We start from the raw sequence: 45,459 nt of genomic DNA, 5'->3' as shown, positions 1-45,459 counted from the left end.
TATGCTTGAAAATTCCAACAAAACTTGAAATGAACACAATTAATAGAGCAAAATAGTGATAATAAGGGATGACGGACACATATTCTCTCCTCTGCATTGTTTTTTTCCGTTTATAAACTACAAAAACGTCAATTTCATCATTCACTAACTTTTTTACATACATAATTCATCGCATAGCTATCATTTGTTACTGGCGTTTCATGCCAATCTTGATAAATATGAACGATTTCAAAGCCATGATTAGTAAGCAAACGTTCCATCTCCTTCGGGTAAACATATCTTAATGTAATATTGGTACGTACTTCATTTACTATATGATTTTCCTTATCTTTATATTTTCGAATTGTTGTATATTGTTGTAATTGGTTCAATGCATCATATTCTGCGATAGTAGAGACATCCACCTTTAGTTGCGTGTCACTATCTATATATGAGTGCCAAAATTCTTCAGTTGTCGGCTGAAATAATTCCTCCGCACTTGGAAATCTTGTATCAAAAACAAAGATACCGTCCATATGAAGATGTCTATTGACTGAAGACAAAAGCCCGTCCTGATCTTCATTGTGTAAAAAATGTTAAAATGAATTGCCGACAGAATAAGCAAAGCTCGTTTTAAAGTCCAAATCTAGCTGCGTGCAATTTTGTTGGATCCATTCAATAGGTAAGTTCTGCTCAGCCGATTTCCTTTTTGCTTCGTCAAGCATACCTGTATGTATATCTACTCCTACTATTTGATGACCATTTTCCGCTAATGGAATTGTTACTCTACCAGTTCCGCAGGCGATATCAAGTATCGTTCCTTTAGACTTTGCGGCCCACTTTTGTAGAAACAGAATATCATCTGTATGAAGCTTATTTTCCTTATCATATAAAACTGGATTATCATATTCTTCTGTATTGCGTTGTGGTTAATATTTTCTTTACTACCAGATCTATAAAACTCATCAAATATATCTACAAATCGATTCGCAAATTCTTTATCAAATTGTTTTAGAGAACGTACAATCCATTTAGAATTGCCAACCCACTGACCGTTTGTTCTTAAATAGAACTCACTTAGTAATTCCGCAAGATGACTTGCTATAAAAATCTCCTCACCGCGATTGTTTGCCCCACTTAAATCATCTAAGGCATCCGTAATAAAATAACGTTTCAGATCTATTGTGTCAGTTGTCCATTTTGCTGGGCCTTTCTGCAAAAGATTTTGTGCCTCTTCTTTAATCTTAACCAGTATTCCTTTATCCTTTAGCACAAACCCTTCTGCAACCATCCTCGGCAATGAAGGCCTTGCCTGATCACAATCTGATTCAAAGAAATCCTTGTATGACGATAAATTATGAACAAACACTTCAATCGGCCAGCCCTCAAACAGAGTGGATTCCCGGTAGGCATGATCTAGCATTTGATCAAAGACTACAATATCTAGATCCGATGTTAGGGTCTCTTCCCCACGCACTACGCTCCCAGCCAATACAGCCGCATGGCAATTACTAAAATATGTATTGATAAATTTTTGTGCTGTTTCTATTGGTTGCGGTCTTTCACTCATAGGCGCTCTCCTTCAAATGTAAAAAGTACTTTGATGATAAATTGCTAACGATTTTCTTCATAATTCTTGCCCTATAAATGAAATTTTCCCTTAACTATCTTTACCACTTCTTCCGCACTCAAGTTTGTATTGTTTATCTTGATATAGTTTGAGTATTTGATTTCACCTTCTAAGGAATTCAATCTGTATTTCTCCATTGACTCTTTCAAGTCATTTTCAGACCATTCAATATCTCTTTTTGAAGGCTTATGTTCAAGTCTATTAGAACTTTTATTTCGCTCAAGTTTTTCTTCTAAATCAGCCTCAAGTTCTACAAAGTAAACAGTACCTCCTCTGGACTCAAAAAGCTGGGAGACTTGATTGACATAATCCCAATCAGCTTGCAGATCAAATGCCCAGACATAAGTAAAAATCATTCCATACAAATTACTCTTTGATACCTCTTCAAATATCTCCTGACGAAACAAACTTACTAATCTTTTTCCTTCTTTTGTGCTATAGTCAAAAAAATGGCTAACTAAGTCAATCGTCATATGGTTATGAAAAAGTTTCAAACCCGTTATTTTAGCTAATTCCTGTCCAACAGTCATTTTACCAACCGCTTGAGGTCCAAATATAAGAACAAATTTCATAATCTACCCCCTTAACGAATTTTTATTATTTCTTTTTTGAATTTCTAAAAATATTCTAACATAAATTTACAAATAACTATAAAAAATAAAAATTTTGTATGAAATTGTATTGGATTATATGTGTATTTCCGTTCCAAGTAAATTCTATAGAGAGGAACAGCATATGATTATAACGAAATGCAAATTGGTACTATGTAAGCTGTACATAAGCAATAAAAAAACTGCGGGAACAAATCTCGCAGTTTCTCTCTATTTATATAATCTCCTCAAAATATTGCACGGTTTTCATCGGGTCTCCCATTTTTCGTAAAGACCAGACTTCATCTAAATACACTTCGGCAAGTAACTTATATCGTCCTCCATGCTTTTCTGCCCATTCAATCGCCACGACACTTTCATATACATATGCCATTTTCTTCGCTATTTTTTTCGCTTCAAAGCTTTGCGTATCGGCATCCAATCTCGCAAATTGTGCAAGCTCCTCTGTTAATAAACCAAGCTGCCCTACTACAATTTTTTTCTGTTCGCTTTCCGCAAGCTTCTGTAGACGCTTTTTCATGACATCCGTAAATAAGAGGTGCGCTGAATATTTACTAACTAAACGGATCAGCTCTAAGCCGAGAATATTCGCTGTTCCTTCCCAAACCGTCAAAACTTGTGCATCGCGTAGTAATCTTGGCGTGACAAAATCCTCAATATAGCCATTTCCTCCGTGCATTTCAATCGCTTCATGTGCAAAATGGATCGCTTGCTCGGCCGTTTCCTTTTTCATAATAGCGATATACAATCGATTCAAAATTATCTCTTGTTCAGTCGCTTCTCCCGCCGTTACTTTTTCATAGAGACCAATCATATCAAAGACAGTCGCTACCTCTACATGAAGTGTTGCAGCAAGTTTGCCTAAAGTGTCACGCACCATAGGGAAGTCTGCTAATCGCTTACCAAAAGCATCTCTGCGAGTGGCATACTCTTTCGCCTCTAGTAGTGCTCTGCCCATAATGCCAAGAGACGCTATCGCATTACAAATACGCGAGAGATTTAAAGCTTCCATCATATAATAAAATCCTCTAGTAGGATCCCCAACAACAAAAGCCTCCGCTCCGTCAAATTCTACTTCTCCTGATGGCACTGCTTTGACACCAAGCTTATCTTTCAAACGGCGCACACGCAGATAATTCACCTCACCAGTTTCCTTACGCCAAGGTACTGCGAATAATGTTAAGCCCTTTGATCCAGAAGGTGCTCCTTCCATGCGCGCAAGTACCATTGCCACGCCACACATTCCTGCATTTGATGCGAAATATTTCTCACCATATAATCGATAATGGTCACCATCTTTCACAGCTTTTACGACGTTTGCTCCTACATCGGAGCCGCCTTGTCTTTCTGTTAAAAACGTTGCCCCTTCAAATAATGGTCCTTCACCTGTGGAGCAAACCGGTGTTAAAAAAAGCTTTTTTAATGTCTCATCTGCATAGTGGTCTAATAAATATGCAGTCGCCATCGTCAATGTGACGGGGCAATAAAAACCTGGCTCAGCATGTGATAATAAATAGCCTTGTGCAAAGCTATATGTGTAGTTCCCTTTCACTCCAAGTGCCGGAATCTCCTTGTGTACATAGCCAACAATTCCCGTATCATATGTTTCTTGTACTGTTTTTTTATAGCCATCATTGACCCATACTTCCGAAACTTCCTCACCATATTTGTCATAACGTTTTAACTTTGGTTCGCCTTCACGATCCGTATGCTTTGCACGTATGTCAATTTCATTGGCACATAATTCCCCAAATACGGTTAATTCACGCTTAGCATATGCTAAAAAATCAGCTTGTAATGTCTCTTCTAAAATCAGCTGCAATGTTTGATTATCGTGAAAGAAGTTACGTGTTGTTTGTTCGGCCACATCTTGTAATACTCTCATTGGACTACACCTACATTTCTTAACGGCTGTTTCAATATTTTCCCTGAAGCATTCCTTGGTAGTGCTTCTACTTGCTCATACAATCGTGGTAATTTGAATTTTGCTAAATGTTCCGCTAAATAGTACTGTAATTTCTCTATATCTACTTGTTCTTTTGCGGCGAAGACAGCTTTCACTGTTTCTCCCCATTCTGGATGCGGGACGCCTATAATCGCAACTTCTTGAATACCTTGATATTGCAACATTTGCTCTTCAATTTCTTTTGGATAAATATTAACTCCACCAGAAATAATTAAGTCCTTTTTACGATCGACAACCCAAATGTAGCCGTCCTCATCGAATCTCGCTAAATCACCAGTTTTCAGCCAGTCCCCTATAAATGCGGCTTTTGTTGCTTCTTCGTTTTTGTAATAACCAAGCATATTCCCTTCCCCTAATAGGACAATTTCACCTACTTCTCCCACGGCTACATCCTCACCGGTATCCTTAACAATACGCAGTTCTGTATGAAGCGGTGCACGATGGCCAATGCTCCCTGCCTTTTGCTCGTGTTCATGTGCTATCAAAATAGAACCACTAGGCCCTGCTTCTGTTAAGCCATATACACATACTAAGTTGTCTGTTTGGAAAGCTTGCTTGATAAAGTCTACTTCTTTCTTAGATATCGGAGCACCGCCGTATACCCACCATTTCATCGATGAAAGATCGGCTTCTTTTAACTTCGGGTTTTGCACTGATAATAAATAAGCAACAGGTGCACCAAAGAAATGCGTCGTTTTTTCCTGTACAACTGTATCGATAAATAGATCTGGTGTGAAAGTTGGCGTTAACACTGCAGTCGCTCCAACAATCATACCCGCCATCAAAAATAAATGAAGTGGTGCTGAATGACTAAGCGGCATCATGAGAAGTAAGCGACTCTCTGGCTTCATCTCCATTTCAACACAAATCATTTGCGCAACTGTTAATATATTTCGATAGCTAAATAGAACACCTTTTGGATTTCCAGTCGTTCCAGAAGTATAGAGAATAGTAGATTCATCATCTTCTTTTAAAGTACAAATTATTTCTTCGTCGCTACCAGCTGAAATTAATTGCTCAAAGCTTAACCAGCCATCTACCGCTGCACCCGTCTTAATAAGTAAGTTTGGATTTTGTATCTTTTCAACTACTGGAAATATAAGTTCATGGGCTATGAAAGCGATTGCATCTGAGTGTTCAATAATATATTCAACTTCTTTTGTAGAGAACTTCGCATTGATCGGCACAATAATGGCACCCAGACGCTGTACTGCAAAGTAGCTGACCACAAATTCCAACACATTCGGCATAAATAATATAACTTTATCGCCTTTTTTAATTTGCTTCTCCTGTAAGACACTTGCAAGTTGATTGACAAGTTGATTGAGCTCATTGAAATTAACTCGCTTAGCCTGACTTACAACAGCTTCCCCTTGCGGATACTTCCTTGCATTGCTTACTAATAATTGTGAACTATTCAATACGATTTCCCCCTTTAGAGTTGATTAATTTTTCAGTAAAATCAAAATGCAAAGTTTCAATTTCACTTCGAATTTCCTGTAGCTCCCGAATCTTCTCATCTATCTCAGCCATCTTTTGCTCACCAAAGGCGACGGTTCTCTCGAGCTGCTTGATACCTGTTCGATCCTTATCAAAAAGTAATACCATTTCTTTAATCTCATCGAGTGAGAAGCCATACCTCTTACCTCTGAAAATCAACTTTAACTTTGCATAATCCGAGTTAGAGTACATTCTTTTATTTGAATCAGTCCGTCGTGGTTCCAACAAACCAAGCTCTTCATAATAGCGAATGGTCCGAGACGACACATCGAATTCTTTTGCAATATCTGTAATTGTCCGCAATCCCATCACCATCCTGACTATAACTTAGATAACTTAGAAGCAGTATATCATTGACGTTAACGTAAAGTTCAACTAATAACCACCATTGCTTGCTATGAAAACATTATTCTTTTACTTCATTGGCACTGTAAAATGATAATATTCTGTAAAAGAGGGACCCGCTTTGAACTACAGCACTATCGCTGATTACTTATTCAAGAAAGGTGTCTATGACCAGTACATATGGCATTAGAAATCCATTATTTTATTGCTAAACACTCAGCCAATTGTTGCTTTGAAATGAAGTTTGATCAATAACACCTCATAAGCCGGCATTTTACGATAAATAAAAAGAATCCATTTTGAAAAAAGATTGATCAAAATGGATTCTTACCCAGCAGATTTAAGTTTCGGTTTTATAAAAAAGTTTAATTATTTTCTATCTGTCTGCTCTACAATCGTGCCATATTTGTTGAAAACATTGCAAAGCAAGCCCCTTAGCATGTTGATTCTTCACTCCCACCAATGCTTCATTTCACTGAATCTAACGTCCCATAGTTTAGCGTTCCCAGAAACGATAATCGTAATTTCGTTTTCTTTATAATAAAATGGTATCTCTACAAATTCTGCCCCTTTTTAGCACATCAAATATACTCAAACATAAATTGGATAATTTGCGATATAATTTACACATCATCTGTAACTAGTTAGTTAACTTAAACCCTTAGAGAAGTAAAAACGAAAAAAATTGGTTAAAAATAATATACTTATTTAGACGGGAGATAGCTGTTATGGAACAAAAAATACTAGAATTGCTCAACGGAATATATCCAGTGGATTTTATTAAAGTTGAAGCAGTAACAAATGAAATGTTTCGGTGTACCGCAAAACAAGGTGAATACTTTGCAAGAATTACAAACTACAAAGGTTATTATGAACAATTAGAAGAGGTTACATATACAAACTACCTACATAAAGAAGGACTAGGTGTATCACCTGCAATAGTTTCAATAAATGGTAAAGAGGTAGAAAAGATAACCTTTAATAACAAGGAAGTATTAACTGTTCTTTATGAATCTGCTGCTGGTAAACACTTATCAAGAAATCAATGGAATGCAAATGTTTTAAAAGAGTTAGGCAGGCAAATTGGTAAATTACATCGCCTCTCTAGAAAATTTGAAGAGATAAATCCGACTAGATATATCAATGATTGGTATCAAAATGAGGAATATGCTTTCTTGAAATATATTCCTGAAGAAGAGACTACGATTAGAGCTGTTGCACAAGAAATTTTAACAAAGATTAAAAACATCCCAAAAGACAATTCCAATTATGGATTGTTACACGGTGACTTATGGTTAGAGAATATATTGGTAGATCGTGATTTAAAACTGTCAATGGTTGATTTTCAAGATTGTGAGAATAATTTTTATATCTTTGATTTAGCTGTTCCAATATATAGTGCGATAGAGTATTCATTTGTCGGTGGTGGGAACATCATTGAATATGGAAGAGGTATTACAAAAGCAATCATCGAAGGATACCAAGAGGAAAACGATCTCCCAAAGGAAATGTTAGAAAAACTCCCCTTATTTATAAAACTAAAAGAAGTCTTTGAGTATAGCTTAATGCATATGTACTGGAATAAAGAAAGGTTAACTGAAGAACAGATAAGAATAATGAACCATTTTAGAATGAGAATTGAAAAAGATCATTCTTTCCTTGACACAAACGGTTTGTTATTAAACTAAACTTAATCTTCCGAAAACGGGCGCATTTCTTTAATAAGGAGTGTGTCTTTTTCCATTTAAGGGCCATTTAATGGAGGAAGAATCCCAAGAAAAATTGACTACATATGGTAATTCGAGTATGGTGTTTGTGAAAGGGGGATTAGAGGTATGAGTAAAATATCTTTTAATGAGTTAGAAAAGAAACTTAAAAGTATTAGAATTGAAGCTTTTGTCATTTATAAAGGGAATACACGAATCTTCGAATACTTGAAGAATAAAAAGGTAGTAGAAAAACCTTTAAAGGTATATTCCATTACTAAGAGCATTGTTTCAATATTAATTGGAATTATGGTAGATAAAGGGTTAATTAAAAATATTGACGAATCTATTCAAAACTATTTTCCAGAAATATTAGAGTCCAATGATCCGCAAAAGAAAGAAATTACAATATTTCATTTGCTGACCATGACTTCGGGGTTACAAATAGGAAATTTCCAAGGATCAAAAAACTGGGTTAAATTCATACTAGGACAACCAATTATACATAAACCAGGTTCAACCTTTCAGTATAATTCAGGAAACTCTCATTTACTAAGTGCGATAATACAAAAAATTTCTGGAATTCCCACCGCTTCATTTGCTGAGAAATATTTATTCCATCCATTAGGGATAAATAAATACACTTGGCTAAAGGATCCACAAGGAATTCACGGGGGTGGTTTCAGTATTTCATTAAATCTTGAGGATATGGTGAAGATTGGACTATTATTTTTAAACGAAGGGCGATTTAATTCAAATCAGGTAATTTCATCCAACTGGCTCCTTAAGGCAAAAAGACCATATAAACAAGTTAATAACACAAAAGAAGGAACATATGGATATGGATATCAGCTATGGACTTATGAAAATACTAATCCTAACACCCCGATTGATTATTATTATGCTAATGGTATATTTGGGCAATATATATTTATTGTTCCGAAATTAAATATTATAGCGGTGGTAAAAAGCAATCTACAAAATGACTTGCAATCTGCACCAAGACTCATTTTCGAAGAGCTATTAGGTAGTTGGCAGGATAAGAGAGATATTTGAGCAAGTCAAACTGAGGTTCCTCCTCTTTTGATATCATACTTAATTCTTCTTCAACTAAACGTTAGTTGAAGAAGAATTAGGTAATTTTAGGATTGAGAATTAGTTATTCCATTAAAGGTCGGGATTGTTGAATATGCTTCTCTTTCTTATTGAATTAACTGCCAATTAGTTGTATGAGAAAGGACATAACATATTAGTCATATAAAATATGTTATGTCCTTTAATTTATCTATACTTTTTTAATTTAGGTCTTGATAATGTAATAATGATCAATCTTTTTTATAAAACTACACCAATTCATTAAATGAAATGCGCACTACAAATAAATGTATAATTTATCCAATCAGCAGTCCTTTCTTAGAAATTGCTGAACAATATCTGCTACCGTCCCCGCCTTGGCTAAATGTACATTCTCCCCTGCCCACATCGATAAATAGTCCGCTTTTCCTTGTTGGCCTGCTTCTTTACGAATTTCCTTTGTTAAATCATTTTGCACAGGATATGGTGCAATCGATTGATTTTCCATATAGGTCATAAAATCGTTTACGATACCTCTTGCGGCTTTCCCAGAAAAAGCGGTTGTCAATGATGTAATGTTTTCTTCTGATTGTAAAATTGCTTTTTTATGTAGAGGGTGTGCCCCGCTTTCTTGAGTTGCAAGTAGAGCTGTACCGAGTTGAACAGCAGCTGCGCCTAACTCAAGCAATTCATCCATTTGCTGCTTCTTCATAATACCCCCGGTAGCAATAAGCGGTAGCTTCACTTTTCCGATTGTCGCTTTTAATAGCTCAATCGTAGGAATTAAAGTGATCGGTTCTAAAAACGTACCACGATGCCCCCCAGCTTCTCCGCCTTGCAAAACGACTGCATCTAATCCTGCCTTTTCAACCGCAATTGCTTCCTCTACAGTTGTGGCAGTACCTATGCAATAAACCTCTTGTTGATGTAAAAATCTCAGCGTTTTCTGATCAGGTATGCCGAATGTAAAGGAGCAAATTTTCACGTCTTCTTCTACGATGACCTTAACTTGCTTGGCAAACTCACTTGAGGACAATTTCACTGGATCTTCCGATAAGCCGAGTTGTTGACGAAATGGTTCTAATGCTGCATGTGCTTTTGCAATCTGATCATCCGCAGCATCTACTTCCTCTGGAACAAATAAATTCACTGAAAACGACCGTTCTGTCAAAGATTTCACTTCACGAATAAATTTTCTAGTCGCTTCTGCCGTTAAATATCCTGCCCCTACAGAACCTAATATACCTGCATTTGCACTTGCTGCTACAAATTCAGGCGTTGTCACCCCAGCCATTGGTGCTTGCACGATTGGCTCATCTATCCCTAAAATATTTTGAACAAATAAAACGCCCATTACTAACACCCCTTTTAGTTTTTCTTCTCACTCACAAGTGCTGCTCCTAGAATCGCAAGCACTAGACCTCCCCAGGACAACACACTATAATGCACTAAATGACTAAAGAAAAATTTCCCTACTATAGTGAGTACACCAATAAAAAAAATGATTGAACCAACTGTTTTGCGATTCATATTTTCACATTCTTTCTGTATGGTTCTCCATCACTACTATTATAACGAAATGCTAATACTTTATCATTTACATATCGTTTACAATTCGGTCAACTAACAGGAGTAAAATTCACTTTACTTTACATTTCTAAACATGAATAAATCATTCGCAATGAAGATTTACTTTCTTCAATACAAGCCCCGCCTAATAGCCTGCTTTTAGACGTGAGAAAATCAGCTGGATTTGCTTTCGGACATATTTCCCGGGTAATTTCTATTCCTTTGGGTGATTGGGAATGACGTATAGATGCGTTATACACCGAGCTAACTTTTTACATTATTTAGCACTTATAAATTCGATCCAATTTACATAAGGATATATTTCAGCTGGACGTTTGATTGCAGAAAATACTAAGGTATCTTACTGACTACCTTCTAAAGATGCAACGGAAGTAACTTTCCAATATGCAGCATTAGAAGATGGTATTACTGTCGCACTTGGCGATGTTGCCATCCATATGTACGCACTATACTCACCAGGGCATACAATTGGTTCTACACCTATTGTAATCGACGAGAAAGATATTTTATTCATTGATTCGAATGGGCTGATATAGCCGGATTTGCATTGTTGCCTCACCACTAGGGATAATGACAGGTGAAAAAATGAACACAAAAATTCTCCAAATTATTTTAGCTGTCCTCGTTTCAGGTACTGCTGTTAAAATTTAGTTAGATTTACTATAATATAAAAGATAATAAACGATTTTTTTATCTTATTTTAAAGGAGGGCTTCTATTTGAGAAAAGGAATCATTGATCGCTTTGAAGGAGAAGTCGCAGTTATTGAATTTGAAAATGGCACGGAAGATTTCCCTCTTACTAAATTACCTAAAGGTGCTCAACCTGGAGATGTGTTACTTTTTGAAAACGGTAAAATTTTGATTGATCTTGAAGGTAAAAAACAATTAGAAAAAGAAATTGCTGATTTGATGGATGATTTATTTAAGGATTGATCTAAACAGCAATACTCTAAAGAAATTCCAGTCGAATTTTGTATTTACAATCGCCACAGCAGTAATTTCCTTCACGATTTACTTTATATTTATTATATACGGCTGTAAAGTCAGATGGAACAGAACGAGTAAAGGGGCTGTATCATATCCAAAATGTCAATAACTATCACAGCCGATTAAAAGATTGGATGCAACGATTTAATGGTGTGGCTACAAAATACTTCAGTATTGTGAAACATAGTAGTGATGATGTTTCTATAATTAAAATGATAGTAGAAAGTTATTTATTTCCAATTAATGAAACCTATAACTCATTATAGGAGTATCCATATTAAGACTTCTATTGTCAACTAACATAAACAGGCTAGTTGAAGAACTATGAGTAAAACTCTAAATGGAAACAACCTATTTATGCGAAAGGAGGTAGTACGTATGAGATTAAAAAATTATTTATTTACTGTTTTAATTTCTGTTATCTTTTTATTAGGTTGCTCCAATAATAACAATTCATCAGCAGATTGGGCTTTTTCATTTATCGTTTGGGATGGTTACATTTATCAATTAAGTAATGAATCTGTAAATGATATCAGTGAAGAAATTGGTGAAGTAACAAAGTATTCGGATATGGAGGGAACGTACTCTGGAAATTTCTCGAATGCGTACGAAAAAGGTACAAAATATTACTCTATAGAAGGAATAAGTACCCAAGAAGCAATAGCAATTGAAGTAGAGGATGGTAAATATAGAAAAGCATTTAGGGATGGTAAATACGGAGAAAAGTAGTTTTCCAAATTTCATCTAATTGGTACTTTAATTGAACAAGAAAACAAAAAGACTTCAAATTTGAAGTCCTCAAAAAATCTCTTAAACTAAATGGATACTTTGGCATTAACTGCTTTATCGAAGATGGACCTCTAATTGGCCAATTCAAATGAATCAGTTTTGGCGTTCGGATTACTAACTGCGATTTTTCAGAATAAGGACTAAGCCTAATAATGCAAAAAGCCTCTCCAACTGGAAAGGCTTTTTCGATGGTTCTACTATTAAGCGTGAACTAATCTAATCTTATTCGCAACACGTTCTGTTAACATTGTTGTCGCTTTTGGTAATACAGCTTTGAAGACTGGATTTAACACTGGAGCTGCTAACCCCCCTGCATTTACTTCTAAAAAACCGACCATTTGCGTTTTTTCAGCTTCTAATGCTGTTGCTTCAAAATATCCATTTCCAGTAAATTTATCTGTTAACCCTATAAGATTAAATGTAATTTTTGATGGTTCTTCCCAATCGATAATATCAATTTGTACTTTTACTGTTTTTTTCAAGACGCCGACATTGCCAGCAAATGTCCAAGTAGATTGACGATCATTGATGATTTCATGTTCTCTATATCCGGGTACAAGTTTTGCCCATTTTTCCATATTGCTAACAAATTCCCAAACTTCTATCGCTGGTAATGGAATCTCTACTGTATGTGATGCTGTTGCCATAATCGTTCACTACTTTCTCTATGGATTATTTACAATTACCAGTATAGCGAATTTTCATCAAAAATTCGACAAATAAAGGCCTATCTAAAGCACCTTTTGTCCTTAAATTTAATTTATAAGTAAAATGCTATATTAGATAGTTTTTCATATTTACAAGATTTTTAGTACTATTATTAGAATTTAATAGTCTCTAATACCTAATTTCACTTGAATAAATCAGTTTAAACACGCTAATGTAGATTTAAAATAAAATTTGACCAAAAGAAAAAAAGGTATAAATTCAATAATAATTATATGCTAAGAGAATATATTTATATTCCAAGAAAAGAAGAACATAGAAAGTCTTGGAGATTGGGTACTGATACAAAGAGTGAATTGGATCAAAGAAATTCTAATATGTATATCGATTTTTCATCGGGAATAGATAGGTCTATCTACTTTAGCTATGAAATATTATTTGTCGTCAAAGGGTATTCAAACAAAAAATAAGCCAAAGTGGTTATAAACTGTATTGTCTTATTCTCTTTTAAGAAATAAGTATGAGGTTTTTCCAAGTAATAGAAATGGGATATAATCTATTCAGCTATATGCAAGGAGGATATACAAATGGAAAATATCGTTATTAATAATAGGGATTATAAATTGATTTCACACTTTAAACATAACAATGAGCTCCGAAACAGTTTTAATTTGCTTACCCAACAAGTTTTTCATTTTGATTTTGAAAAATGGTATAAAAGTGGTTATTGGGAAGATAATTGTCTTTTGTATTCTCTGTTAGATATCGATAGAATTGTTTCTCATATCACAGTGAATATAATTGATTTTATTGTTTTGGGAGAAAAGAAACGATTTATTCAGTTAGGTACAGTAATGACAGATGAACATTACCGGAACAAAGGGCTAAGCCGAGTTCTTTTGGAAAAGGTTTTAACCGAGTGGGAAAATAAATGTGATATGATTTATCTTTACGCCAATGACAGTGTTCTTGATTTTTATCCTAAGTTTGGATTTGTGCCTGTTGATGAATATCAAGCTTCCATAAAAAATTCTAAAATCAAAAGTCCTTATTCTGTCCGAAAAATGGACATAGATCATGTTAGCGACCTGAACTTGCTTTTTGAAAAAGCAAAAGAAGCTGTTTCACTATTTAAACTTTCTATGCAGGATAATGCCGGATTAATAATGTTCTATTGTAACTACTTTGATTTGTACAGTTTAAAGGAAAATCTGTTCTATATAGAAGACTTCCAAGCGATAGCTGTAGCAGAATACGTTGATGACACTTTAATCTTGTATGATATTTTGGCAACCCAAAAAATAGAAATTGAAGATGTTATATATACCTTGGCAACGGAACAGACGAAAAATGTTATTCTGAGATTTATGCCAATCAACAATGAAAATTATGAAGTAAGTATTTTTAAAGAAGAGGATTCTACTCTTATGGTAATGGCTGATAAAAGTGAACTCTTTAAAAATAACAAGCTAATTTTCCCTATGTTATCTCACACATAATTTAGTGCAAATTTCAAACTATCATTACAGCATACTAGGGGGATATTAGTAAATTATTTTCCGTTACCCCCCATTTTTTAAGCTACTTTATGCAGACTATAACGTTTTATGAATAAAAGCAAAAAACGCAGAAAAGAGATTGCACTCTATTCTGCGTTTTTCTATCATCTTAAGTTTACGTTTTTTATACTTGCTGCGGTTTTTTCCAAAAAAATGCCATTGCATAGCTAATAGCTAATACGACCATTGCAAAACCGTATGGGTAATGGACGTTTATATCAAAAAGGATACCTGCTACAGCGGGCCCGATGATGTTACCAACACTTGTGAATGTTGAATTTAAGCCACCCACAAAACCTTGCTCATTGCCGGCTACTTTCGATAAATAGGTCGTCAGTGCAGGTCTTATTAAATCAAATGTTAGGAAAATGACTAGCGTAACTGCTAATACTAGAGCATAAGCTGATACTTGCATCATGGCAATCATGAATACAGCTGCTACTGCTAAACAAACTCGTATCAAACGAATTTCACCAAGCCAGCTTGTTAGACGATCGAAGGCGAAAACTTGTGTAATCGTTCCTAAAATGCCACTAATCGTAATGAGCAATGCAATATCCTTTGCTGTAAAACCAAATTGATGGTCTAAATATAGTCCATAAACTGTTTCATAAGTTGCTAAGCCAAATGATGACACTAAGATTATTAGCATCGGGATAAGGTAAATGGGCTCAAGTACTTTTTTAAATCCTGGTTTTGTCTTTACTTCTGCAGTTTCATTTTGTCCTTCTTGAGTAGACGCTGTTTCCTTCAAAAATAACAGGGAGAAAATAGCTCCACAAAAACCTAATCCCGCCGCAAAGAAGAATGGCAATCTCGTGTTAAGTTCGGCTAAAAAACCACCAATTCCAGGTCCAATAATAAAACCTGTATTAATAGCTGCAGCCACATAACCCATTGCTTTTGAACGTTGTTTTAATGTCGTAACATCCGCAACATATGCCGTAACTGCCGGCATAATAAATGCCGCACTAATACCGCCTAACATACGTGATGCATAAAGAACTTTCACATCTTGACCGAATCCAAATAATAATTCAGAAAAACCAAATATCATCATACCGATAACGATCATTTTTTTTCGGCCAAATCGATCGACCCATCTACCGGCGATTGGTGATACTACTAATTGTACACAAGCAAACGCCGCTATTAAGTAGCCCATCGTTGCTCCACTTAAATGCATTTCCCTCATTAATGTCGGTAGAACAGGAACAACAAGACCTATTCCTAAAAACACGACTAATAAATTCGCTAGCACTAGATAAAGTGCCTTATTCATCTTACTTTGCATCTCTTTCACCTATAAAGCATCATTTTCATAGCTATTGATGCTACCTGTTTTTATTTATTCTCTTCATCCTACTATACTTCTATTGAAACTTGCACTAATCTTTTCTTTTTCATCATTTTTTGCACTAAAAAAAGCTCTTTTATGATTAAAGAGCTTTTAAGATTGAATTAGCTATTGCTTAGTTTACGCCAGATACACGGCCGAATCCAACTAAATACTGATTCCACCAATCTAAGGTTTCTACAACGACACCATTATTTTGTGAATCAAGCATTTTATTGTCACCTAGGTAAATACCGACATGCGCAACACCTGAGCCGTAACTAAAGAATACTAAATCCCCTGCTTTTGCACTGCTACGATCAATCTTTTTTGTTGCTAAATATTGCTGGGCAGCTGTTCTTGGAAGTGAGTAGCCGGCTTTTTTGAATGCCCACTGTGTTAAACCCGAGCAGTCAAAGCCCGTGCTTGGATTACTACCACCCCATACATAAGATGTCCCTAAATAGTTACTTGCTTCAGCAATGGCCTCTATTGCAATTTGAGAGCCTGAAACATTTGGTGCAGATTGGTCGCCATCACTTGGACTACCACCGTTACTACCATTTCCAGCATTGCCTTCATTACTGATAAATTGTGTATTTTGAAGTTCTAGTAATTTTTGTGCTTCTTTTTCTTTTTCTTTTAATTCTTTTGCAATACGCTCTTCCTCTTTTTTAGAGGCAATTTGTTTTTTTAGTTGTAATGACTTTACTTTATTTTCTGCTTTCTTTGTTTCAAGAGCGTTTTCTTCCTCTTGCATTTGTTGGAATTGCTTTTGTAATTTAGCTTTTGTTTCTTCTAACTCAGCTTTTTGGTCAGCCAACTTTTGTTTATCATCTTCTTGTTCACTTAATAGAGTTTGATCTGCATCGATGATTGTTTTGACAGAAACTGCTCTACTTACTAAGTCTGTTAAACTATCAGAACCAAGAACTGCCTCTATGTATGGGCTAACTGCACTATCATGATTTTGATAGGCTTTTAGTCGGTCATCAATGATTTCTGAACGACTTGCAATACGTTTTTCTGTTTCTGTAATAGATTCATTTACTTTTTTCAAGCTTTTTTGTGTGACTTTATATTCTTTTGTTTTTTCTTGTAATTTTTCTTTTAAATCTTTAATTTCTTTATTTAGCTTTTTAATTTTCTTATCTATCTTTATTTTCTTTTGTGTCATTTCTTTTGATGTTGCTGCTTCTGCTTGTAGAGGTTGCACAGTGTACATAAAACCACTGGCTAATGCTAATGTCATAACCGCAGTGCGGCCCCATTTCATATTCATCTTCAAACTTAGTCAACTCATTTCTCTAATCCCTATTTTACAATTGAATTTTCTTCCTTTTTCATTCTACCACATCTAGTAAAAAATGGGCATATTGGATTGTTAACCTTAATGAAAGCGTAATTCATGTTATGTGTTTGCAATAAACATATGATTTTGTCACCTTTTTAATGTATTTGTCATAATATCTATGCCGTTCAAAAAATAAAAATAGTGAATACATTTTTGCGAAAATAGTTATACTGTTTCTAACTAGTACTCCTCCCTTTTACTGGCGATAGTATCTATGTTATTATGTCTACTATATTTTTCGAGAGGATGGTTACCTAGATGAAATATGCATTGATTGGAGATTTACATTCTTGTTTTGAAGATACCGACGCTGTTTTGAAACATATTCAAGAAACAGCGGAAGATGCAACAATCATTGGTTTAGGTGATTTATTTGAATGTAAAATCGGAAAGAAAAGGGCAAAAGATATGACTGGTCTTGCATTCGAGGAGGCCGCGGAGCATTCCGAGCTATTCAACAACTTACTACATTTCCCTTCAGTACGTGGAAATCAAGAAGAACGAATAATGCAAGTAACCGGTCTACATACATTTGAAAAATTACCTGAAACGCTACAAATTGAAGGTGCAAATATTATTCACGGACATCAATTTAATTGGCCTTCTGATTGGAAACCGTTACTAACTGAAATAGAACAATCAATCGTCTTTTTTGGACATAGCCATGATGCTGCATTGTATAAAAAAGGTCAAAAAAAATCCTTCACATATGGTAAACCTATTCAATTGAAGAAAAAGAAATATGGTGTCAATGTCGGTGCTGTTATAGGAACACGAGAATGGTGTTTATATGATTCAACGGAGCGAACGGTTACATTTATGAAGGCAACACAACGTGAAAAGCACTCGAGTTAGACTAATTAAATAGACTAAACTAATAAGAGGATTTTATGTTCAATATATGAGCATATATCCTCTTTTTCTTACATATTAAAATCAATTATTTAGATATTGCGGTGCTTTGGTAGAAGCAGAAAAAGCGCAACAAGGCATTGTGGATGGTATTATCCATTATTTTACTAGCTAACAAAATAGGTAAATTGAAAATACTGTTCTTTATGTATTTTAATTAGGTGAATGTATTAGATTCGATTTCAATCATAAAAATGCCCATATTTCATACGAAAAACCAATCATGATAATCGCTTTCATTTATCATGATTGGTTTTTTTAATTTCTGTTTAAAAATGTATTTTACGTAATGCTGTTTTTGATTGTATATGAAGAATTAACTATTTTTATAATTAGAGTGTCGAACTATCAGATAAACATTTTCCTACATATAGGCCACTTGCTGCTGCTTGTGATAATGAATGGGTAACACCTGAACAATCTCCAATCAAATACAATCCTTTAATAGATGTCTCAAACTGTTCATTGATTTTAATCGTAGGAGCATAAAATTTCCCATCAATTCCATATAGTAAAGTATCTTTATCAATAGGTTCTTCAATAAATTGTTCTAAACGTAACAAAAATTCTTTAAGACCTTCAATATATAATTGTGGAATTTCTTTATTAAGGTCTCCATAATCCCCAGATAGTGTAGGCTGTATATGATTATATTTCATCATCTTGGCCACTGTAGGTTGTCCCCTCAATAAATCCTCCAAACGCTGTACAACAATTCGATCTCGTCCTTGGTTAAGTCTTTTAATAATTGTCCTTGCATATAAATTTGCTTCTGTTAGAGTAGGAAAATAACTTGGGATAAATAAAGTGAAATTTAGGTTAGAAGTGCCAGTCTTTTGTTCTCGAAAATTTTGACCGTCAGGCATAACTAAACCTTCTTCGTGCTTACGGATAATACGTCCTTTTGGATTCATACAGTAAGTAGTTGCTGTGAAATGTTCGTGTTGATAAGAAAGCTTCGTTTCAAATGTATCTTTTAATATTGAGCGAAGTTGATTTTCTTTCATTTCTACTCGAATACCTAAATCCACGCGACTTTGTTCCTGTGTAATTTTAAGGGTCGAGCACATTTTTTTTAACCAATCTGTCCCAGAACGTCCAGTTGCAAATACTAATTGCTTAGAATGAACTATTCCTTGATCTGTAGTTATTTCAAAATGTTCTTTCTGTTTAACGATATGTTGTACATCTATATGAAATCGGATATCTATCTTATTAAGTAAAAACTCATAGAGTTGCTGAAAAATGTCGGTCGAAAGTGTAGTACCTAGGTGTCGTACTTGTGTTGTTAGCATTTGTAAGCCACATGATTCGGCTCTTTTGGTAAGATTTGTATTATCTGTGGAGTATTTTAGAACTGAATTTCCACCAAAACGACATAGGATCTCATCTACTTCATCCATTAGTTTTATAAAAACTTCTTTACCTATTTTTTGCTCTAGCTCCCCTCCGAACCCGTTTGTGTAATTAAATTTACCTTCAGATTTTCCTAGACCACCAAAACCAAAATATTTATCACATGCATTACAGTTACATAATCCCTCTTGTTCTAAAGGACAATTTCGATGTTCTAATGGTTTTCCTTTATCAAGAATTAAAATATTTTTGTTGCTGTGGGCTAATGTATAAGCCATAAAAACAGCGCTTACTCCGGCTCCGATGATTGTAACATCATACATATTCTTTCACCTACTATTTTTGGTTTTTATTTTTCTAGTGTATAACAAATTTTCAATGCTGGGAAATAAGCTAGAGGATAAACCGATCCGTCAAGATAATCCGCTTTGGGATGTAATAAAAAAGATTTACAATTTCATGCATTTAATTCAAATAGGATATACTTTTTTGTATTTCACCACTTTAGTAGGGTGTATAAGATTCAATCAAAGTTAAATTTATACGGATTGGGGGTGTTTCATATGGAAAATTGGTTTTACGAAGTAATTTCTAAAGCTTACATTACTTAATGGCTTCATCAAACTTGGGTATTGACCTTTCAAATTTCGGAGAGCCATTACTATCAAATCAGCTGAGTTTTGGTAAAGGTCAAATGCTAATGAAGGATTATCATAGACGTAAGGAGCTTTTAGTCGTACTTTTAGAAATGTGTGAGGATATCGCAAGGGAAGCGGGTTATGCAACACGTACATTAACGCTAGGGCTATCCTATAGTAAGCATGCCATGACAAAAGGCTTTTACCGCTCCAAGACGTTAGAAACGCCTACAATCGAGCTTTATGAATCATACATAAAAAGTGGAAGTTAGGTTAAAGTAAATTTATAAAAAAAAGAGGTTTATTAAGATGTTGAAAAAACTTATACTTTTCTTTTTGTTGTTTTTATGCATAAGCACTACTCTTAATATGAAAAGTTATTCGTCAATAAATGAAAACGATGGGGAAATCCAGGAATTACTTATTGAGGAAGCCTTCCTAAGATCTATGTCAGGAGAAATATCTAAAGCAATTAAAGATTATCATGGTGAAATAAGGTTATATTTTTTGCCAAAGATAACAATGGTTACGAAAAATGAAGCTGAAGATAATTTCGATGTGACTGTACAAGTAGTAACTTACCTAAGGGCTATTATGCCTCCATATGGGATTGAGACCATCACTTTTAGAATTCCAGGATATAAAGTACTTAAGTTTGAGCATAAGGAAATTAGAGGTGAAGACTTACCTAAAGATAAATTTGACTCGAAAAGTAAAATAAAAAAGTGGTAAATATCCCATGGGACTGACCCAAGACTATAGACAAATAAAAAAGCATCTTTGATTGAATTCGGGTAAAGTTACCTGAAATTTAATTAGGAGGTGCTTTTTCTATGGGTTACTTTGTCAAATTAAGTGCAACACTTGCTCCATGAACGCTTCGTGTGCAGATTTCCAACCCAAGCATTTTCTTGGGCGATTATTGATTAAATATAACGCTTCTTTTAATTCATCCATGCTTACTTCAGCTAGGTCTGTTCGCTTAGGGAAAAATTCACGTAGTAAACCATTTGCATTTTCATTACTGCCCCGCTGCCAAGAAGAGTAAGGATCAGCGAAATAAACTTGGATATTCAAGTCTTTTTCCAAGTTTGTATAACAACTAAATTCTTTGCCTCGATCAGTCGTCGCCGTCTGAAAACTGTCTTTTGGTAAGGCTGTTTTCTCAAAGTTTGTTTTGGCATATCGCGAATTAAATATTTAGGTCCAATCCCTTTTAGTTGAGTAGAAAAGTGGAGCTAATTCAACTAAAGCACCCAGTTAGCACAACTAGCCAGAGTAAAAATATCTTCAACAAAAAGTCCAGTTTATTGAAAACTAATAAGACTCCATCAATTTTGAGTATTTTTTCTCCGTATATCCAGATAAAATTCTTTGTCAGTGGCGTCTACGGTTATGTAAGTATTGCTATAAAGAAGCATATTAATATTTTTTACATTCCATAATGCCCTAAATTCATTAATAGGAACTTTTCGATTATAGCTATTGTTATCATCATTACAATTCACCAGATGCCTTAATGATTCTGAAAGGTAAAAATACTCCTTGTCATATCCTACGACAGGGACAAAATGCAAATTATTACGATCCTTATGTACTTTAATAAAAACAATTACAGGAGTTCCTTTACTAACTTCGTACTTTAATGTATTTATATTTCCTTTATAATAGTTTGTTTTAAATCCCTTTTTTCTTAACACCGTACGGATTCCCTTTGGATATACATTACCTGACCTCATTTTACTAGGGAAATTAGTATATAACTCTTCACCATCGGCCTCCATTCCAAAATGACGCAACACATATGCTGTTGAAAATGCTGCACATTCCCTTTTGTTTTGTATATCTATCCTATTATTTCGTTTAATTAGATAGTTAGCCGGATAATCTCTTTTTCGTAAAAGAGGTATGGGTAATGTCATTAAATATGCATTAATGATAGTAGATATAATAATCCATAAAATTGCTGTTCTAACTATAAACATACTACTTCCCCCCATTGCTTTGCGTCCATATCGAAACAATATTCTAAGTCCTTCTTTCACTAACCTGCCCTTTAGTTTAAGTACATTTCTTTACAAACCCACCTAAATGTTAACAAAAATACCCAAATTTTTCAAAGTGTTGTGTTGTTCAATTATATGACCCGATTGTTGAACACCAGTTAAACTACACTCTACAATTAAACTGCTTACGTCGTTCTAATTGTTTCTACTGTGAAATAATTGGATTTTTGGCAAGCTGAAATAAGCATTTGCTCTATTCGATTTTCAAATGCTAACTTTTTATGTGACTCAAGCCAACGGTACCAGTAGAGGTAATTGTCTAAATAATGCGTCCCAACGCCTTGAAAACGTTCCATCCATCCTTTTAAACGGCGGTGAAAATTATTAACGTGCTGTATATGAAGAATTGCTTTCTTCACTCGTTGATTTTGATTTAGATTAACTGTTTCGTGCTTTAGATTTTTTAACATTGCATACTTTTTATAATTGGTAGCTGTATCAGTGCATAGCAAAGAAGTAGGTACAATGCATTCTCCGATAACCGCATCAATTTCTTCTGCATTTACACGGCCTCTTCCTGCCACCCTTGCAAGAATATTGCCGGTACGGTCTAATGCAACAACAACAACGGCAATTTTCAGGTTCGAGATACCTCTTTTTTCATCTTTTTCTCCGCGTTTTTTTTGTTTTCGATGTGTAAATTGTCGTCCTTTTAATGACTCTCTAAAAAATGTTTCATCACTTTCTACAATACCAGATAACTGATTAAATCCGCGACTTCCTAAAGCATTCAAAACTTTATGTCTCCAGTAAAATGCAGTAGATATATGGATGTTTAATTGTTCAGCGATTTTAGGTAATGTTAATCCGTTTATCATCATATCAATATATTTCATCCATTTGTCAGGATAACGTGAACCCGAGAGTGGCGTATTTGTCATACCATTGGGGTACATTTTGACTTGGCACCACAGTTCGACTTATTAACTTTATAGCGCTTTTGTGCAACTTCTACTGAGCAATTAAAATGACGTTTTAATTCACGAGACACAGTGAATGGACTTCGCTTAATTTGTTTGGCAATCGCTCGAATCGAGAAACCTAGAGCAAGCAATGTTTCTATTTTCGCACGTTCAGATATGGTAAAATGTTGGTAGCTCATAACGATACCTCCGTATGATGTTTAGTGTAGTAACTTACATTTTACACGGAATCGTTATGGGCGTTTTCTATTTTTTCTAGGTGTTGCACTTAATATTACAATTCGTCATGGGAAAAAGAGTGAGGTATCCTTATGAAGTGAAAATGAAAGCGACTGAGATGCGATTAGCTGATAAACCAATGAAATACATTTTAAATGAATTAAATATACGCCATAAAACACAAGTGGAAACGTGGATACGTTGGTATAAAAATGGAGAAAATCATCGGTTTGAACAACCTGTAGGTAAACAATATTCCTTTGGTAAAGGTCCTATGAGCATGTCCCGTAAAGGTACACCCGCTGATAATGCCCCCTCGAATCGTTTCATTCCGCATTAAAGTCTGAAACGCTCTACTTAGACAGCTTAAAAAGTACTACGACTGCAATCGTAGAACAAACCGTCAAAGACTATATAACTTATTATAACCTTATCCGAATTCAAACAAAACTAAACAACCAGTCGCCGGTACAATACCGACAACTGGCTGGATAAATGCTTTTATGATCCCTGTCTTAATTACAGGGGTCAGTCCTCTTTAATTAAGACAGGGATGGGTACCCGATTTTGTCCGTTAATTAGACACCCATTTTTCTACGGGTATTGCTTGTTTTTTTCGCTTGCTGGCTTTTCATTTTTTTTGTTGAAAGGTCGGCATTCTTTTTCCCTTTATTAGCAGAGGACTGGTTCTTTTTGATTTCAAGCTGCTGCTTCACTGCCTCTTTCAGGCTGATTTTCTTTTTTGGTGCTTCGGATTGATTATTCTCGGTCATAGGAAATTCCTCCTTTTTAATATGATTGTTAGTCCAGTATAATCTATTTTCTCATATTTGTGAAACATTGCACTTAAAGTAACGGAGGATTTTAGTTTAATAAAAAGGAAAGGGCGTTACATATTAGTCATATAAAATATGTAATGCCCTTTTATTTATCTTTTTTTAATTTAGGTCTTTATAAGTTAACTAATTCAAGTGCTTTCTTTATTAGAAATAATTAGTTTGCGATTGACCAATCAATATGATCAAGGAAATATCTTACATCTTCACATACTTTGTCGCGTTCTTTACCAGTTGTAATAATGTGGCCAGACTCTTTGTACCAAATTATATTTTTGTCATTTACATCTATGCTATTGTAGATAAATGGTGCACTTTCTTGATAAATTGGCGCATCTAATGAACCTTGCATTACTAATAATGGTGCTTTGATTTCGTGTAAGTCCTCGCAAGTTTCTTTTGTTATTCTTTGTATATCATTTAATGAGCCTTTTGGTGTTTCTTTTAGTGTTTCAAGCTCAGCAATAATTTCATCTCTTGTTTTTCCTTCAAAAGACTTATAGATTTTAGCATAGTCATACAGACGATCGAAAAGCCCATCAGTACTGTCACGTTTAATCGGTGCACACATTGATACAACGCCTTTTACTGGGAACTCTTCACCTACGCGTAATGAGAAAACAGCACCAAGTGAAATGCCGACTACTGCAATATCTTCGTACCCTGCGTCTTTTAAATGGTTATAGCCTGCAACAACATCATTCCACCAGTCTTCTGGACCTGTTTCAAGTAATTCTTCTGGTGTTCCACCATGTCCTTTATACATTGGTGCATGGACAGTATATCCTTGTTTTTGCAAATATGTGCCTAATCTCTTTACATCCTTTGTACTTCCTGTAAAGCCATGAAGTAATAATACTGCTTTACTTCCTCCTTCAAGAGTAAAAGATTTAGGTGCAACTAATTTCATTTTAACTGTCTCCTTCTTAATAGACAAATAGTTAATTTTGGTCTAAGCCATTCCGTTTATAGTAAAACATATCTTCTCCATGACTTTCCTATTATGTGAGATATGTTTGTATTTAATAATAAAAACCGATTTTTTTAAAAGACATATTCCTTTAAAAACTTCTATCTTTATGTTGTGTCTATTTTATGTCTATCTCATAGTAACATTGACTATTAATAATGTATAATTTATAATTCTTATCATTATCATGCATAAAAGGTATCAATTGATTTACTAGGAAATGAGGAGGTCATTTCATGGAGTGGCAGCAACTTGAGTATTTTCAAAAGCTCGCTAATATACAGCATATGACACGTGCAGCGGAGCTTTTATCTATATCACAGCCCGCACTTAGCCGTTCAATAGCAAGACTTGAAGATGAGTTAGGCGTACCTTTATTTGAAAGACAAGGACGCTCAATTATTTTAAATCGCTACGGAGCCATGTTTTTAAAACGTGTTAATAATATAATGCAGGAATATCGGGACGGTTTGCATGAGATTCAAGAGCTTGTTGATCCAAATAAGGGGGAAGTTTCTCTTGGCTTCTTACATACTTTAGGAACAAATGTCGTGCCGGATATGATTCGTCTATTCCGTAAAGAATTTCCAGATATTCATTTTCAGCTGATTCAAAACCACACACATACACAATTGAAGCAATTAAAATCGGGTGAGCTTGATTTGTGTTTGTTAGCAGAGATGGAAGTTGATAAACCTATTCAATGGACTGAGTTATGGCGAGATGAGTTGTATCTAATCGTGCCGATTTATCATCCACTAGCGATGAAAAAAAGCATTACACTTAAAGAATTAGAAGATGAATCCTTCATTTTATTAAAAAAAGGGTACGCCCTTCGTATTACGGTTGATGAAATTTTCGAAAAGGTCGGAATTACACCTAAAATCACATTCGTTGGTGATGAAGTAGGAACTGTGGCAGGATTTGTAGCCAACGGACTTGGTTTTTCATTGTTACCCGATGGTGAGGAGATTAATCCGAGGAAAATAGCTAAAATTAGTATCAGTGATGTGAAATGTGAGCGAATTATCGGTATGGCATGGGCTGAGGGCCGCTATTTATCACCTGCAGCGCAGCAGTTTCAGAAATTCATACTCGATTTCTTTGAAGAACGCAAAAAAGCAGCGAGAGAGCAAAATTAAGCCCCCTTGCTGCTTTTTATTAGGTTTACATCTTGACGATTTCATTGTTATTTCTACATGCTTGCCTTCAAAATAAAAAATTTCTGCTTCACATATGTAATGTTGTGGATATGCTTCTTTAGTTTGCTCATCTTTATGAATTGTCGCATAGGCGATATTTTGCATATCATAACGCTCACTAAAAATTCCATACTTGCTTCAAAGAATTCTTTTTCTCGTACCGTATCTAATTGTTCAAAAAAATCCCGGTCCGATGTCACGATAAATTCATTCACCAATACAGCATTTTTTCGTATTTTTCTTGTACCTGTTTTTTGGTCCTCAATGATTTCTTTCACTCGCTTGTTTTAATCAATTGGACGTTCGTTAACCAAATCATAATTTTCTTTTGTTTGTTCCTGGTCGATATCCGGATTCGTTTTACTTTCTCGTTCTCGCTGATTATGAAACTGGATTCCCTTTAAATCATGTGACTTCATTTTCGCCATTCTCACCACTGCATAGCTCATGTTCAAATATCCTACCCACGTCTATTCTCGGTATCAACTTCCATGTAAAGAATAGGCACACTATACTTTATCTCCGAAAAGTGTGTGCTCTGCGAGGCGTTTGCCGATTCCATCGTCAGTCGAAAACTTGCGGAAACGCACATTATTTTTCTCCAGTTCAAAAACAAAAATTATTATTTCCCATCTATTTTTTAAAAAATATTTAATAATATTAACACCTCTCGCTTAAAATACATTTTAGAAACCATTAAAATATCCGTTATTTGGCTTTTTATCACGACTAGCTAAATAGCTAAATATATATTTATCCGGACTATAGTAAAAGCCCGAAATATTTGCAATCCCAGAAATAGTGCCTACAATATAATAAAATAATAATTGGCCCTACCAAGTTCGATATGTTAGAAAGTTCCACACACGATATTATAGTACACTCTCACTATTAAGTGGATTTCCATCTTTTAGAGATTGAATAACAAAAATAATTTCAGAATCGTCTTCAGATTCATAATAATCAACTTTATATTCATTTAGATTTATTACATCCCTTAAATATACAGGTAATTTATCACATCGACTTAAATTAGATATCTTAAATGGAAAATTATCTGCATTCGGATTAACTGAATGAATAAATATAGCATCTAACCCTGCATCTTCATTAGATATTTCAATCCATAATTGATAAGTTTTCCCCCACTCTTCAAGCTTTTCTTCTAACTTGCAATATAAAGATAGATATGCTTTATTATGCGCTTTTCTGATTTTGACACTATTATTTCCATACCCCCAAAAATCCAAGTGCGTGTGCCAAAAATCAAACCAACTATCACTTCCAAAATCAAGATTATATGCATCTAGATTTTCTTCTTTTTTTAAATTACGAAAATAGCGTCGTTTGCCCCGAAATTTTTTCATTTAATCTGCTCCTACACCATGGTAAATTTGTATGTTTATATAACAAACATTTTTCACTATACTTTAAATCCTCTATTACGTAAGAATTCTTTAACTCCTTTAGGAGGTTTTACTGATTCTCCTTTATGATGTGCTCCCCCACTTTTTTGAACGGAGTCATTTTCGCTATTTTTTTCCAACGAGTATGTTTTGAACTTCAATAGGTTTACTAGTGAAATAAACAGATGTTCAATGCTCTGAGCCAAGCACTCTTATACTACCTTATTTCATTAGAAACAAGATGAAAAGCTCAAAGATTTTTCACTAAAGAAGTAGGTTAGTTAGTAAAAACAAAAAGGAGAGGGATATATTTATCTCTCTCCTTTTTGTTTAATTAGTAGGATAATTAATAAGCATTTAATATTGCTTACTGCTTCTTTGTATCATAAGCGGTAATTGCTAGCAACTATGTAAGGTTCAATACCTTCCCTGCCCTCGTCCAACTTACAGATGTTTTCTTTCATGTAGTACCCAACTGTAGCTTTGGAATAAAGGTTGATTAATAATACCCAACAAGCCAGCATTTTACGCTAAATAAAAAGAATCTATTAAGATTAATCTTTATAAAAAAATTGTTCATTTTCTGCCTTTGTTGTTAAACAATCGCGCCCTTTAATGGATTAAACAATTATTAACCATATTCTTAATATATGGTGTAATATTACTCTTTAGTTAAACCTTAAGATAATCTCCATCCAGGAGCCAACTTTTTCACAAGAGAATTGTCAAAATAAGAAGCCATTAATAAGGGGCTTCCTCTGCCTATAGATTAGTAATTCAAACAGGTAGATATCTATCTAATACCAACTCTACAAATTATAACTCTTTTAAAAAAAACTCTTACTAAGCTTTAGTAATATCAATAAATCCTTCTCCGAACACATCACGAACATCGTGTATAGCGATGAAAGCATTCGGATCAGTAGATTGAACAATCCGTTTCAATTTTATTACTTCTTGCTTACTAATAACAATATAAAGAATTTCCTTTGGGGTTTTTGTGTAATAACCGTGACCTGAGTATACGGTTACCCCTCTGTCCATTAATGTAGTCACCTGTTTGGCAATGTCATTCGGTTTATCAGAAATAATCGTAATGGCCTTCTTCGGATTCAAGCCTTCGATTACAAATTCCATTACTTTCGTTCCTACATATAGCATAATAATTGTCAACATCAGCTTTTCCGCACCAATGATAAAATAAGATGAAAAAGCAACTATTAAATCAAAAAACAATAGACCATAGCTGATGCTCCATCCTAAATACTTTTGTGTTATCCTTGCTAAGATGGTAGTACCTGCTGTTGTTCCGCCAACCCGAATGATTAGGCCAATCCCGCACCCTACAAATATTCCTCCAAAAATGGCATTTACCATCAATTCATTAGAAGCAATATTCCAGCTTTCTGTCAGATGAAGAAAAAGCGAGTTAGAAACTACAGCAATAATCGTATAAATCGTTGTTACTTTATTCAAAAATTTATAACCGATTATTAACAAAAATGCATTCAAAATTAAGTTGACTAAACCTGGTGACCACTCAAATAAATAATAGGTAATAATCGTGATACCAGTTACTCCTCCTTCACCAAGCTCGTTCGGAATAACAAATAAATTAACACCTAACGCAAAAATAAATGCACCAATAATGATAAAAATAATGTCTGTGGTTCTTTTTTTCATATACTACCTCACTGCTTATAAAAATATTTACTAGTAACAAACTCTCATCATTATATCGTGGAACATTTAAATAGAACAGTAGTCTTTTATTTTAATACAGGATTTTAATCAAACTTTATTCTAAATCTACACAATAGAAGACGGAGTATCTTTTATATGCAATTCAGCATCTCCATTACTGAAGTCATGATGCCTAATGTTGCGTATTGCTTCTTTGTATCGGAAGCGGTAATTGCGAGCAACTATGTAAGGTTCAATACCTTCCCCGCCCAACGTACCCTAACTTACGAGCAATCGTCCATCACTATATATAAATCAGCGTCATAATCCAAAAAAGTTTTAACAACTTCTAATAAATCATTAGTAGGAATCCCGCTTTTTCTATTCGAGAATTCTCTACACATATAAAAAGGCAATAATTATTACCCCCTTTAATTCGTTATTTCTTTATAGCTTTTTGTTTTTTCTTATTCCCTTGATCTTTGCAACCTTGCATAATTTTTTTGACTCTTCTGATGTCATTTTCACTTTATATCCCATCGACTGTACCACTATTTTTAATTTAGTATGCCCAATTCTGAAATTTTTAATCGCTTTCGGCATACTCCCCTACCGGTTTTCATTCACTTTTATATCCAGAACAAAATGAATGTGTCCCAGACTAAAGTTCGGAAGAGAGGTTAGGAAAAGTGGAGAGAAGCCGATGAAGCTTCACTTTCTAGGTTAATCGGATATATTATGGATGAATTTATGGAGTAATCAAGAAACGTGAAAAAAGCAGTAGAGACTTGGCTTGATCAATTTATTGAAAAGGATTAAGCCGTTTACTCTCCTCTATTCCAATATATGTCGTGTCCTTTCAACAAGTTGTACTTGTGGTTTTATTATTTTGAATTTGCCAGTGGGTGTAATTCTGAATATGCATTTCCATAAAAAAAGAGCAAGGATAATTCCCCGCTCCATAAAACTGATTCTTCTTCAGTTTTGTACATACAGTTATGTTAGATTTCTCTTTGACATTATCAAACTGCATTACAAATACAATACAACAAACAGAGCCTTGAGAAAAACAAATAACTTTAGATGCAATAAAAAATACATACTTACCAACAACCATACACAAGAATTAAACAAAGGACGTGGCAATGGATTTGGCAATGACCATTTGCACCAACTGTAAATCAGACTCACTAGTTTTAAAAATGAACTTACTTTTTTTGAATCTGAGTTCACCTTATTTGAAGGCGAGTAAAACATTAACATTGTCTTATACATGTACCAATTAAATATATGCGTCATAAAGCATCCTCCTTTACAACGCATATATCTTCTCTAAGGACAATTCGATAATGTTTTTAGATGAGTTCTATTTTTCAATATGAGCTACAACTTCAGCATCCTCTGCATGTTTTAAACCATGTTTGAATTACTGTTTATCATCTCGTACAACTCTTCTTCACCAATAATCATTATATTTAGACTTTCCGCTTTAGCTACACTGGAAAAACCCTAGTAAATAAAAGAGCATGTTCAAACGTCGACTGTTCACAACATGCTCTTACTACTATTTATGTCTCATTTTACTGTCATCATTTTATTAGGAAATCTGTTGAATTAATGATTGGTCATTGTTTCTTATCGAATTGACAGCGGTTGATACTGCATAAGCTTCCATATAAAAAACCATATCTACTCAATCGATAGATTAATAGCGTGGAAGTTATAAATAAAGTAAAATTTAAACAATTAGGGAGAGAGAAAATGATGGTGAACCTTGGAGAACGTGTCGAGCAAACGAAACGTGATTTACGAATGGAGACTCTAAAGAAAATATTAGTAGAATTTGATCAAAAAATTATGGGGCATACAGAAGAAAGTCGCCAGTCAAAGTACGAGAAAATGGAACAAAGTCCGTTTATTTTTTTCCGTGGCAGTGCTTATTTATTTTATTATGATGTAACAAATCATTGGTTTCCATATCATACGTTAGAGAGCAGACCTACATGGATTCAAGGGGATTTGCATTTTGAGAATTTTGGTGCATTTCACAATGAAGAAGGGAAGCTAGTATTTGATATTAATGATTTTGATGAAGGTTACTTAGGTTCTTATTTATATGATTTATTGCGCATGTCTGTTAGTGTCGTGCTTGTTTGTCGTCAATTAGGTTATGAAGTAAACAAGCAGATAGACGTGGTAGAAGCATACCTGCAAACGTATCATAAACAAATATCGCGATTTCAGGCTCGTAAAGATTTACCAAATACTTTTTTTGTGACAAAGAAGAAAGCAAACGGAGCGATTCACAAGTTATTGAAAAAGCTAGAAAAAAGAAGTGAGGCACATTTATTAGGTAAGGTTACTTCCAATTTTCAATCAGAGCGACAGTTTGTGGAATCAGATGAGATTCAACGATTAAGCGATGAGGCGAGAGCAGAGATTGAAAAAGTTTGGCCTCAATATCTAGAAACCGTTGGAAAGATGGATCAGGAAACGAAGTACCGTATTAAAGATATTGCGATTAAGCATGGATCAGGAACAGCCTCCATCGGATTAGATCGTTTTTATATTTTAATAGAAGGTGGACAACAAAAAGAGGATTTAGATGATGTAATCTTAGAGATGAAAGAGGTTAGGGTACCAATTCCTGCTTATTTTATGCCGTATAATAAAGATTTTTGGGAAACTTTTCCACACCAAGGCCAACGCGTGATTATGACACAACGAGCAATGCATCATCAAGCAGATCCTCATTTAGGAAATCTGACGATGGATAACCGTGACTTTTACGTACGCGAACGTTCGCCGTACAAAAAGAAATTAAAACTAGAAATGATGAAAAGTCATGAGGACATGATGGAGACGGTTGAACAAATGGGACGAATAACAGCAAAAGTACACGCTCGGGCAGATGCGGATATTAATGAAGGTATCCTACCTTATCATAGTGAAGACGAGATATTAAAAGCGATTGGTGATGATGTTGACGGATTTGTTCATTCCCTTTCACACTGGGCCATTTCATACGCGAACCAAGTGGAGCAGGATTATAAATTCTTTATGGAGTATAAGAAAGATTTGAAGAAATAATTGGGTTAATCACCAAAAGTATTGGTGACAAAATTAGCGTACAGTCATCCTAACAAATATTGCTTGTCTTTATGCATTAAACAAAAATATGAAACTTTTTATTTATGGTATCCGTATAGAAATTGCAATTTAATTGATGAAGGAGGATTTATTGATGTCATTTTTTAACAAAGTACTGGCGAGTTTTGGGATAGGTGGAGCTAAAGTGGATACGAAGCTGGAAAAAGCAGAGTATGTCGCTGGAGAAAAAATGAAGGGCGAAGTAGAAGTGTATGGAGGGAATCATGAGCAACAAATTGACTCCATTTATTTGACTTTAAATACTACCTATATCCGAGAGTTAAATGATAAAAAGTATAACGATGTTGCGCCAGTGAAAAAGTATAAGGTTACTGCTCCGTTTACAATTGGGGTCAATGAAACAAAAGTAATTCCATTTGAGATCAATCTCCCAGCTGACACACCAATTACATATGGAAATACAAAAGTATGGGTTAGTACAGGATTAGATATTAAAAATGGAGTAGATCCAACAGATAAAGATTTCATAGGAATCCGCCCGACTAAACTTGCATCGCAAATTTTAGAGGCGATAGAAAAACTCGGTTTCAAACTACGTAAAGTGGAATGTGAACAAGCTTCCTCAAAAATTCGCAATAATTGTCCATTTGTTCAAGAATTCGAGTTTATCCCAACGAGCGGTATTTATAGAGGAAAACTAGACGAACTAGAAATTTTGTTCCTTTCACAATCTGAACAATCCGCAGAAATCCTTATGCAAGTAGATCGAAAAGCAAGAGGTTTCGGAGGCTTTTTAGCAGAAGCACTGGAAATGGATGAAAGTCATATTAGAATATTAATCACTACACAAAATTTACCGAATTTACAGGAGAAGTTAAGACAAATCATCTCAAACCATGTTTGATGAAGCCACCCAAGCTCTGATAACGAAATAATTTAATGATAAATTTAGTAAGATGAGTGTAAAATCGAATAGGTTTGAAGTGCACCCTATATAAAAAAGTCGATTTCCTGTACTAAAGGAACCGACTTTTTTAGGTTGCTTGTTCAACTAAAGCATCCGATAGCTTTTTATATTTACTTGATTCCGATAACTATACTGTCACGTGCAGCTTCCACAACTTCTGTTCGTTTCAAGCTTATTAATTTCAAGTATTCTTTCAATCTGAGTGAACAGTCTCTGTATGAGCCTGAAGTTCCCACCGGTAATTTTTATTATACTGGTTATTGCTTCATAATCGGAAAAGTCTTCAAGTTTTATTGAAAGTCCTAACTCTTCCCATTTATACTCCAAGATATGATGGGTTTCCTCTTTACTAAGTTTATCAAACTCATGAGCAAATCCAATTCTAGAGTAAAGTTGGGGATATCGGGCTAATCGTTTTTCAATGCCAGGCATTCCAATTAATATCATCGCAATGTCATTACGATCGTAGATATCCCTGAGCTGTTCTAAATTTTGCACTTTTAGTCGATCTATTTCTTCAACAATTATTAGCGAGTTTTGTAACATATATTTAGATTGTAAGATATTAACATGTTATTATTTTGATTAAAGGGCGCTTTTTAATTTTGTTCAGCAATCTTTTGCGGAACAAGGATTAGAAATCACAGGGGGAGAAGAGTTTAGCATTGGTGAATATTTTGTGTACCCTATTTTGAGAATAATGGAAATGATACTTGGAATGTTTTAGACCATGTGTGGTAGTGGATTGTCTTAATACCATGAAAAAAGCTGATAAAAGTATGGATTTCTCCTAACTTTCGGCAGCCTTTTCTTCTACATATTTAAGCGAAAACTTCGCCGATTTGTGCTAAACGTTCTTTTACTTCTACTTCTGTTAAGCCATTACGTGCGATATAGCGATTGCGAGGATGTACGCGACATTCATGTGTACAACCACCTAAATACTTATGCTCATTTTCTTCTGAAGCAATAATTTGCAGGTTACATTCAGGATTTGAACAATTAATATAACGTTCACAAGGCTCACCATCAAAATGATCGCGACCTACTATGACATGTTCCACTTGGTTAACTGGTACAGTCAGACGCTCATCGAAAACGTAACATTGACCGTCCCAAAGCTGCCCTTTAGCAACAGGGTCTTTTCCGTAAGTAACAATACCACCATGTAATTGGCCTACATCTTCGTAACCTTCACGTTTTAACCAGCCAGAGAATTTCTCACAACGAATGCCACCTGTACAATAAGTTAAAATTTGCTTGCCTTCTAGTAGTTCTTTGTTGTCACGGATCCAGTCTGGTAAATCACGAAACGTTTCAATATCTGGGCGAATCGCACCTTTGAAGTGACCTACATCAAATTCGTACGTATTTCGTGCATCAACAATGACTGTATTATCTTCTTGCATCTTTTCCAAAAATTCTGCCGGCTCTAAATAATCACCAGTAATTTCATGTGGGTTAACATCGTCTTCTAAGCTTAAATTGACTAACTCAGGTTTTGGACGCACATGCATTTTTTTGAATGCATGATGTTCTGCTTCGTCAATTTTGAAAACGATACCGTCAAAGAGAGGATCTGCTTTCATATGAGCCATATAAGCATCTGTTTGTTCCACAGTTCCTGAAACAGTTCCGTTAATTCCTTCTGACGCGACTAAAATACGACCTTTTAGCTCAATCGACTTACAAAAAGCTAAATGCTCCGCAGAAAATGCAGACGGGTCTTTAATGTCAGTGTAAAAATAATAAAGTAAAACGCGGTAATCCAATTGTGTTTCCACCTATCGTTGTATATTTGCAAGATATATAGTTATAGGGTTTTAATGTATATCATTATTCTTGCAGTTCTTGGTTTATAACACTTTACGTAAAAGTGCCTCCCTCATTATACATCATCATTTGATTTTTTTGTTGGGGGATGATTGGGGGACAAGCAAATAAAGAATTTCACATTTTTAAATATTGTGGGCAAACGCTTTACATAAACTACTCCCTTTTTATTTATATAAGAAGAAACACATAGAAAAAAAACTAGACAACTATTTGGTCACCTAAATGAGAAGGTTAGAATCACATTCTGTTCTACAGAAACTTAAGATATGATGCAACTGAATTGATTTTCTTGTCTCTAACATTAAAGAGCTGTCTAAATGAAAAAAAGGACCTGCTGTTTATGTAGCACCTGATTCCTTTTGTTGGTACTCCCACGGTTAGCAAACTAGGGTCGTTTCGTTCATTATGACTAAAGGGCATAGTATTTACAGGGAAGAAAGCGATAATTACATTAGTTATATATCCCCCGCTATTTCGATTTCGAGCGAAAAAAGCGATTTGGAAAAATTCCAAATCGCTTTTTTAAATATTATTGCTTTTTAGATTTCTTATCTAAAATAAAGCGTAGTTCATTGATATCATCATTAGATAGAGTATCTTCCTGAATGAATTGGGCAAGCATGGATTTCAAGGTACCTCCATAGATACGCTTGATAAATGATTCGGTCTCAGCACGCTGGCACTCTTCCTGTATATAGAGCGGGTAAAAGGTGTAAACTCTTAAATTTTTATTGACACCTACTACATCTTTTTGAACCAATCGATCGAGAAGAGTGCGTATGGTTTTTGGCTTCCAATCAGTACTCTCCTGTAAGGAAAGTATGACGTCATTCGCTGTTTGAGGAGCTTTATCCCAAAGCACGTTCATGATTTCCCATTCTGATTCTGATATATTAGGAATGTTTTTCTCCACATTTATCTCCTCCATTTTCTTTAATAGATTCCTAAATCTTTTAAAATTGATAAAGTAATTTCTACAGCCTTGCTTCCAGATGCATCACCTTCATTTTGTATATTGGTAGCAAAGAAATAAGTATTGTTCTTCGTCTCTACATACCCAATAAACCAACCATTGATGTTTTTTCCATTCACTGTACCTGTACCTGTTTTTCCTGATAGGCGAGCTTCTTCATTATTTTCTAAGTGTAGTGCATCCTTCACAGTTTGGATATGCATTTCCTTATATCCCAACTGATTGTTATAAAAGGCTTGCAGCAGTTGCACTTGCTCGACTGGGGAAATTTTCAATGAGGATTCGTTCCAGAATTCACCTAATCCCCCAGATACATTGGAGTTTCCATAGTTGATGTCTTGTAGATTGAATTGTATGGTTTCAAATCCTTTTCTACGATCTAGTTCTTGGAAATACCAGTTTACTGATTTTTGTAAAGCAGATGAGACATCCTGATCCATATTCCAAGCATCATAGGGGTACTCCGTCCCATCCCATGAAAGGGTGGATTCTTCGGGTGATATCACATTTGATTCTAGTGCAAATAGGGCACTATAGATTTTGTATGTGGAATCAGGTGATACTCGCAACGTACTTTTCTCTTCATTATAAATACGATATTGTTTTGCACTAGAATTATATAAAACAAAGCTGCCTTCATACCCTTTAAAGAATTGATGTAAATCCTCATAAATTGTTCCGTCATTATTAAAATAGTAACGGTCGTTCTCCGTCGAAAATGCGGAAATGACAGGTAATTGGACTGTCAAAATGATACTGGCCAACACATAAATAAAGACACTTTTTCTTATTGATTTCTTTGCGCCAGGCTTATAGGCAGCAATTTGTTCAATTCGTTTTTTAATTTGGCTCTTCGAACCGTTTATTTGTGTTACTAACGGTAGCTTACTTGAACGTTTCGAAAGATCTACAAAATTAATAATTGTATTTCCATATTCACTAAATGAATTATCATCTAGCAAATGTAAAACAGATGTATCACATGCGATTTCCCGATCTAATCTCATTTCTCTAAAAGCAAGCCAGACAAGGGGATTAAACCAATAAATGCTTTGATAGAACAACATCACGTAATTTATTAGCAGATCCTTGTTTCTATAGTGATTCAGTTCATGAAGAAAGATGTGCTCATAATGTTTCAAGTTGATCCAGTTTTCATGCTGAGAAGGTAAGACGATATATGTTTGAAAAAGTCCAAATATCATTGGAGATTGGACTCTTTTCGAAATAACAATCTTTATTGATTTTTTAATCTGTAGTCTTTTCTTGCATTCTTCGAAAAGCACAAGAACTTCTTTATTGGAAAACGTAGAAGAATAATTCTTTATCCTTCTAAGTGTGATCCATCCACGAACCATAGTAAAAGTAAATAATAGCAACCCTGAGATCCATAATCCCATTACTCCTATATTAAGTACGGACAGATCCGACTGATTGACAGATACAGAAAAGTCTTGTATAAGGTGTAGGCCCTGCATCATATTAGTTCCGTTTATTTCTGTATTAGGGCTGACAGCATTAGTCTGATACATATATCCACGGCTAAAGAGAAAACTAAAATTATATAAATGAGTAGGTATGAATGGAAGTGTTAAAGCGATAAAAAGAAACATCCACAAATGATAGTGCCATTTTGCTGTTAGTTGTCTTCCAAACCATTTTCGTATAAGTAGAATAACAGTAACGGAAAATGAAGATACCAATAGGCCAATTATAAAATGAGTTAAAAACATTTCCTCCAACACCAACTCTCTTAGATTTTTACATTTTTAAAACAGGTAGCATATTTATAGTAGCTTGATGGTGAAAAATAAAGAGTTGACTTAATTTGATTACCTATGTAATACTATACTACAGATGTAATCAGACTACAAACGTAATCTGTTGGAACTCCTTGAAAAAGGTTGTTTTTTCAGTTCATTAAGAGTCTAATCAAATAATTAGGAGGTTTTACATCGTGAACAAAAGAAGGTTTTATCAAATACTAGCACCGATAGGATTGATGCTTATGGTTGTAGGCTGCTCAGATGAGAACAAACAGGTTGTACAACAATCAGAAACAGAACCTAACCAAACGTCAGAAAATATAATGGAAGAAACTACAATGGAGAAATTTGAACAACTTGAGAAGGAATATGACGCGAGACTTGGGGTCTATGCTATTGACACAGGAACAAAAAAAACCGTGGAATTTCGTGAAGACGAACGATTTGCATACACATCCACATTCAAAGCACTGGCTGCTGGGGCAGTTTTACAACAAAATTCTATAGAAGAACTTAACAAAATAGTTACCTACACTAGTGATGATCTTGTTACCTATTCACCGATTACAGAGAAATATGTTGATACAGGAATGACTCTTAAAGACATTAGTGAAGCTGCAATCAGGTACAGTGACAATACTGCTGGAAATCTTTTATTTAAGGAACTGGGCGGCCCTGAGGGATTCGAAACATCTTTAAAAAAACTTGGTGACCAAGTAACTAATGCTGAGCGTATTGAGACAGGCCTAAATGAAGCTGTACCAGGAGAAACTCGTGATACTAGTACACCAAAAGCACTTGCTAATGACCTTCAAGCATACACGCTCGGCGACGTACTAACACATGAGAAACAAACTATGTTAGTTGATTGGTTGAAGAGAAATACAACTGGAGATAATTTAATTCGTGCAGGAGTTCCCAAAGGGTGGGAAGTTGGAGATAAAACTGGCGGGGGAGGTTACGGAACACGCAATGACATTGCGATTGTTTGGCCGCCTAACAGAGAACCAATCGTTCTTGCAATACTATCCAGTCGCGATAAACAGGATGCAACTTATAACGATGAGCTTATTGCACAGGCAACAAAGGTAGTAATGAATGTTTTTAATTCCACTCCAAACAACAAGTAACGGGAATGAATTATTAAAAAATACTATCATCTTTTTTATAAAAAATTGCTTAACATTGTAAATATGCGGTTTCCTGACGCTACTTCCCTATGAAACAAACAACTAAAAGCCAATTTCCTTAGCGTACAGGAAATTGGCTTTTTCTTTGTCGAAATTTGCTTATCGTACGAAATAGGAATTTGTTGGTGGGACCCCTATTATTTGTACAATAAAATAATTGTTAGTTTTTCGGTATTTTCCAGATGATGGGATTACATGATTATAGATGTCTCTCATGTACTCTTTATTCTCTATCAGTTTCTCAAGAGCATCTACTCTTTATGCTTTTAAGGTAAATAGAACACCAACCATCATAAAAAATTATTATACGTTTCAATTTAAAACCACGTCCCTTCAACCCTAAACATAAGAAAAGGTATATGTTCGCACTTAATCTAAAGTCGATAAAAGGGATAAACTCATAAACAATAAAAAAACACTAAAAATAATAATACGTTCTCTTCTTAATATGAAACATAAAAAGAATATAATAAACGTCAATTTATAAGCTACCTCTAAATAGAAGTTTTCAAAGATATAACTTAAAGCCATAGTCAGTATAGCGATACTCAGTGAAAATTTTTTAAGGCCTTCTAAAAAATGCTTTATTCCATGTTCTCGTATTTTCCAAGTTCCAAGTATATGTGATAAATCTAATGATGAAAGTAAATCATCGTTTTGTTCAAATTTTATATATATGGGTTGTAAGTAAGGAGCTCTCCCGTTTAGTGATTGTTGTCCCCAACAAAAAGGCTCACCATTAATGAGCATGGGATTTAAAGTAAAGGCCTCTTCATCATTCTTATATTCTGGTAATAACTCTATTTCCGTATCTTTAGAAAAAACAACTCGTTGCCCTTCGGTTCCACCAAAATATTTTTTCCAATGTAACGTAATTAGAGAACTATCAAAAAACTTAAAAGATCTTTTCTTTTGTAAGTAGGCCATACTTGTATCTACTGAAATCCAGCCTTTATCTTCTATAAAAAACTCATTCCAAACATGTGCGTTCATTTTTCCATATGCCCAACTTCCAACTACTGACCTTGCTGGTATTTTTAATGCTCTACATAATGCTGTAAAGAGAAATGAAAATTCCCCACAATCGCCTTCTTTTACTTCGAGAAACGAGTTGACCCCCCTACTACTTGGAGGGTAAATATAGCGATAATTATCTACTATATAATGAAAAATAGCATGTGCCTTTTCATTATCATTTTTCTGTTGATAGGTAATTTCTTTTGCTAACCTTGTAGTTTCTTTATTTACTGGTGAAAGAATGGTATTTCTCAAATAAAAATCCCTTTCTTCATCCGTTAATTTTTTCTTTTCATTCTTTGTACTATATAATTCGATTTCATAATTAAGATGTAAATGTTGATCTTTGCTTAAAACGTAATACGCTAATTTCTCCCCTGTTGGAATCTCTCTAACTTGATCGGGCTTTAAATTACTCTCGTTAAATTGAATAGCAGGAGGTATAATCATCCACAATTATAGTTTTTCGAATAATTCATTTCTATAAAAAAAATCAACTGTAACAGTTTTACTCATAGATTTCACCTTCTTCCATCCGTATTCAAGTCCAAGTACTAGTACTATAAATTGTTATTTCATCTGTATTGTTGGTAGCTTCTGCATTAAAAGTCAGACCAGAAGCTAAAAGTATTGTGAAAGAAGTAGCTACAAAATACTTTTTCAAATAAATCATCTCCAAAATATAGTTTAATACCACTTACAAAATACAATAAATTTACATTTCAGTAAATTTTTTTTACAAAAACCGATAAAAAATGTACTAAATTTATAGATTCAATTGGTACAGAGCAGTTGCTTAATATTCAGCGGTCACAGTCAGAGACCCCATTGAAGGAGAAAACAACTTACAGCTAAGCTGGTGTACAAGCAATTAAAGTCACAATGAATAGCAATTTATTTTGGAATTAAATGGTTAAAATAGAAGGGAATCTACTATTCGTTATTTGCTTTATCCTTACATGACGGTAAATGACGTTTTAACTTTAAAGTGGTCATCGGTAAACGAGGCAATAATACTCAAAATAAACGAAAAAAATAACCCTCCTGTGTAGGGAAGGTTACGTTTCTTGGATTGGTCTTTCTATCACCGATTAAAAATACTCCGACAAGTACTTGTATGGATACTATAAACGTGCGGATATTAGCGTATCCGTACATCCTCTTTAGTTATGTATCTTAACTAATCACTTCTCTTGTGACAGCCAGCAAAAACTAATGCGATCTCCACGCAGTTGCAGCATTGATGCCACTTTCCTTGTCCCCACTCTCTCCAGCTAAATAATCTACTTCTAAAACATCGTTTTATACATTCGTATACTAGCAATTAACAGAGTGCTCCGTATGCTCGCAATGCCTCTTGGCCTCTAATATGTAGTAGAGAAGGCTCTATGATAACATATTGATGGTGAAGTTTCATATATGTAGGCGGTACTTCGCTGATACGGATAAACTCGGACTTAGGTGGAAGTTCGCCATCTCCATGATGTTTTAACACAATCAAATCTCTTGTAGTTGGATTTTCTACAGCTAGTATTGCTACTACAGCTCGCATAGTAGGATTCGGCAGCGCATAAATCAGTTCTTTTTTCAGTTGCTCTAATTCCATTCTATTCTATTCGCCCTCTCTTCATCTAACCAGTGAATTACCAGCACTTAACGTCCTCAACGACTGTTTGAAATGGTGCAGGAAGTGAATACAGGTAGTATAAATAGAATCCTTATTATTAAAATTCCACAGATACTAATACCCGTAAAACTAATCTACTATTCACATTTTATACTATTTTTATATTATATTATAAATATTTACTGATTACAAAGTTCTATGTGATGATTTGATTTTTTACGAACTTTGGCACGAAACCGAATAGGCATCGCTAGGAAAGGCCCGGATCGCCTGCCTTTCTTAATTTCGAGCATAGCTTTAATCATCAATTTGGTATAAAGCTATATTAAGTTGCTTTATTTTCTCCACGATAGTCTTTGACTGCTCAACCAATAAGTTTATTTTCCTTTTTTTATTAGTGCCCAGTAAATCTGTTACCTCTTTATGAATAGACTTTAATTGATTCTCTTTAAACGATAACTGTTTATTATACTGTTTTTCTCGGGCTAATAAACACGCAAAAACATCCTTTTTAATTTCTTTGACATTAACTTTATTTAATATATACGTAAAGTGCTCTGAAATTAATTGGTTGTATCGAGAAGCTTCTATAAAGATTCTAGAATGATTTTTAACACATACATAATATCCGTGTGCCCCTAAGTTATTTGAACGAAAAATCATTACTGTTTTACAACTACTACAGATCGGCTGCAATACTCCCCTTCCATTTGATTTTGCAATAGAGTCTTGTATCTCTTGAAGAACTTATTGAACAATTGATGCGATTTAAAAAGGTAACAACAAATAATCTAAAATTATTGGCTTGCTTAAAAAATCCTTTTTATGCGGGGCATATGAAAGTTCATGACCAATACGTTCGGTTACCTCACGTAAAACCTATTCTATCGTTAGATGACTACTTGAAGGTTCAAGAATTTTTATTGAAATTTGAGCAAGCTGAATTAACATTCCCTACTGAATAGAATAAAGACTTGATATCTCTTTCCATCTCTGGTTTAGGTGTATAATTCTTTCTATCTCCTTTACCTATAACATTGAACCCCAATAATGAATTAGGATATTGCAATGCTACTAAACTCGTTTTATCTGCAATATTTCTACCCTCTGATTAAGCGAATATCCCATATAGAGATTCTACAGATAAGTTTTTTGAGAAGCCGGGATGACCTGAATCAGTGAAAATCACGTAAACATCATACTTATAGAAAACTTTCACCTAACCAATATATTCATAAAAATTCACTACTGTTGCATAAATATTTACAGAAAATTCAATCTTTTTTTGTATTATTTGCTGTATATGACAATCAAACAAGACAACCAGAATATATACCTCCCGAACATTCAGATGTTTCACCATTAATGAAAGTATTGGTGAAATGGATTAACATAGCCATAAATTTAGAACAACCTTTAGCCTTCTAACGGGGAATATCCGAGCCTACTTAAAGCTAATGCCATTTGATAATAACCCTTTCTATTTGGATGAACCCCTCCTCTTGATAATAAAGCTTTTTCATTCCCCTTAAATACACTATAGATATCAGCTACTTTAACATTCATTTCCCGACCAAAACCGTTAATCAATGAATTAAACGCTTTAATACCCTCATCTGCTATAGGAATCTCGGGAAATGGATTGTATAAATTCGTTAACCGTATAATGTATTTATCTTGTTTGTCTAGATGGTGAATTCTTTCTAATATTTTTGAGTAGTTATCCCCTGATTGTTTTATAGCCTGAGATATAATTTTTTCATCTTTATTTCTTATAAATCCTTTAGCAGCGTTTATTAAGTCATCTCCTCCAGCCGTTATCGTAATGATATTTGCACAATTTACAGCTCTCGTAACACTCGGGGAATAAAGCATTGTTAAAACATCCTCTGTCGTTGCTCCAGACCTTGCGTATTTTTGATAAAAAATACGCCTTTTTAAAATTTGCTTACTCAGATCTCTGTAATATTCAACATATCCTGGGTCCCAAAAAGGAACACCGATACCAACCGTAAGGGAATCGCCTATCGCCAGATAACATAAAGGATTGAAATCCATATTTCACCTCAAATGATTAGTTGTATTCTTATAGTATTCAAATCAGTTACGATTCGAAACTATTTGGTTGTCATTGAGCCTGGCATGAGAGACAACAGCCCCTTTGCACCGTAGTATGGTATATCACCTTTCATACCTATTCGTTCTTGAGTGTTAAGAGGCTTTCATTTGGAAACTTTTTTTGAAAATGCGCAAGTGCAATTAGAGGGAAAATATATCGATAACTATGATAATGAAAATAGAAACTGCCAGCCATTCCCTGTCCTTTTGGATAAGATGTTGTCCAGTCATCTTTATCATTATTTTCTAAAATATATTTGATGCCTGATATTATTTCTGGTGTTAGTTCGTCTTCAGCAGCAATCAGCACATCCAAGGCCCAGGCTGTATGAGTTAACGTGCTGGCTCACAATGGAACGTACGTTTTCATTTTATCACTTTTACAAGACTCTCCCCAACCTCCATCCGAATTTTGAATATCACGAAGCCATTTGACTGATTTTAGAATAGAAGGATGATCTGATGATATTCCTGCTGCAACAAGCCCGGTTATAGCAGCCCAAGCACCATAAATATAGCATATGCCCCATCGGCCATACCACGATCCATTCGGTTCTTGATGTTCGAATAACCAATTTACACCTAACTTTATAGAGTCGTGACTCTTTTTTTAGTTAGTGAATTTCCCTTAAAATTCCAATGTTCTTCCTGTTAAATCTGCACTTGATGGATCTGCGAGTAATAATTTAGCATCTTCAATTGGAATCATAGACAAAATGCTATTATTCACGCCTTTTTCGAATGATGACCATCCTCCATCATCATTTTGCATTGAAAATACCCAGTTGATTCCTCTGTCCCAAGATGTATGGACCTCGGGTTTATTAATGACAGTATTGCAGATTGACCTTAAGGTTACAGTAGTATCATCAATATCAGGGTTCATAGTATTTACATTTGAGAAACCCCATCCCCCTGGAAGACTATCTGGATTGTGTATGACCCAGTCCCCATATTTATAATGCTGCCGTGTTAATAAAAATTGGTTTGCTTTTTTTATAACGGGATCTAATTCGGAAACGCCTGCTTCTTGCATGGCATAACTAATTAAAGCTGTATTCCATACCGTTGCTGTGGTGAATTGCATATGAGTCTTCCTGTTCACTTGGCATTTCGTTTTTGCGTTAATCATTCTTTCTATAATTTTTGGAGAAAATAAAAAAACAGCCAAAACGCTTGTTATATAAAGGTTTTGGCTGTTTCAAGGAAAGCTGGTTATTTACTTTAATTATGACATTATGAAATCGTTTGGACATGAGCGGTTAGCAACAACTGAAATTTACTTAGCAGATATTTTTTCTTTGGAAAAACACGCTATTCATAGTTGGAAACCGGAGTGGTTTAAAGACATATGTTGAAAATGACTAAGTTTAAAAGTTCCTTATAATCCTTATAACCCAAAAATAAAAGAATCTATTTTGAAAAAGATTGATCAAAGTGGATTCTTTCGTTGTGATTTAGTATACAGTTTCATAAAAAGGTTGATTATTTTTAGTGGTCCTTCTTCAACAAAACCAGCTAATAGGATGTCAATATTTTTCTCTAAAATT

General features: G+C 34.6%; 38 protein-coding genes and 11 pseudogenes. 17 read left to right on the top strand and 32 right to left on the bottom strand.

Features of this window, described 5'->3' with window-relative positions:
- Positions 1–137: 137 nt before the first annotated feature.
- The 7 genes from JFL43_RS22815 to JFL43_RS19715 all read right to left on the bottom strand — a co-directional run bounded on the left by JFL43_RS22815 (position 138) and on the right by JFL43_RS19715 (position 5,995).
- On the bottom strand, positions 138–542 hold the full coding sequence (locus JFL43_RS22815) for a hypothetical protein (RefSeq protein WP_234447907.1): 405 nt from the start codon (positions 540–542) through the stop codon (positions 138–140).
- A gap of 33 nt (positions 543–575) precedes the next feature.
- Positions 576–785 carry a class I SAM-dependent methyltransferase gene (locus JFL43_RS22810; protein WP_325166714.1) on the bottom strand — a complete coding sequence of 70 codons (210 nt, stop codon included), beginning with the start codon at positions 783–785 and terminating at the stop codon, positions 576–578.
- Positions 761–1,549, bottom strand: coding sequence for a nucleotidyltransferase domain-containing protein (locus JFL43_RS19735; RefSeq protein WP_234447906.1), 789 nt, complete (start codon positions 1,547–1,549; stop codon positions 761–763). Before JFL43_RS19735 ends, JFL43_RS22810 begins: the two co-directional genes overlap by 25 nt.
- Before the next feature lie 71 nt (positions 1,550–1,620).
- Positions 1,621–2,181 (bottom strand): AAA family ATPase, encoded by a 561-nt coding sequence (locus JFL43_RS19730; RefSeq protein ID WP_200750329.1) that lies wholly within the window; start codon positions 2,179–2,181, stop codon positions 1,621–1,623.
- A gap of 253 nt (positions 2,182–2,434) precedes the next feature.
- A complete protein-coding gene (locus JFL43_RS19725) occupies positions 2,435–4,105 on the bottom strand; it encodes an acyl-CoA dehydrogenase family protein (protein ID WP_200750328.1) in 1,671 nt (556 codons plus the stop codon).
- Positions 4,102–5,607, bottom strand: coding sequence for a class I adenylate-forming enzyme family protein (locus tag JFL43_RS19720; RefSeq protein WP_200750327.1), 1,506 nt, complete (start codon positions 5,605–5,607; stop codon positions 4,102–4,104). Before JFL43_RS19720 ends, JFL43_RS19725 begins: the two co-directional genes overlap by 4 nt.
- Positions 5,600–5,995: a MerR family transcriptional regulator gene (locus JFL43_RS19715; RefSeq protein ID WP_407702007.1), complete on the bottom strand. Its 396-nt coding sequence runs from the start codon at positions 5,993–5,995 to the stop codon at positions 5,600–5,602. The genes JFL43_RS19720 and JFL43_RS19715 overlap by 8 nt, the downstream gene beginning before the upstream one ends.
- A 764-nt stretch (positions 5,996–6,759) precedes the next feature.
- Between JFL43_RS19715 and JFL43_RS19710 the strand changes: the two genes are divergently transcribed.
- Positions 6,760–7,719, top strand: a complete 960-nt coding sequence (locus tag JFL43_RS19710) for a phosphotransferase enzyme family protein (RefSeq protein ID WP_200750325.1) — start codon at positions 6,760–6,762, stop codon at positions 7,717–7,719.
- A gap of 147 nt (positions 7,720–7,866) precedes the next feature.
- Positions 7,867–8,793, top strand: coding sequence for a serine hydrolase domain-containing protein (locus JFL43_RS19705; RefSeq protein ID WP_200750324.1), 927 nt, complete (start codon positions 7,867–7,869; stop codon positions 8,791–8,793).
- Between the two features lie 343 nt (positions 8,794–9,136).
- Here JFL43_RS19705 and JFL43_RS19700 read toward each other — a convergent pair whose 3' ends face one another.
- Positions 9,137–10,165 carry an NAD(P)H-dependent flavin oxidoreductase gene (locus JFL43_RS19700; RefSeq protein ID WP_200750323.1) on the bottom strand — a complete coding sequence of 343 codons (1,029 nt, stop codon included), beginning with the start codon at positions 10,163–10,165 and terminating at the stop codon, positions 9,137–9,139.
- A 14-nt stretch (positions 10,166–10,179) separates the two neighbouring features.
- Positions 10,180–10,341: a hypothetical protein gene (locus JFL43_RS19695; protein ID WP_200750322.1), complete on the bottom strand. Its 162-nt coding sequence runs from the start codon at positions 10,339–10,341 to the stop codon at positions 10,180–10,182.
- A gap of 356 nt (positions 10,342–10,697) precedes the next feature.
- Here JFL43_RS19695 and JFL43_RS22805 point away from each other — a divergent pair.
- The 5 genes and pseudogenes from JFL43_RS22805 to JFL43_RS19675 all read left to right on the top strand — a co-directional run.
- A pseudogene (locus JFL43_RS22805) lies at positions 10,698–10,928 on the top strand (MBL fold metallo-hydrolase); the annotation flags it as partial.
- Positions 10,929–10,947: 19 nt separating this feature from the next.
- Positions 10,948–11,052, top strand: a pseudogene (locus JFL43_RS22800) (sulfite exporter TauE/SafE family protein); the annotation flags it as partial.
- A gap of 67 nt (positions 11,053–11,119) precedes the next feature.
- A complete protein-coding gene (locus JFL43_RS19685) occupies positions 11,120–11,335 on the top strand; it encodes a DUF3006 domain-containing protein (protein WP_200750320.1) in 216 nt (71 codons plus the stop codon).
- 107 nt (positions 11,336–11,442) lie between these two features.
- Positions 11,443–11,655 (top strand): annotated as a pseudogene (locus JFL43_RS19680) (IS1595 family transposase); the annotation flags it as partial.
- A 112-nt stretch (positions 11,656–11,767) separates the two neighbouring features.
- Entirely contained in the window at positions 11,768–12,118 is a 351-nt protein-coding gene (locus JFL43_RS19675; RefSeq protein WP_200750319.1) for a hypothetical protein, read from the top strand.
- Positions 12,119–12,378: 260 nt separating this feature from the next.
- Here JFL43_RS19675 and JFL43_RS19670 read toward each other — a convergent pair whose 3' ends face one another.
- Complete coding sequence (locus tag JFL43_RS19670; protein WP_100796663.1) at positions 12,379–12,825, bottom strand: CoxG family protein; 447 nt, start codon at positions 12,823–12,825, stop codon at positions 12,379–12,381.
- Between the two features lie 606 nt (positions 12,826–13,431).
- Here JFL43_RS19670 and JFL43_RS19665 point away from each other — a divergent pair.
- Complete coding sequence (locus JFL43_RS19665; protein WP_200750318.1) at positions 13,432–14,343, top strand: GNAT family N-acetyltransferase; 912 nt, start codon at positions 13,432–13,434, stop codon at positions 14,341–14,343.
- 184 nt (positions 14,344–14,527) lie between these two features.
- Here the strand turns inward: JFL43_RS19665 and JFL43_RS19660 are convergent, their stop codons facing one another.
- A complete protein-coding gene (locus JFL43_RS19660) occupies positions 14,528–15,697 on the bottom strand; it encodes an MFS transporter (protein ID WP_157812967.1) in 1,170 nt (389 codons plus the stop codon).
- A 178-nt stretch (positions 15,698–15,875) separates the two neighbouring features.
- Entirely contained in the window at positions 15,876–17,021 is a 1,146-nt protein-coding gene (locus tag JFL43_RS23255; RefSeq protein ID WP_325166713.1) for a C40 family peptidase, read from the bottom strand.
- A 330-nt stretch (positions 17,022–17,351) separates the two neighbouring features.
- On the opposite strand from JFL43_RS23255, the gene JFL43_RS19650 reads away from it, so the two are divergent.
- On the top strand, positions 17,352–17,948 hold the full coding sequence (locus JFL43_RS19650; protein ID WP_200750317.1) for a metallophosphoesterase family protein: 597 nt from the start codon (positions 17,352–17,354) through the stop codon (positions 17,946–17,948).
- 389 nt (positions 17,949–18,337) lie between these two features.
- Here the strand turns inward: JFL43_RS19650 and JFL43_RS19645 are convergent, their stop codons facing one another.
- Positions 18,338–19,684 carry a Rossmann-fold NAD(P)-binding domain-containing protein gene (locus tag JFL43_RS19645; protein WP_200750316.1) on the bottom strand — a complete coding sequence of 449 codons (1,347 nt, stop codon included), beginning with the start codon at positions 19,682–19,684 and terminating at the stop codon, positions 18,338–18,340.
- Between the two features lie 287 nt (positions 19,685–19,971).
- Between JFL43_RS19645 and JFL43_RS19640 the strand changes: the two genes are divergently transcribed.
- Both JFL43_RS19640 and JFL43_RS19635 read left to right on the top strand, forming a co-directional pair.
- Positions 19,972–20,271 carry a DinB/UmuC family translesion DNA polymerase gene (locus JFL43_RS19640; RefSeq protein ID WP_234447905.1) on the top strand — a complete coding sequence of 100 codons (300 nt, stop codon included), beginning with the start codon at positions 19,972–19,974 and terminating at the stop codon, positions 20,269–20,271.
- Positions 20,272–20,308: 37 nt separating this feature from the next.
- Entirely contained in the window at positions 20,309–20,731 is a 423-nt protein-coding gene (locus JFL43_RS19635) for a DUF3888 domain-containing protein (protein ID WP_234447904.1), read from the top strand.
- 114 nt (positions 20,732–20,845) lie between these two features.
- Here JFL43_RS19635 and JFL43_RS19630 read toward each other — a convergent pair.
- The 4 genes and pseudogenes from JFL43_RS19630 to JFL43_RS19615 all read right to left on the bottom strand — a co-directional run.
- A pseudogene (locus JFL43_RS19630) lies at positions 20,846–21,154 on the bottom strand (IS30 family transposase); the annotation flags it as partial.
- Positions 21,155–21,330: 176 nt separating this feature from the next.
- Positions 21,331–21,984 (bottom strand): cysteine peptidase family C39 domain-containing protein, encoded by a 654-nt coding sequence (locus JFL43_RS19625; RefSeq protein ID WP_200750315.1) that lies wholly within the window; start codon positions 21,982–21,984, stop codon positions 21,331–21,333.
- A 206-nt stretch (positions 21,985–22,190) separates the two neighbouring features.
- Positions 22,191–22,952: pseudogene (locus JFL43_RS19620) on the bottom strand (IS1595 family transposase); the annotation flags it as partial.
- Positions 22,952–23,167, bottom strand: a pseudogene (locus JFL43_RS19615) (helix-turn-helix domain-containing protein); the annotation flags it as partial. The pseudogenes JFL43_RS19620 and JFL43_RS19615, both read right to left, overlap by 1 nt.
- 221 nt (positions 23,168–23,388) lie before the next feature.
- On the opposite strand from JFL43_RS19615, the pseudogene JFL43_RS23660 reads away from it, so the two are divergent.
- A pseudogene (locus JFL43_RS23660) lies at positions 23,389–23,481 on the top strand (transposase); the annotation flags it as partial.
- Positions 23,482–23,702 (top strand): annotated as a pseudogene (locus JFL43_RS23655) (IS3 family transposase); the annotation flags it as partial.
- Positions 23,703–23,785: 83 nt separating this feature from the next.
- On the opposite strand, the gene JFL43_RS19605 reads toward JFL43_RS23655, so the two are convergent.
- Together JFL43_RS19605 and JFL43_RS19600 are read right to left on the bottom strand one after the other, a co-directional pair.
- On the bottom strand, positions 23,786–23,980 hold the full coding sequence (locus JFL43_RS19605) for a hypothetical protein (RefSeq protein WP_100796658.1): 195 nt from the start codon (positions 23,978–23,980) through the stop codon (positions 23,786–23,788).
- A gap of 220 nt (positions 23,981–24,200) precedes the next feature.
- The gene (locus JFL43_RS19600) at positions 24,201–24,953 is read right to left on the bottom strand and encodes an alpha/beta hydrolase (protein ID WP_100796657.1); all 753 of its coding nucleotides are present in this window, start codon (positions 24,951–24,953) and stop codon (positions 24,201–24,203) included.
- Between the two features lie 296 nt (positions 24,954–25,249).
- Here JFL43_RS19600 and JFL43_RS19595 point away from each other — a divergent pair, with 296 nt between their 5' ends.
- Entirely contained in the window at positions 25,250–26,155 is a 906-nt protein-coding gene (locus JFL43_RS19595; protein ID WP_100796656.1) for a LysR family transcriptional regulator, read from the top strand.
- Between the two features lie 120 nt (positions 26,156–26,275).
- Here JFL43_RS19595 and mobV read toward each other — a convergent pair.
- The 4 genes and pseudogenes from mobV to JFL43_RS19575 form a co-directional block, all read right to left on the bottom strand.
- Positions 26,276–26,664 (bottom strand): annotated as a pseudogene (mobV, locus tag JFL43_RS19590) (MobV family relaxase); the annotation flags it as partial.
- A gap of 423 nt (positions 26,665–27,087) precedes the next feature.
- Complete coding sequence (locus JFL43_RS19585) at positions 27,088–27,582, bottom strand: hypothetical protein (RefSeq protein WP_200750313.1); 495 nt, start codon at positions 27,580–27,582, stop codon at positions 27,088–27,090.
- Between the two features lie 882 nt (positions 27,583–28,464).
- Positions 28,465–29,304 carry a YitT family protein gene (locus JFL43_RS19580; protein WP_100796653.1) on the bottom strand — a complete coding sequence of 280 codons (840 nt, stop codon included), beginning with the start codon at positions 29,302–29,304 and terminating at the stop codon, positions 28,465–28,467.
- Between the two features lie 447 nt (positions 29,305–29,751).
- Positions 29,752–29,907 (bottom strand): hypothetical protein, encoded by a 156-nt coding sequence (locus JFL43_RS19575; protein WP_200750312.1) that lies wholly within the window; start codon positions 29,905–29,907, stop codon positions 29,752–29,754.
- Between the two features lie 1,158 nt (positions 29,908–31,065).
- Between JFL43_RS19575 and JFL43_RS19570 the strand changes: the two genes are divergently transcribed.
- Entirely contained in the window at positions 31,066–32,394 is a 1,329-nt protein-coding gene (locus JFL43_RS19570) for a DUF2252 domain-containing protein (protein ID WP_234447903.1), read from the top strand.
- Between the two features lie 154 nt (positions 32,395–32,548).
- Positions 32,549–33,319, top strand: coding sequence for a sporulation protein (locus tag JFL43_RS19565; protein ID WP_200750311.1), 771 nt, complete (start codon positions 32,549–32,551; stop codon positions 33,317–33,319).
- 173 nt (positions 33,320–33,492) lie between these two features.
- Here the strand turns inward: JFL43_RS19565 and JFL43_RS19560 are convergent.
- From JFL43_RS19560 to JFL43_RS19545, 4 genes and pseudogenes are all read right to left on the bottom strand, one after another.
- Positions 33,493–33,913 (bottom strand): annotated as a pseudogene (locus tag JFL43_RS19560) (AAA family ATPase); the annotation flags it as partial.
- A gap of 290 nt (positions 33,914–34,203) precedes the next feature.
- Positions 34,204–35,166 (bottom strand): oxygen-dependent tRNA uridine(34) hydroxylase TrhO, encoded by a 963-nt coding sequence (gene trhO / locus JFL43_RS19555; RefSeq protein ID WP_407702005.1) that lies wholly within the window; start codon positions 35,164–35,166, stop codon positions 34,204–34,206.
- Between the two features lie 581 nt (positions 35,167–35,747).
- Complete coding sequence (blaI, locus tag JFL43_RS19550; RefSeq protein ID WP_200750310.1) at positions 35,748–36,131, bottom strand: penicillinase repressor BlaI; 384 nt, start codon at positions 36,129–36,131, stop codon at positions 35,748–35,750.
- A gap of 20 nt (positions 36,132–36,151) precedes the next feature.
- Positions 36,152–37,924, bottom strand: coding sequence for a BlaR1 family beta-lactam sensor/signal transducer (locus JFL43_RS19545; protein ID WP_200750331.1), 1,773 nt, complete (start codon positions 37,922–37,924; stop codon positions 36,152–36,154).
- Positions 37,925–38,193: 269 nt separating this feature from the next.
- Here JFL43_RS19545 and bla point away from each other — a divergent pair, with 269 nt between their 5' ends.
- Complete coding sequence (gene bla / locus JFL43_RS19540) at positions 38,194–39,087, top strand: class A beta-lactamase (RefSeq protein WP_200750330.1); 894 nt, start codon at positions 38,194–38,196, stop codon at positions 39,085–39,087.
- A gap of 429 nt (positions 39,088–39,516) precedes the next feature.
- Here the strand turns inward: bla and JFL43_RS19535 are convergent, their stop codons facing one another.
- The 5 genes and pseudogenes from JFL43_RS19535 to JFL43_RS19515 all read right to left on the bottom strand — a co-directional run.
- The gene (locus JFL43_RS19535; RefSeq protein WP_234447908.1) at positions 39,517–40,614 is read right to left on the bottom strand and encodes a transglutaminase-like domain-containing protein; all 1,098 of its coding nucleotides are present in this window, start codon (positions 40,612–40,614) and stop codon (positions 39,517–39,519) included.
- A gap of 874 nt (positions 40,615–41,488) precedes the next feature.
- Entirely contained in the window at positions 41,489–41,770 is a 282-nt protein-coding gene (locus JFL43_RS19530; RefSeq protein ID WP_200750308.1) for a hypothetical protein, read from the bottom strand.
- A 318-nt stretch (positions 41,771–42,088) separates the two neighbouring features.
- The gene (locus JFL43_RS19525; protein WP_200750307.1) at positions 42,089–42,454 is read right to left on the bottom strand and encodes a hypothetical protein; all 366 of its coding nucleotides are present in this window, start codon (positions 42,452–42,454) and stop codon (positions 42,089–42,091) included.
- Positions 42,455–43,207: 753 nt separating this feature from the next.
- On the bottom strand, positions 43,208–43,849 hold the full coding sequence (locus tag JFL43_RS19520; protein WP_200750306.1) for a GDSL-type esterase/lipase family protein: 642 nt from the start codon (positions 43,847–43,849) through the stop codon (positions 43,208–43,210).
- 136 nt (positions 43,850–43,985) lie between these two features.
- Positions 43,986–45,029: pseudogene (locus JFL43_RS19515) on the bottom strand (squalene--hopene cyclase); the annotation flags it as partial.
- Positions 45,030–45,459 lie beyond the last annotated feature (430 nt).

Source organism: Viridibacillus soli, from assembly GCF_016612995.1.
In the GTDB taxonomy this organism is placed as follows: domain Bacteria; phylum Bacillota; class Bacilli; order Bacillales_A; family Planococcaceae; genus Viridibacillus; species Viridibacillus soli.
Note: the sequence above shows the minus strand (reverse complement) of the source record. Positions and strands in the feature narration are given on the sequence as shown.

Coding starts and splice junctions, on each gene's coding strand:
- JFL43_RS19735 (WP_234447906.1), bottom strand. CDS start 1,549: ATGAGTGAAAGACCGCAACCAATAGAAACAGCACAAAAATTTATCAAT.
- JFL43_RS19730 (WP_200750329.1), bottom strand. CDS start 2,181: ATGAAATTTGTTCTTATATTTGGACCTCAAGCGGTTGGTAAAATGACT.
- JFL43_RS19725 (WP_200750328.1), bottom strand. CDS start 4,105: ATGAGAGTATTACAAGATGTGGCCGAACAAACAACACGTAACTTCTTT.
- JFL43_RS19715 (WP_407702007.1), bottom strand. CDS start 5,995: ATGGGATTGCGGACAATTACAGATATTGCAAAAGAATTCGATGTGTCG.
- JFL43_RS19710 (WP_200750325.1), top strand. CDS start 6,760: ATGGAACAAAAAATACTAGAATTGCTCAACGGAATATATCCAGTGGAT.
- JFL43_RS19705 (WP_200750324.1), top strand. CDS start 7,867: ATGAGTAAAATATCTTTTAATGAGTTAGAAAAGAAACTTAAAAGTATT.
- JFL43_RS19700 (WP_200750323.1), bottom strand. CDS start 10,165: ATGGGCGTTTTATTTGTTCAAAATATTTTAGGGATAGATGAGCCAATC.
- JFL43_RS19695 (WP_200750322.1), bottom strand. CDS start 10,341: ATGAATCGCAAAACAGTTGGTTCAATCATTTTTTTTATTGGTGTACTC.
- JFL43_RS19675 (WP_200750319.1), top strand. CDS start 11,768: ATGAGATTAAAAAATTATTTATTTACTGTTTTAATTTCTGTTATCTTT.
- JFL43_RS19670 (WP_100796663.1), bottom strand. CDS start 12,825: ATGGCAACAGCATCACATACAGTAGAGATTCCATTACCAGCGATAGAA.
- JFL43_RS19665 (WP_200750318.1), top strand. CDS start 13,432: ATGGAAAATATCGTTATTAATAATAGGGATTATAAATTGATTTCACAC.
- JFL43_RS19660 (WP_157812967.1), bottom strand. CDS start 15,697: ATGCAAAGTAAGATGAATAAGGCACTTTATCTAGTGCTAGCGAATTTA.
- JFL43_RS23255 (WP_325166713.1), bottom strand. CDS start 17,021: ATGAATATGAAATGGGGCCGCACTGCGGTTATGACATTAGCATTAGCC.
- JFL43_RS19650 (WP_200750317.1), top strand. CDS start 17,352: ATGAAATATGCATTGATTGGAGATTTACATTCTTGTTTTGAAGATACC.
- JFL43_RS19645 (WP_200750316.1), bottom strand. CDS start 19,684: ATGTATGATGTTACAATCATCGGAGCCGGAGTAAGCGCTGTTTTTATG.
- JFL43_RS19640 (WP_234447905.1), top strand. CDS start 19,972: ATGGCTTCATCAAACTTGGGTATTGACCTTTCAAATTTCGGAGAGCCA.
- JFL43_RS19635 (WP_234447904.1), top strand. CDS start 20,309: ATGTTGAAAAAACTTATACTTTTCTTTTTGTTGTTTTTATGCATAAGC.
- JFL43_RS19625 (WP_200750315.1), bottom strand. CDS start 21,984: ATGTTTATAGTTAGAACAGCAATTTTATGGATTATTATATCTACTATC.
- JFL43_RS19605 (WP_100796658.1), bottom strand. CDS start 23,980: ATGACCGAGAATAATCAATCCGAAGCACCAAAAAAGAAAATCAGCCTG.
- JFL43_RS19600 (WP_100796657.1), bottom strand. CDS start 24,953: ATGAAATTAGTTGCACCTAAATCTTTTACTCTTGAAGGAGGAAGTAAA.
- JFL43_RS19595 (WP_100796656.1), top strand. CDS start 25,250: ATGGAGTGGCAGCAACTTGAGTATTTTCAAAAGCTCGCTAATATACAG.
- JFL43_RS19585 (WP_200750313.1), bottom strand. CDS start 27,582: ATGAAAAAATTTCGGGGCAAACGACGCTATTTTCGTAATTTAAAAAAA.
- JFL43_RS19580 (WP_100796653.1), bottom strand. CDS start 29,304: ATGAAAAAAAGAACCACAGACATTATTTTTATCATTATTGGTGCATTT.
- JFL43_RS19575 (WP_200750312.1), bottom strand. CDS start 29,907: ATGCCGAAAGCGATTAAAAATTTCAGAATTGGGCATACTAAATTAAAA.
- JFL43_RS19570 (WP_234447903.1), top strand. CDS start 31,066: ATGATGGTGAACCTTGGAGAACGTGTCGAGCAAACGAAACGTGATTTA.
- JFL43_RS19565 (WP_200750311.1), top strand. CDS start 32,549: ATGTCATTTTTTAACAAAGTACTGGCGAGTTTTGGGATAGGTGGAGCT.
- JFL43_RS19545 (WP_200750331.1), bottom strand. CDS start 37,924: ATGTTTTTAACTCATTTTATAATTGGCCTATTGGTATCTTCATTTTCC.
- bla (WP_200750330.1), top strand. CDS start 38,194: ATGCTTATGGTTGTAGGCTGCTCAGATGAGAACAAACAGGTTGTACAA.
- JFL43_RS19535 (WP_234447908.1), bottom strand. CDS start 40,614: ATGATTATACCTCCTGCTATTCAATTTAACGAGAGTAATTTAAAGCCC.
- JFL43_RS19530 (WP_200750308.1), bottom strand. CDS start 41,770: ATGGAATTAGAGCAACTGAAAAAAGAACTGATTTATGCGCTGCCGAAT.
- JFL43_RS19525 (WP_200750307.1), bottom strand. CDS start 42,454: ATGATTTTTCGTTCAAATAACTTAGGGGCACACGGATATTATGTATGT.
- JFL43_RS19520 (WP_200750306.1), bottom strand. CDS start 43,849: ATGGATTTCAATCCTTTATGTTATCTGGCGATAGGCGATTCCCTTACG.